Origin of the sequence: Clostridium aciditolerans, from assembly GCF_016316925.1 — a bacterium.
In the GTDB taxonomy this organism is placed as follows: Bacteria; Bacillota; Clostridia; order Clostridiales; family Clostridiaceae; genus Clostridium_AM; species Clostridium_AM aciditolerans.
In genome coordinates this window covers 230,685-288,355 of sequence record NZ_JAEEGB010000026.1, presented here as the reverse complement: position 1 = coordinate 288,355, position 57,671 = coordinate 230,685, and the positions used below count along the sequence as shown (strand labels likewise).

Annotated in this window: 51 protein-coding genes, 2 pseudogenes and 2 riboswitches (2 of these 55 cut by a window edge); of the genes and pseudogenes, 42 read left to right on the top strand and 11 right to left on the bottom strand. The window is 31.7% G+C overall.

Features of this window, described 5'->3' with window-relative positions:
- Positions 1-890: the 5' portion of a helix-turn-helix transcriptional regulator gene (locus I6U51_RS18065; RefSeq protein WP_211143953.1), read on the bottom strand. Its footprint begins 58 nt before the window's first position; only the first 890 of its 948 coding nucleotides appear in the window; the start codon lies at positions 888-890; the stop codon falls past the left edge of the window.
- A gap of 128 nt (positions 891-1,018) precedes the next feature.
- Here I6U51_RS18065 and I6U51_RS18060 point away from each other — a divergent pair, with 128 nt between their 5' ends.
- The 5 genes from I6U51_RS18060 (at position 1,019) to I6U51_RS18040 (ending at position 6,605) form a co-directional block, all read left to right on the top strand.
- On the top strand, positions 1,019-1,543 hold the full coding sequence (locus I6U51_RS18060; RefSeq protein ID WP_211143952.1) for a dihydrofolate reductase family protein: 525 nt from the start codon (positions 1,019-1,021) through the stop codon (positions 1,541-1,543).
- Between the two features lie 274 nt (positions 1,544-1,817).
- Positions 1,818-2,990: an NAD(P)-dependent malic enzyme gene (locus I6U51_RS18055; RefSeq protein WP_211143951.1), complete on the top strand. Its 1,173-nt coding sequence runs from the start codon at positions 1,818-1,820 to the stop codon at positions 2,988-2,990.
- 30 nt (positions 2,991-3,020) lie between these two features.
- Positions 3,021-3,992 carry a 2-keto-3-deoxygluconate permease gene (locus I6U51_RS18050; protein ID WP_211143950.1) on the top strand — a complete coding sequence of 324 codons (972 nt, stop codon included), beginning with the start codon at positions 3,021-3,023 and terminating at the stop codon, positions 3,990-3,992.
- A gap of 298 nt (positions 3,993-4,290) precedes the next feature.
- A complete protein-coding gene (locus I6U51_RS18045; protein WP_211143949.1) occupies positions 4,291-5,889 on the top strand; it encodes an ATP-binding protein in 1,599 nt (532 codons plus the stop codon).
- 41 nt (positions 5,890-5,930) lie between these two features.
- A complete protein-coding gene (locus tag I6U51_RS18040) occupies positions 5,931-6,605 on the top strand; it encodes a response regulator (RefSeq protein ID WP_211143948.1) in 675 nt (224 codons plus the stop codon).
- Positions 6,606-6,689: 84 nt separating this feature from the next.
- Here I6U51_RS18040 and I6U51_RS18035 read toward each other — a convergent pair whose 3' ends face one another.
- From I6U51_RS18035 to I6U51_RS25445, 3 genes and pseudogenes are all read right to left on the bottom strand, one after another.
- The gene (locus I6U51_RS18035; RefSeq protein ID WP_211143947.1) at positions 6,690-7,313 is read right to left on the bottom strand and encodes a lactate utilization protein; all 624 of its coding nucleotides are present in this window, start codon (positions 7,311-7,313) and stop codon (positions 6,690-6,692) included.
- A gap of 220 nt (positions 7,314-7,533) precedes the next feature.
- Positions 7,534-8,052 (bottom strand): CDP-diacylglycerol--serine O-phosphatidyltransferase, encoded by a 519-nt coding sequence (pssA, locus tag I6U51_RS18030; protein ID WP_246517464.1) that lies wholly within the window; start codon positions 8,050-8,052, stop codon positions 7,534-7,536.
- A gap of 33 nt (positions 8,053-8,085) precedes the next feature.
- A pseudogene (locus tag I6U51_RS25445) lies at positions 8,086-8,247 on the bottom strand (VTT domain-containing protein); the annotation flags it as partial.
- A gap of 614 nt (positions 8,248-8,861) precedes the next feature.
- Here I6U51_RS25445 and I6U51_RS18025 point away from each other — a divergent pair.
- From I6U51_RS18025 to I6U51_RS18005, 5 genes are all read left to right on the top strand, one after another.
- Positions 8,862-11,237, top strand: a complete 2,376-nt coding sequence (locus tag I6U51_RS18025; protein ID WP_211143945.1) for an NPCBM/NEW2 domain-containing protein — start codon at positions 8,862-8,864, stop codon at positions 11,235-11,237.
- Between the two features lie 227 nt (positions 11,238-11,464).
- Positions 11,465-12,640 carry a hypothetical protein gene (locus tag I6U51_RS18020; RefSeq protein ID WP_211143984.1) on the top strand — a complete coding sequence of 392 codons (1,176 nt, stop codon included), beginning with the start codon at positions 11,465-11,467 and terminating at the stop codon, positions 12,638-12,640.
- Positions 12,641-12,974: 334 nt separating this feature from the next.
- Positions 12,975-13,940, top strand: coding sequence for a tRNA dihydrouridine synthase (locus I6U51_RS18015; RefSeq protein ID WP_211143944.1), 966 nt, complete (start codon positions 12,975-12,977; stop codon positions 13,938-13,940).
- Positions 13,941-13,995: 55 nt separating this feature from the next.
- Positions 13,996-14,091, top strand: a riboswitch (purine riboswitch).
- 88 nt (positions 14,092-14,179) lie between these two features.
- Positions 14,180-15,490: an amidohydrolase gene (locus I6U51_RS18010; RefSeq protein WP_211143943.1), complete on the top strand. Its 1,311-nt coding sequence runs from the start codon at positions 14,180-14,182 to the stop codon at positions 15,488-15,490.
- A 303-nt stretch (positions 15,491-15,793) separates the two neighbouring features.
- On the top strand, positions 15,794-17,413 hold the full coding sequence (locus I6U51_RS18005) for an alkaline phosphatase (RefSeq protein WP_211143942.1): 1,620 nt from the start codon (positions 15,794-15,796) through the stop codon (positions 17,411-17,413).
- Positions 17,414-17,653: 240 nt separating this feature from the next.
- Here the strand turns inward: I6U51_RS18005 and I6U51_RS18000 are convergent, their stop codons facing one another.
- On the bottom strand, positions 17,654-17,956 hold the full coding sequence (locus I6U51_RS18000) for a hypothetical protein (protein ID WP_211143941.1): 303 nt from the start codon (positions 17,954-17,956) through the stop codon (positions 17,654-17,656).
- A gap of 34 nt (positions 17,957-17,990) precedes the next feature.
- A complete protein-coding gene (locus tag I6U51_RS17995) occupies positions 17,991-18,482 on the bottom strand; it encodes a GNAT family N-acetyltransferase (RefSeq protein ID WP_211143940.1) in 492 nt (163 codons plus the stop codon).
- A 245-nt stretch (positions 18,483-18,727) separates the two neighbouring features.
- Between I6U51_RS17995 and I6U51_RS17990 the strand changes: the two genes are divergently transcribed.
- The 3 genes from I6U51_RS17990 (at position 18,728) to I6U51_RS17980 (ending at position 22,427) form a co-directional block, all read left to right on the top strand.
- A complete protein-coding gene (locus tag I6U51_RS17990; protein ID WP_211143939.1) occupies positions 18,728-19,090 on the top strand; it encodes a BlaI/MecI/CopY family transcriptional regulator in 363 nt (120 codons plus the stop codon).
- Between the two features lie 95 nt (positions 19,091-19,185).
- Entirely contained in the window at positions 19,186-20,442 is a 1,257-nt protein-coding gene (locus I6U51_RS17985) for a 4Fe-4S dicluster domain-containing protein (protein ID WP_211143938.1), read from the top strand.
- Positions 20,443-20,468: 26 nt separating this feature from the next.
- The gene (locus I6U51_RS17980; protein WP_211143937.1) at positions 20,469-22,427 is read left to right on the top strand and encodes a bifunctional metallophosphatase/5'-nucleotidase; all 1,959 of its coding nucleotides are present in this window, start codon (positions 20,469-20,471) and stop codon (positions 22,425-22,427) included.
- Positions 22,428-22,533: 106 nt separating this feature from the next.
- On the opposite strand, the gene I6U51_RS17975 is transcribed toward I6U51_RS17980, so the two are convergent.
- The gene (locus I6U51_RS17975; RefSeq protein WP_211143936.1) at positions 22,534-23,469 is read right to left on the bottom strand and encodes a Rossmann-fold NAD(P)-binding domain-containing protein; all 936 of its coding nucleotides are present in this window, start codon (positions 23,467-23,469) and stop codon (positions 22,534-22,536) included.
- 413 nt (positions 23,470-23,882) lie between these two features.
- On the opposite strand from I6U51_RS17975, the gene I6U51_RS17970 reads away from it, so the two are divergent.
- From I6U51_RS17970 to I6U51_RS17950, 5 genes are all read left to right on the top strand, one after another.
- The gene (locus I6U51_RS17970; protein WP_211143935.1) at positions 23,883-24,266 is read left to right on the top strand and encodes a BlaI/MecI/CopY family transcriptional regulator; all 384 of its coding nucleotides are present in this window, start codon (positions 23,883-23,885) and stop codon (positions 24,264-24,266) included.
- 5 nt (positions 24,267-24,271) lie between these two features.
- Positions 24,272-26,017 (top strand): M56 family metallopeptidase, encoded by a 1,746-nt coding sequence (locus I6U51_RS17965; protein WP_211143934.1) that lies wholly within the window; start codon positions 24,272-24,274, stop codon positions 26,015-26,017.
- A gap of 152 nt (positions 26,018-26,169) precedes the next feature.
- On the top strand, positions 26,170-26,898 hold the full coding sequence (locus I6U51_RS17960) for a hypothetical protein (RefSeq protein ID WP_211143933.1): 729 nt from the start codon (positions 26,170-26,172) through the stop codon (positions 26,896-26,898).
- A gap of 440 nt (positions 26,899-27,338) precedes the next feature.
- Complete coding sequence (locus I6U51_RS17955) at positions 27,339-29,870, top strand: EAL domain-containing protein (protein ID WP_246517430.1); 2,532 nt, start codon at positions 27,339-27,341, stop codon at positions 29,868-29,870.
- 28 nt (positions 29,871-29,898) lie between these two features.
- Complete coding sequence (locus I6U51_RS17950) at positions 29,899-30,723, top strand: pseudouridine synthase (protein WP_211143932.1); 825 nt, start codon at positions 29,899-29,901, stop codon at positions 30,721-30,723.
- Between the two features lie 777 nt (positions 30,724-31,500).
- On the opposite strand, the gene I6U51_RS17945 is transcribed toward I6U51_RS17950, so the two are convergent.
- The gene (locus I6U51_RS17945) at positions 31,501-32,382 is read right to left on the bottom strand and encodes an AraC family transcriptional regulator (protein ID WP_211143931.1); all 882 of its coding nucleotides are present in this window, start codon (positions 32,380-32,382) and stop codon (positions 31,501-31,503) included.
- 196 nt (positions 32,383-32,578) lie between these two features.
- On the opposite strand from I6U51_RS17945, the gene fabF reads away from it, so the two are divergent.
- From fabF to I6U51_RS17925, 4 genes are all read left to right on the top strand, one after another.
- On the top strand, positions 32,579-33,814 hold the full coding sequence (gene fabF / locus I6U51_RS17940) for a beta-ketoacyl-ACP synthase II (protein WP_211143930.1): 1,236 nt from the start codon (positions 32,579-32,581) through the stop codon (positions 33,812-33,814).
- A gap of 99 nt (positions 33,815-33,913) precedes the next feature.
- Positions 33,914-34,020, top strand: a riboswitch (TPP riboswitch).
- A gap of 306 nt (positions 34,021-34,326) precedes the next feature.
- Positions 34,327-34,896: an energy coupling factor transporter S component ThiW gene (gene thiW, locus I6U51_RS17935; RefSeq protein WP_211143929.1), complete on the top strand. Its 570-nt coding sequence runs from the start codon at positions 34,327-34,329 to the stop codon at positions 34,894-34,896.
- Positions 34,874-35,671, top strand: a complete 798-nt coding sequence (gene thiM / locus I6U51_RS17930; RefSeq protein ID WP_211143982.1) for a hydroxyethylthiazole kinase — start codon at positions 34,874-34,876, stop codon at positions 35,669-35,671. The genes thiW and thiM overlap by 23 nt, the downstream gene beginning before the upstream one ends.
- A gap of 91 nt (positions 35,672-35,762) precedes the next feature.
- The gene (locus tag I6U51_RS17925) at positions 35,763-36,167 is read left to right on the top strand and encodes a hypothetical protein (RefSeq protein WP_211143928.1); all 405 of its coding nucleotides are present in this window, start codon (positions 35,763-35,765) and stop codon (positions 36,165-36,167) included.
- An 880-nt stretch (positions 36,168-37,047) separates the two neighbouring features.
- Here I6U51_RS17925 and I6U51_RS24855 read toward each other — a convergent pair.
- Positions 37,048-37,488 (bottom strand): annotated as a pseudogene (locus tag I6U51_RS24855) (staygreen family protein); the annotation flags it as partial.
- A 417-nt stretch (positions 37,489-37,905) separates the two neighbouring features.
- On the opposite strand from I6U51_RS24855, the gene I6U51_RS17915 reads away from it, so the two are divergent.
- The 10 genes from I6U51_RS17915 to I6U51_RS17870 all read left to right on the top strand — a co-directional run bounded on the left by I6U51_RS17915 (position 37,906) and on the right by I6U51_RS17870 (position 48,105).
- The gene (locus I6U51_RS17915) at positions 37,906-39,624 is read left to right on the top strand and encodes a peptide-binding protein (RefSeq protein WP_211143926.1); all 1,719 of its coding nucleotides are present in this window, start codon (positions 37,906-37,908) and stop codon (positions 39,622-39,624) included.
- A gap of 200 nt (positions 39,625-39,824) precedes the next feature.
- On the top strand, positions 39,825-40,784 hold the full coding sequence (locus I6U51_RS17910; protein ID WP_211143925.1) for an ABC transporter permease: 960 nt from the start codon (positions 39,825-39,827) through the stop codon (positions 40,782-40,784).
- An 11-nt stretch (positions 40,785-40,795) separates the two neighbouring features.
- Positions 40,796-41,713, top strand: a complete 918-nt coding sequence (gene opp4C, locus I6U51_RS17905; protein WP_211143924.1) for an oligopeptide ABC transporter permease — start codon at positions 40,796-40,798, stop codon at positions 41,711-41,713.
- A 12-nt stretch (positions 41,714-41,725) separates the two neighbouring features.
- The gene (locus I6U51_RS17900) at positions 41,726-42,703 is read left to right on the top strand and encodes an oligopeptide/dipeptide ABC transporter ATP-binding protein (protein WP_211143923.1); all 978 of its coding nucleotides are present in this window, start codon (positions 41,726-41,728) and stop codon (positions 42,701-42,703) included.
- Positions 42,704-43,669, top strand: coding sequence for an ABC transporter ATP-binding protein (locus tag I6U51_RS17895; protein ID WP_211143922.1), 966 nt, complete (start codon positions 42,704-42,706; stop codon positions 43,667-43,669).
- Positions 43,670-43,685: 16 nt separating this feature from the next.
- On the top strand, positions 43,686-43,862 hold the full coding sequence (locus tag I6U51_RS17890; protein ID WP_211143921.1) for a hypothetical protein: 177 nt from the start codon (positions 43,686-43,688) through the stop codon (positions 43,860-43,862).
- A gap of 311 nt (positions 43,863-44,173) precedes the next feature.
- On the top strand, positions 44,174-44,662 hold the full coding sequence (locus I6U51_RS17885; RefSeq protein WP_211143920.1) for a helix-turn-helix domain-containing protein: 489 nt from the start codon (positions 44,174-44,176) through the stop codon (positions 44,660-44,662).
- A 56-nt stretch (positions 44,663-44,718) separates the two neighbouring features.
- Positions 44,719-45,084 carry a DUF4180 domain-containing protein gene (locus tag I6U51_RS17880; RefSeq protein ID WP_211143919.1) on the top strand — a complete coding sequence of 122 codons (366 nt, stop codon included), beginning with the start codon at positions 44,719-44,721 and terminating at the stop codon, positions 45,082-45,084.
- A 200-nt stretch (positions 45,085-45,284) separates the two neighbouring features.
- Positions 45,285-46,625 (top strand): YheC/YheD family endospore coat-associated protein, encoded by a 1,341-nt coding sequence (locus tag I6U51_RS17875; RefSeq protein WP_246517461.1) that lies wholly within the window; start codon positions 45,285-45,287, stop codon positions 46,623-46,625.
- 4 nt (positions 46,626-46,629) lie between these two features.
- The gene (locus I6U51_RS17870; protein WP_211143917.1) at positions 46,630-48,105 is read left to right on the top strand and encodes a YheC/YheD family endospore coat-associated protein; all 1,476 of its coding nucleotides are present in this window, start codon (positions 46,630-46,632) and stop codon (positions 48,103-48,105) included.
- Between the two features lie 91 nt (positions 48,106-48,196).
- On the opposite strand, the gene eam is transcribed toward I6U51_RS17870, so the two are convergent.
- Positions 48,197-49,477 carry a glutamate 2,3-aminomutase gene (gene eam / locus I6U51_RS17865; RefSeq protein WP_211143916.1) on the bottom strand — a complete coding sequence of 427 codons (1,281 nt, stop codon included), beginning with the start codon at positions 49,475-49,477 and terminating at the stop codon, positions 48,197-48,199.
- Positions 49,478-49,731: 254 nt separating this feature from the next.
- On the opposite strand from eam, the gene I6U51_RS17860 reads away from it, so the two are divergent.
- The 9 genes from I6U51_RS17860 to I6U51_RS17820 all read left to right on the top strand — a co-directional run bounded on the left by I6U51_RS17860 (position 49,732) and on the right by I6U51_RS17820 (position 57,027).
- Positions 49,732-51,105: a YheC/YheD family endospore coat-associated protein gene (locus I6U51_RS17860; protein ID WP_211143915.1), complete on the top strand. Its 1,374-nt coding sequence runs from the start codon at positions 49,732-49,734 to the stop codon at positions 51,103-51,105.
- A gap of 117 nt (positions 51,106-51,222) precedes the next feature.
- On the top strand, positions 51,223-51,612 hold the full coding sequence (locus I6U51_RS17855; protein WP_211143914.1) for a hypothetical protein: 390 nt from the start codon (positions 51,223-51,225) through the stop codon (positions 51,610-51,612).
- Between the two features lie 270 nt (positions 51,613-51,882).
- Positions 51,883-52,503 (top strand): HD domain-containing protein, encoded by a 621-nt coding sequence (locus tag I6U51_RS17850; RefSeq protein WP_211143913.1) that lies wholly within the window; start codon positions 51,883-51,885, stop codon positions 52,501-52,503.
- A 120-nt stretch (positions 52,504-52,623) separates the two neighbouring features.
- Entirely contained in the window at positions 52,624-53,109 is a 486-nt protein-coding gene (locus tag I6U51_RS17845; RefSeq protein ID WP_211143912.1) for a hypothetical protein, read from the top strand.
- A gap of 69 nt (positions 53,110-53,178) precedes the next feature.
- Positions 53,179-53,760 (top strand): hypothetical protein, encoded by a 582-nt coding sequence (locus I6U51_RS17840; RefSeq protein WP_211143911.1) that lies wholly within the window; start codon positions 53,179-53,181, stop codon positions 53,758-53,760.
- A gap of 270 nt (positions 53,761-54,030) precedes the next feature.
- Complete coding sequence (locus I6U51_RS17835; RefSeq protein WP_211143910.1) at positions 54,031-54,687, top strand: (Fe-S)-binding protein; 657 nt, start codon at positions 54,031-54,033, stop codon at positions 54,685-54,687.
- A gap of 277 nt (positions 54,688-54,964) precedes the next feature.
- Entirely contained in the window at positions 54,965-55,540 is a 576-nt protein-coding gene (locus tag I6U51_RS17830) for a GNAT family N-acetyltransferase (protein WP_211143909.1), read from the top strand.
- A gap of 77 nt (positions 55,541-55,617) precedes the next feature.
- Positions 55,618-56,469, top strand: a complete 852-nt coding sequence (locus I6U51_RS17825) for a Nif3-like dinuclear metal center hexameric protein (protein WP_211143908.1) — start codon at positions 55,618-55,620, stop codon at positions 56,467-56,469.
- A gap of 135 nt (positions 56,470-56,604) precedes the next feature.
- The gene (locus I6U51_RS17820; RefSeq protein WP_211143907.1) at positions 56,605-57,027 is read left to right on the top strand and encodes a VOC family protein; all 423 of its coding nucleotides are present in this window, start codon (positions 56,605-56,607) and stop codon (positions 57,025-57,027) included.
- 37 nt (positions 57,028-57,064) lie between these two features.
- Here I6U51_RS17820 and I6U51_RS17815 read toward each other — a convergent pair whose 3' ends face one another.
- Complete coding sequence (locus I6U51_RS17815; protein WP_211143906.1) at positions 57,065-57,412, bottom strand: winged helix-turn-helix transcriptional regulator; 348 nt, start codon at positions 57,410-57,412, stop codon at positions 57,065-57,067.
- Positions 57,413-57,556: 144 nt separating this feature from the next.
- Here I6U51_RS17815 and I6U51_RS17810 point away from each other — a divergent pair, with 144 nt between their 5' ends.
- Positions 57,557-57,671, top strand: the 5' portion of a protein-coding gene (locus I6U51_RS17810) for a GNAT family N-acetyltransferase (protein WP_211143905.1). The gene runs 428 nt beyond the window's last position; the window shows 115 of its 543 coding nt (coding positions 1-115); its start codon is at positions 57,557-57,559; the stop codon falls past the right edge of the window.

The following is a 57,671-nucleotide window of genomic DNA, read 5'->3' as shown; positions in this document are numbered from 1 at the left end:
GGTTCAATAATTTCAATATCTTTACCATATCCAAAAGCAAATTCTATACCTTGTAACACAGAATCAAATTTTATATTGAGATAAATTTCATTTTCTCTAAATATAGTTTCACTTATAGTTATAAATGGCCTTTCTTTTATATGATTTAAGATACTAGGACTAACTTTAAAGGCAAAAGTATATTTAGGAATTAAATTTTTAAAATTATTAGTAGAATTTTTCCAATAGATTTTTAAATTAAAATCGTATGGCCTAACAAATGTGTCATTCATTAGTAAAGCAGATTCGATAGAAGTTACTTTATATGTTTTAATAATTTCATTATCTGCTGCGACTAAATACCAAACACCACGTTTGCAAACTAATCCAAGTGGATTTATCACTATTTCCTTTGTTTCATCTACTTTCCTATATAATAACTTTAACGATTTGGAATTCCATACAGCATTTTGTAATATAGAAAGAATATCTATATCTAGGCTAATGTTAGGCTCATTCCAGGTATACATATCTATATAAATATAATTTTGAATATTTTCTAATTCTTCTATTTGGTTATGTGAAGAATTTCCTAAAATTTTAAGCATTGTAGAATATTTAAGATCTTCAATGCCTAAATCCTCAAAAATTTTATCACCAGTTGGAATTAATAAAGAGAAAAGTTCCTTTTTATTTATTCCTGTAAGGGAAGTTTTATAGTCTCCTAGAAGCTTTATCCCGCCATTTATACCTTTATCAGCAATTATAGGTACTCCAATACCGCTGAGAATATCGATATCCCTATAAATAGTTCTTACAGAAACCTCAAGTTTTTTTGATAATTCGGAAGCAGTCAATTTTTTATGCATTTGTAATAACATTAATATAGAAATTAATCTATCTGCTCTCATAACTTTCCTCCTATTATATGACACTAGATGTCAACTATTATAGTCTATAATTAATTATGTATCAAACAATAATAATTATAAATTATGCAAAACCTAAAAATATTTTAGATAATAAGGAGGAATTTAATATGAAAAGAAAAATAATTTTAAATTTAGCAATAAGTCTTGATGGATATATAGCGTCAGAAGATGGCGGATTCGATTGGATAGTTGGAGATGGAGATGATACATTAAACACTAAAAATAAATTTGATTTTGGTAAATTTCTAGAAGACATAGATATAGTAGTTATGGGTAAAAATTGCTATGATCAAAAGATGCATGATGATTTTAAAAATAAAAAGGTATATATAGCAACATCACAACAAATTCAAGATAAAGACAATCTGCACTTTATTAGTGGTGATATATGTAAGGTAATTGAGGAAGAAAAAGAAAAGGATGGCAAGAATATATACTTATTTGGTGGTGGAGTTGTTGTAGATAGCTTTATAAAGGCTGATATTATTGATGAATATATAATAGGAGTAATTCCTATAATATTAGGAAAAGGTAGACCTTTATTTTTAGAAAATAATCCAACAATAAAACTACATCTAAAAGAGTATGCTGTAGATAATGGTATTACAATTTTAAAATATATAAAAAGGTAAACTTAATATGAATACCTTACACCAATAAACCCCTCGACAGCGATGTCGAGGGGTCTTTTCGTGCTCAGAATTGCTATAAGGAACAAACCTACCATGAGAATGAGCTAAATTTACGGAGAAACAGGCGTTAAAAATGTAACAAAGTATTTTTAATGACCATAATTTATTTTTAAAGTTCAAAATATTTTAATAATCAAAGGTTGATGATATCATTTACACATAGCAACAAACGATTACAAAATTTGATATAAAAAACGAAGGGGCGGTATTAAAATTGAATTATTTTGAGGAAAGTTTAAAATTACATGAACAGAATATAGGAAAAATAGAGATAAAATCAAAAGTAAAGGTAGAAACAAGAGATGATTTAAGTTTAGCTTATACTCCTGGAGTTGCAGAACCATGCAGAAAGATTCATGAGAATGAAGAAAACGTGTACAAGTATACTTCAAAAGGAAATATAGTTGCAGTAGTTACAGATGGAACAGCAGTATTGGGACTTGGGGATATAGGACCTAAGGCTGGATTGCCAGTTATGGAAGGTAAAGCAATCTTATTTAAAGAGTTTGCAAATGTAGATGCCTTTCCAATATGCCTAGATACAAAAAATGTGGACGAGATAGTGAAAACTGTAAAGCTTATAGCGCCAGGATTTGGTGGAATTAATCTAGAAGATATTGGAGCTCCAAGATGCTTTGAAGTTGAAGAAAGATTAAAGAAAGAGCTTGATATACCTGTATTCCACGATGACCAACATGGAACTGCAATAGTTGTTCTTGCAGGAGTAATAAATGCTTTAAAAGTAGTTAATAAAAAAATGGAAGAAATAAAGGTTGTTATAAATGGTGCAGGAGCTGCAGGAACTGCTATAGCAAAACTATTACTTTCTTCAGGAGTAAAAAATCTAATTGCATGTGATAAGGTTGGTATTCTTTACAGAGGAATAGAAAATGTAGATGATGCTAAAAAGGAACTTGCAAAGGTAACTAATCCAGATAACATTAAAGGAACTTTAGCTGACGCATTAGTAGGTGCAGATGTATTTATAGGGGTTTCAGCACCAGGAATAGTAAGTCAAGATATGGTAAAAGCAATGAATAAGGATTCTATACTATTCGCTATGGCAAACCCAACTCCAGAAATAATGCCGAATGAAGCAAAAGCAGCAGGGGCAAGAGTAATAGGTACAGGACGTTCAGATTTTCCAAACCAAGTTAATAACGTGCTAGCTTTCCCAGGAATATTCAGAGGGGCATTAGATGTTAGAGCAAAAGAAATTAATGAAGAAATGAAGATAGCAGCAGCTTATGCTATAGCAAATAGCATTAGTGATGAAGATCTAAATGAAGATAACGTAATTCCAAGTGCATTAGACAAAAAAGTAGCTGCAAATGTAGCAGAAGAAATTAAAAAAGCAGCTAGAGCAACTGGTGTAGCGAGATTATAAAAACTATTTGAAAATAATGGAGGGATAAAAATGCAAATTCCAATTAAGAAAACGCTCGATAAAATTCCAGGCGGTATGATGGTTGTTCCACTTTTCTTAGGTGTATTAGTTAATACATTTTGTCCACAGTTTCTAAAAATTGGTGGATTTACAACGGCATTATTTGATGCAAAAGCATCATCAACAATTTTGGCTTGTTTTATGTTTTTGATTGGTTCACAAATCAATTTTAAATTAGCGCCAAAAGCAATAAAAAAAGGTGCAATATTAATATCAGGAAAATTTATAGTAGGTGCTGGTATCGGTATATTTGTAGGAAAAGTTTTTGGTCCTGCTGGGGTGCTGGGTTTATCACCACTTGCTATCCTTGCAGCATTAACAAATTGTAATGGCGGATTATATGCATCACTTGCTTCACAATATGGTGATGAAACTGATGTAGGTGCTTATGCTTTATTGTCTTTAAAAGATGGTCCATTCTTTACATTAGTTGCTTTAGGTGCATCAGGACTTGCTCAAGTTCCTTTTAAGGCACTTGTAGCAGTAATGATTCCAATAGTAATAGGTATGATTTTAGGAAATGTTGACCCTGATATGAGAAAGTTCCTTGGAAGTAGTAAAATGTTATTAATCCCATTCTTCTCCTTCCCATTAGGTGCAGGAATGAACCTTGAAACTATTGTAAAAGCTGGAGGTCCTGGTATATTATTAGGAGTAATAGCTGCCTTCACTGGAATAGGAGCTTATATACTTCTGAAATTATTTAAAGAAGAGCCTATAATTGGCCTAGCAACAGGATCAACTGCAGGAAATGCTGTAGCGACGCCAGCGGCTGTTGCAGCAGCAGACCCAACATTAGCTGTTGTAGCAACAGTAGCTACTGCACAAGTTGCAGCAGCATGTGTAGTATCTGCTATCCTTTGTCCGTTTATTGTTACTTATACATTTAAATTACTTAGTAAGAATAAAGCAAAAAAATTAAATAATGAAGTTGTTGCATGATAAGAAATTTAAAATTTTAATATGGGGTAGTCTATCATATAAATAAAGTAAAGCAAACTTATGAATAATAAATTTAGCCTATGGGTAAGGTTAAATAAGATATAGTTAGATAGATATTAAATTAAACACGGAAAAAATAGAAGACAATAATGAGAGAAGTGCTATATAATAGGATTGAAGTACCTATTCCTATATTAATCCTTCTATCTATATTAATGGTCTTCTATGATTCCGTGTTTTTTTAAGCTTTTAAGCAGAGAGCCAAAATCTTTCATTTAATAAAGTTGAGGTGGTAGATATGAAAAAAGCAATGAAGCTGCAAACAAAGCTTACCTTATTGATTATTACAGTAGTGTTTGTTTCTATATCTATAATCATTTTCTTTGTCGCCTCATGGATGACTGAAAATATTGAAAGCAAGGCTAGAACTAATATTATGAATGTGGCTGAGATGGTAGCACATTCTAGAGAGATAGTAGATGCGCTGGAGGCTAAGGATCCAAAAGGGCAGATTGGACCTTATGTTAATATGCAGCTTAAGAATTTAGAACAAGTTGAGTATATAATTGTAGCGGACATGGAGGAAGTTAGATATTCTCATCCTAATCCTGAAATGATAGGTAAAAGGTTTGTAGGAGGAGATGAGTATAGAGTACTTCAAAAGGGAGAAACATATATATCCGAGGCTACAGGGACTCTCGGAAAATCCTTGAGAGCTTTTACTCCAATATATGATACAGAAAATAAGAGAGAAATAGGTTTTGTTTCTGTAGGTACACTTACCCACAGCATTGAAACAGCTAAGCATACAGCTATTTTATATATAATTTTAATTGGTTTTGGTGGGCTCACAGCAGGTATAATAGGAGCATTTTTATTAGCCAATAACATAAAGAACACTTTGCTAGGACTTGAACCTGAGGAAATAACAAAGCTTTATAATGAAAAGATGGGAATTCTTCATGCTATCCATGAAGGGTTGATAGCTGTTGATCATAGAGGTAGAATTACTCTTGTAAATGATTCAGCCTTAAATATATTACATCTTAAAAATAGGGTTAATAAGAAGGATATTATAGGGAAGAATGTAGAAGATGTTATTCCAAATACCCGTATGGTTAATGTGTTAGAAACAGGGGAATCTGAATTTGAAAAAGAGCAGAGGATAAATAATACCATAATAATGACTAATAGAATTCCTATAATGAATAGAGGGAAAGTTGTAGGAGCTATTGCTAGCTTTAGAGATAAAACAGAGGTGACCAAAATGGCAGAAGAGCTCACAGGTGTTAAAAAAATGGCCTGGTCCTTAAGAGCTCAAAATCATGAATTTATGAATAAGCTTCATACTATTTCAGGGCTTATACAGCTTGAAGAGTACGATGAAGCTCTACAGTTTATATCAGATATAGCTAAAAGTAGAAATAATATAAGCAATATTTTAACGGAAAATATAAAGGACTCTTCCGTATCAGCTCTGCTGCTATCAAAATATAACAAAGCTGAGGAATGTAGAGTTAAGTTAAAAATAGATGAAAATTCAAAACTTACAAAGTTACCAGAGTATATGACCCCTGAAGAAATTGTATCAGTTTTAGGCAATTTAATAGAGAATTCTTTAGACGAAGTTAAAAATGATGGCACTGGATTAATATATGTAAAAATAGTTGAAGGTGAGAATTTTTTAAATATAATAGTTAAGGATAATGGTGGTGGAATTCCAGTAGAATACAGGGAAAAAATATATGAACAAGGTTTCTCAACGAAGGATGGGCAACGTGGACATGGTATGTATATTGTTAAGAAAATAATTGATGATTTTAACGGCACAATAAACTTAGATGATGTAGATGAAGGTGCTCATTGGAATATAATTATACCAATGACAAGGAAGTAAAAGCTCTAAATGGGCTTTTACGGGTGAAAGGAGGAAAAAGCTTGATTAAAGTAATGATTGTTGAAGATGATCCTATGGTTAGAGAAATAAATTCTAAATTTTTAAAAAGGGTAGAAGGATTTACTTTATATAAAGCAGTTTCTAATCTTGATGATGCAAAAAAATTTATATCTATTAAAAAGCCAGATTTAATATTGCTGGATGTGTATCTTCCTAAAGAAAACGGGATTGATTTCTTAAAATGGATAAGAGGACAAGAGATAGATATAGATATTATTTTAATTACAGCAGATAAAACTATTGAAAGAGTACAGGAAGCTTTTAGATATGGAGTTGTAGATTATCTTATAAAGCCTTTTAATTTTGAAAGATTTAAAGAATCACTTACTCAATTTAAGGATAGGTATTATCAATTTAGAAAGAATGATGTAATTGAACAAAAGGAGTTAGATAAACTAATATCTAGTTCTAATGCTTCCCAAAACGAAGATGATTTTGCTAAGGGGCTTAATAAATATACCTATAGATCTATATGGGATGAAATAGAAAAAGGTAATTATGAGGAGTTTACAGCAGAGGATTTAGCAGAAAAATTAGGGATAGCAAGGGTGACAGTTAGAAGATATCTCGAGTATATGGAGAAAGAAAATAAAATAGTTAAGTTAGTGGAATACGGTAAAGTAGGTAGACCACAGCATAAATATCACAAAATTTAATATAGGATTTCAAATTAGAAAATTGACTTACACCCCGGACTGAAGCTTGGAAACATAGTCCGGGGTGTAAGTCAATTTTCGGCCTTAAAAACCTAAAGATTCTCCAACAAGTATTACTTTAATTCGGTCTTTAGTCATGGACATGCTAGTAATTACAAGTTGACTGCATGCACCTTCAGCTGCTTTGGAAAGTTCGTCAAAAGAAGAATAGTCCTGGTTAAATATTAACATGGTAATTGGTGCAGCATAGCTTTTAGCACGAAGTATAGCCGCATCTAAATTCGGCGCTACTTTATTGAGTCCTGCTATCACTATTACATTCTTCGGGCCGAAGATAAGTGAACCTACCCTGTTGCCATATCCATCTATATTCACCAGCTCACCGGTAGCAGATATAGCATTAGAGCTCATTAAATAGTAGTCTGCGCTTAATGCCTGATGTGCAACTTTATCCTTTGCTTTAGCGCCTTGTGGGGCATTCGGATCTAAGAAATTGTACTCCCCATTTTTTAATGCAACCTGCAAACCAATTTCACGAAGGGTTGCAGAACCTCCGCAAGAAACCACACTGTCTTTAGGTATCATCTCAAGAACTTTTTTAAGTGCATCCTCTTTTGTTTCACAATAAAATCCTTCCATATTACGTTTTTTCAATTCCACCATTAGCTTCTGCGCTAATAAGGCATTATAGCATTTTTTAGGCTCCATAGTATCCCTCCCATAAACTTGAATATAATAAAACATAATCTAGTTTTTAAAGAATAACAAAATATTATGATTATTATATTTTAGCAATAGGATACAAAAATAAAAAGTCTATAATCTCTATTATGCATATGTTATAATTAAAGTAGGGAGAGAATTCTATTACCTTTTGATTTTGTTAAATCTATAGTATATTTAGTATATTTAACACCACCCAAAGCATCTATATCTTTTTTAATTTAAATTTTGAGACCATAAGATAAGCAAGAAGCGCAAATAAAACAATTGATAGAAGTATAGAAATACTATTGCTAGGTGTAGTTAATGAAAATAATGCAATAATAGAACCTGCAACTGTTATCGGCACTCCAGTAAAAATGCCATCAAACTGGCTTACATTATATTTTGCCAATCTATAAGAACCACTCATAATATATGACAATAGAAAACAACCACCAACTATTCCTATATAACCTAAATTAAGAAAGTTATACTTAATAAATACTAATAAAGCTGGTGCTACTCCAAAGGAAACTAAATCAGCTAAGGAATCTAGTTCCTTTCCTAAATCACTAGATATATCTAAAAATCTGGCAATTCTACCATCGTATCTATCTATTAAAGCTGCAGTAATTATGAATATAGCAGCTAAAAAGTAATTCTGCTCAAAGGCTTCAAGTATTGAAAGAATTCCTAAAATAAATGATACTAGGGCTATGAGCGATATTATTATTGTTGACATATAATTACCATAATGAAGATTGGAGCCAATACTTACAGACGCTAAAAGCCAAGGAAATCTACTAACGAGTAAAATTCCAAAAAACCTTAATGGATTTATAGGTGTTAATCCTGCAACATATATTAAAAAATCTTTAGGTAGTCCAGGAACTAGGAAAATGATGAATAAAATAGTAGAAAATTTTTTGCTGTCCATGGCATAAGGAGGAAATTGTTATTACAAAAACGGAAAATACCTTTTCTGTTCAGATTAGCTTTGCTATAAAACAAGGAATCTTTGTAAGTAGGGGTGCAACAAGACTTACCTCCACCAAATAGAGAATTAGAATTTGATACAATAGAAAGCCCTTGATTTCAGGGGCTTTTCGCGTTTTTTGAAGAAAAGTGAGTTTGAATTTTTGAGTTTTAAAGATTAAATTTATAGATTTTTATGTTAGACATGCACACCCCTAGAGCTTTTTGATAGAGAGATGTGCATTTTTAATATGGTTATATTTTGTATCCAGCAACTTGTTTTTCATAAGGTGGTACACTTTGCTTTTATTTATGCAGTATTATTTATTGAATGAATATTCTGTTGAGAATGATTGAAAAATATGGTAATATAAGTAATTAGAAAGCGCTTTCTGAAAGCTTAAGAAGGGAGATGCTAACTCAGCAGAAAATTGTTATATATGATGATATATGCCTAGTTAGCATGTATGAGACAGATTATTTTTCCCGTGAAAGATATAGAGATGAGTCAGTGGGATGATTTATCACGTATTTAGAGTTAGAACCTTAAGGAATAAATAATTTGGAGGTAATCTTATGCGTAGGTTCAAAGTTTTTCTTTTGGTAATTGTATTTACATTTGCCCAATTTATCTCGACAGGTGTAATGAGCAAGACCGTTATAGCTGCAAGTCCATTAAATGATGGACTAGCTCCTACTCCACCTATGGGATGGAACAGCTGGAATAAGTTTGGAGGCGATATAGACCAGTGGAAGATTATGCATATGGCGGACGCTATGGTGGAGAATGGCATGAAAGATGCAGGCTACGAGTATATAAACATAGACGATAACTGGATGGCTAAAACAAGGGATCAAAATGGCGATTTTGTTCCCGACCCCACAAGATTTCCTGACGGAATCAAGGCTGTTGCAGATTATGTACACAGCAAAGGTTTAAAGCTTGGGATTTACTCATCTAACGGTGCAAGAACCTGTATGGGGCTTCCTGGAAGCCAGGGCTATGAGGATAAGGATGCCAAAAAATTTGCAGAATGGGGAGTAGATTATTTAAAGTATGACTTCTGCTTTAATGCAAGATCAAGCACATATGCACCTGATATCGATAAGATTGTTTTATCAGATGGAATCAACAGGACAACATATGAAGCTGAATCCTCCAACAATACGCTTACCGGAAATGCAATTTTAGTTGGCTCGAAGGTTGGATATATAGGCAATAACTCTGGAGAGTTAATATTTAATAAAATTACCGTACCTGCAGCAGGTGATTATACTTTAACTGTTTATTATTATAACGGTGATCCTAGCAGGAATCTGTTTGTAAGTGTGAACGGAGGTACCGGCGAAAAATACAGCATACCTTCCTCAAGCGGCTGGGGTACTGTAGCTGATTATGCTATTAAAGTTACTTTAAAGCAAGGTGAAAATATTATAAAGTTTTACAACCCAGAAGATGGTGCCACCATTTCAGCACAACAGTACGGAGTGATGAGAGATGCATTAAAGGCCACAGGGCGTCCTATAGTTTTCAGTATTTGTGAATGGGGAGCTAATAAGCCTTGGTTATGGGGACCTTCAGTAGGACACCTTTGGCGTACAACCGGCGATATAGTCGACAGCTGGGACAGTATGACAAGTATAATGGATCAAAATTCTGTACTTGCACAATATGCAGGACCGGGACATTGGAATGATCCCGATATGCTTGAAGTTGGGAATGGCGGTATGACTGATACAGAGTACCGTGCACATTTTAGTTTATGGAGCATGATGGCTGCTCCCCTCATTGCAGGCAACGATATAACCAACATGTCGGATTCTACAAAGGAAATCCTTCTGAACAAAGAAATCATTGCAATTGATCAGGATCGGTTAGGAATACAGGGAAGTAAAATACGCGATGACGGTGACTACGAAGTATGGGTTAAGCCACTGGCTAACGGAGATAAGGCCCTATTGTTTTTTAATCGAAGCCAGGCATCAAAAACAATGAGTTTAGATATAAAAGATCTTGGCTTAAAGAAGGCTCCTGCATATATCGTGCGTGACCTATGGGCTCATAGTGAAAGTGCTGCAAAAAATCAAATTAGTGCAGTTGTGCCGTCACATGGAGTAGCCATGTTTAGAGTTCGCCCCGGCACTCCAGATATGGCTCAGCCGGCAACAGATTTTACAATAACTTATGACAACGATGTTGTAGCAGGTCAAAAAAGCAAGGTTACTGTTAAGTTTACTAATAATGGCAGAACAGCTATAGAGAAAGTAGCAATAAATTTACAGTGCCCTGAGGGATGGGATGTTAATGCTGCTTCAGCAACCACATTTAATAATCTTCCTCCAGGAAGGTCAATTACTACTGCGTGGGATATTACAGTACCTGGTGATGCAAATCTTAGCTTATATGACATAGTAGCAAAGGGCACCTTTCTTTATGGTGATCAGCAGCTCCAGGGACAAAAGCAATTAAAAAGCCAGATTAAAGTACTACCAGTTCCCCCATCAATGGACAGCTATCTTAGCGATATTCATTGGCTTGAATCAACGAACGGATGGGGACCTGTGGAAAAAGATATGAGTAATGGAGGATCGGCTTCAGGAGATGGAAAGATTATAACCATAAATGGTACAACTTATGAAAAAGGACTTGGGACTCATGCAGAATCAGCAATATCCTACTATATTGGAGGAAAGTTTTCCAAATTTATTGCCGATGTAGGAATTGATGATGAAGTTGGAAACAATGGTTCTGTAGCATTTCAAGTTTGGGCGGATGATAAGAAGATCTATGACAGCGAAGTGCTATATGGCAGTTCACCTGTAAAGCACGTGGATGTTGATATAAACGGAGCAAAAATTCTCAAGCTTGTTGTAACTAATGGCGGAGACAATATAGATTATGACCATGCCGACTGGGCCGGCGCTAAGATAATTTATAATACCAGCAAGTAATAAATTAATCCGTTGTGCTAGTACATTTACTAGTACAACGGATTAATTACTGCAAAAAAGGTTGGAAAGACCCTATTAGCGTGAGTAAACTTGCTCTACTAGGAGTATTGACCACGAAGCCCCCACTTCAACGAAGTAAATGGGGAGTAGTTCACGTTTGACACAAATACCTGTCTACTTTATAATTTAATTGCAAAATGACAAAAAGTAAGGAAGCGAAAATTAATATGATAAGCATTATTAAAACTGCAATTATAACTATAGTAATATCATTTATATCTGGGTTACTGTTAGAGTATTACAAAAATTTAGCACCTAAAATCCTATGTAATATAGGAAATGGTATACCTATAGGAATGAATAACAAAAAAATTTGTACATACATTATTACTGTTAGAAACATATCAAATAAAACAATTCATGAGCTAACTCTACATGCACAAAGCTCACAAAATAACTTGAAGATTGCAGATGCCAAAATAACAAAAGGTTTAAAATTTGATTCTTCAGTAAAAGATAACATTTTAGATGTCTATATACCTTTTTTAAGTAAGGATGATGAATTTTCAGTTACATTATATGCAGAAAATCAATATGGAGTGCATAATAAGCCTGTTGTTATAATTAGATCACCTGAAAACTTTAAGCAGGTAGATTCTGTAGAACAAAAGGGAGTACTATCATCATTGTTTAATACACCTAAAAATATAAATGAGGTAATCTCCAAGATAATGAAAAAACCCGAAACAATAGTTCCTAATAAAAAAGGTGATTTTACAACGGTTATGAATAAGGCATCAGGCTCTGAAAAAACAATAAATAAAGAAAATATAGAAATACTACATAGAAATAAGAAACCTAGTAAGAATAAAAAGGCAATGATAATCAGTGTATCGATTATTTTAGTTATGATTACTGGGGTTTTAGGAAAATTTTACTTCAAAGGGATATCTGCTAATGCACAAAATTCCAGTGTAAAAACTAACCTTCACAAACAGTCTACTGATACAACAGGATCAGAAGGTGGAACAACTAAAAATACAGGTGTAAAATCATCAACAGATGGAACAACTAAAAATACAGACACAAAGACATCGACGGATGGAACAACTAAAAATACAGATGCAAATACGTCAACAGGTGGAACAACTAAAAATACAGATACAAATACATCGACAAATGGAACAACTAAAAATACGGATACAAATACATCAACAGATGGAACAACTAAAAATGCAGATAAAAATACATCAACAGGTGGAACGACTAAAAATACAGATGCAAATACATCAACAGATGGAACAAGTAAAAATACAGATACAAGTACATCAACAGGTGGAACAACTAAAAGTGCAGATACAAATACATCAACAGGTGGAACAACGGTCAATACAGGTAACTAATGCATCAATGTTTCTTTAAAATATTGTAAGCATCAAAGATTTGACCTATGGAATCAAGAAATAGGATCTGTTTGAAAATTTATATCATAGTGGGGTTCGCCCATTATGCTTCGCCTCAACCATTGAAATCCACGATAGAAATGTCGTGGATTTTTGTTGTTTTATTGTCATAAGTGAACTGTAAAATTCTTCTTTAAGCTTTATCATTTTCCAGTATATTTATCATTACGAGGGGGAAGGGCTTAATATTTATCAAACATTAATTAATATTAAGTAGATAAGAAAAAAGAAGGCTGATATAATGTTTTTAGAATATTTATAAAGGAGTTATTAAATGAAATACTATTTAGCACCAATGGAAGGAATTACGGGATTCATATATAGAAATTCTTATGAAAAATTTTTTAGTAATATTGATAAATACTTTACACCTTTTATTGTTCCAAATAACAGTACAAGCCTCAAAACTAAAGAATTAAGAGATGTTTTGCCTGAGAATAATAAAGGAATGAATATAGTGCCTCAAATACTTACTAACGATTCAGAAGGTTTTATTACTACTTCTGCAAAATTACAACAATTAGGTTATAACGAGGTTAATTTAAATCTAGGATGTCCTTCTGGAACGGTTGTTTCAAAAAATAGAGGATCAGGATTTCTAGCTAAAAGAGAAGAACTAGATATGTTTTTAGATGAAATATTTAAAATAGATGATATGAAAATTTCTATAAAAACTAGAATAGGGAAAGATAGTCCAGAAGAATTTTATGAGTTAATAAAAATTTACAATAAATATCCTATAGAAGAATTAATTATTCATCCTAGAACACAAAAAGATTTTTATGGAAACAAACCTAATTTAGAGGTGTTTAAAGATGCATTATCTTTAAGTACTAATCCAGTATGTTATAATGGCGATATTTTTACGGTTGAAGATAATGATAAATTAATTAAAGCTTTTCCAGAACTAAAAACAGTAATGCTGGGAAGAGGTATACTAGCCAATCCCGGGTTATTGGATTCCATAAAAAACAATACTAATTTAGATAAAAAAGTTTTAAAAGATTTTCATGATGAAATTTTAAATACATACATAGAAGTATATAATGAAGAGAAAAATGCAATATTTAGAATGAAAGAACTGTGGGGATATATGATTTGCATTTTCTCAGATAATAAAAAATATGCTAAAAAAATAAAGAAGTCACAAAAGTTAAGTGATTATAATGCAGCTGTCTTAAGTTTATTTACGGAACAGGAAATCATAGAAGGGGCTGGATTATTTTACAATCAATATTAAATTCAATAGATGTATTTGAAAAAGATATGTATGTAATGTATAATTAATTTAAATTTCAATATAGTTAAATTTGACTTATATAAGTTCATAATTGGTTGAACGTTTCTACCAACTACCATAATAGTTGATTATAAGTTAATTCTTTTGATGGAGTTAACTTATAATCAACCATTATGGTAGTTTTTTGTGTGCATTAAAAGTGCTATTATTTAAGAAAAATGGTAAAATAGGAGGATTTTATGTTAATTAAGAATATTACACTAATAGATGAAAATTATGATGTTATAAAAGATACTAATATAGTTATAGAAGAAAATATAATAAGCTATATAGGTAAAGAAATGCCAGAAAAATATACTGGTTATATTTATGATGGAAAGAATAAGGTTGCAGCTCCAGGATTTATTAATACACATTGTCATGTATCAATGACATTAATCAGAGGATATGGGGAAGGCCTACCACTTGATAGGTGGTTAAGTGAAAAAATATGGCCATTTGAATCATTTCTTACAGATGAAGATTGCTATTATGGAGCATTATTAGGAATTTCAGAAATGCTTAAAAGTGGAGTAGTATCTTTTAATGATATGTATTTCAATTTAGAAGGAATATCAAAAGCTATTTATGAAACAGGAATTAAAGCTAATCTGTCATATGGTTATGCTGATATTGAAGGCAGAAAAGATTATTTTAATGGAAATGCTTATAAAGAAACAACAATGTTAAATGAGTATATAAAAAATATTAATACTGACAGAATCAAAGCTGATGTTTCAATTCATGCTGTATATACTTCTTGTGAAGATTCAGTTAGAAAAATTTCTGAATATTGTAATGGCACAGATATGAATATGCATATTCATTTATCTGAAACAGAACTGGAAATAAAAGAATGTAAAAAAAGATTTGGGTTGACTCCAGTAGAATATTTTTTAAATTGCGGAACTTTCAAAAGTAATACAATAGCAGCACATTGTGTTCATCTTGAAGATGATGATTTTGATATACTTAAAGAAAATAATGTTACAGTAGCTCATTGTCCAAGCAGTAATTTAAAACTTGGAAGTGGGATAGCTCCTTTAAAATCTATGTTGGAACATGAAATAAATGTAACTATTGGAACAGATGGTGCAGCAAGTAATAATAATTTAAATATGATAGAAGAGGTTAATCTTGCGGCTTTATTACATAAAGGAATTAATCAAGATCCATTACTTTTAAGTACAAAAGAAATTATGAAAATTTCCTCTTTAAATGGTGCTAGAGCTCAAGGTAGAAAAGACTGTGGATCAATAAAGGTGGGAAATAGAGCAGACATTGTAATTTACGATTTTGACAAACCTCATATGCAGCCTGTACATGATGTTTTAGCAAATTTAATTTATTCTGCACAATCAGATGATATATGTCTTACTATAATAGATGGAAATATAGTATATAAAGATGGGATCTTTACAAATATAGATATGGAAAAAGTTTATTACAATGTAAATAGGATAAAAAATGAAAAATTAAAAATGGTAAATCAACTATCAAGTGAATCTTAGAAGAACTTATCCAGGCCTGTAGCAGCGCTTATCCCCCAGTTAAGCAGAGAGCCTAAATCTGTGATTTAGTGCGAATCGCTTACTCCTTCGACAATAGGAGAAGGAGTTTCATGCAAAGATGGGGGTGTTAGCAATGGTAGCGATCGGATAAAAAGAAAGAGTTTTACGATTTGTAATTTATAGCCCCAATATCTTGTGTCTTTCAATTTATTAATTCTAATAAGCTAGGATTTCATTAGCGTAATTATTAATAATATGTCGGCATATAAATTAGTGTACAAGATATTTAAGGGGGGACTGCTTATGTTCAAGCTTCATCAAGTTAAGATGAAGAAATCAGTCATTGCACTTCTATGTGCCATGCTAATGATTTTGGGGCAAATGTCTTTTAGCTCCAATAATAGTGTACAAGCGAAAAATAATGGTACGGCTAAAAATGTTATTATGCTTATACCGGATGGTACTAGTATAGAGGCTATAACTATAGCTAGGTGGTACAATGGTGGCAAACCACTTGCAATGGATGAGATAGCAGTAGGTCTTACAAGAACATATTGGGATAATGGACCTATAACTGACTCTGCACCAGGTGGAACTGCTTATTCAATAGGTTATAAAACTGATGATAAGCACGTTGGAGTATTACCTGATGATAAGCCAGCAGCAACCTTGCTTGAGGCTGCTAAATTAGCAGGAAAAGCTACAGGCGCAGTTGTTACTTGCGAAATGATGCATGCAACTCCTGCAGATTTTACTGCTCATGATCCAGACAGAAACAATTATAATTCACTTATGAAACAACAGATTTACAATGGTATGGATGTAATGCTGGGTGGAGGAGATGTGTTTTTTACACCAGCTGCTGATGGAAAAAGAAAAGATGGAAAGGATTTAAGGGAGACAATAAAAAGTCTTGGTTATAACTATGTAACTACTAAAGAAGGAATGATGAAATCGAATTCTCCAAAACTATGGGGAGCATTTGCACCAAAGGATTTAAAATATGATGTTGACCGTAAAACTACTAATTCAGATCAACCTAGTCTTGCAGAAATGACTAAGAAAGCTATAGAAGTATTATCAAAGGATAATGATGGTTTTGTTCTTTTGGTAGAAGGAAGTAAAGTAGATTGGGCAGCTCATGCTAATGATCCTACGGGACTTGCTGGAGATATTGTAGCTTTTGATGAAGCTGTAAAGGTGGCATTGGATTTTGCTAAGAAAGATGGTAATACTGTTGTAGTGTCTTCTGCTGACCATGGCACTGGCGGACCTACTGTAGGCGGTATAAATAGTAATTACTCAAGTGTAACTTTTAAGGAAAGTATCGATAATCTTAAATCGGCAAAAGCATCTTTAGACTTAGCAAAGGAATTATTAAATGGAGCAGATGATGCAAAAATTAAAATAGTTTTGAAGGATTATTATGGTATAGAGAACCTTACAAATGATGAAATAGAACTTATCAAGAAAGGTTCTGTTAATAAGGTAGTGAGCAATAGAGCCAATATATGCTGGGCTTACGGAGGACACGTAGGTGGAGATGTAGCTTTATTTAATTATGCTCCAGTTGGTGTTGAAAAACTTCAAGGTGTAGTTGAAAACACTGACGTAGGAAAATATATGGCTAGAGTTTTGGGACTTAATCTTGACCAGACAACTAAGAGACTATTTGTAAATGCAAAGGAGGCCTTCCAGGAGGCTGGAGCAAAGGTAACGATAGATGCTACAGACACAGATAATCCAGTGATTAAGGTAACAAAGGGAAACAAAACACTTGAACTCTTTGGTTACACTAATATAGCAAAGTTAAATGGAAAAGAAATCAAGCTTGAAGGCGTAACGGTATGCAATAAGACCAAGGATGGTTATAGTATTGATAGTTCTTATGTATCAAAGCAGGCTGTAGAGCTCATAAAGTAGTTAGTTTTTAAAAAATATGTAAAAAAAGTTAAGAGAAAAGTTTAAAGGCGAGATATAGCGGATTTTACCAACCGTCCCTCGTCTTCACCAACGAAATCCTCGATCGCCTGTAAGTATGAAATAAGGTTTTAATTTTTAACAAAAAGACTTGTGGCTAAAGTTATCTGAAGTTGTCACAAGTCTTTTTTATTTGACTAGATTAGAACTAAATACGTAACATTTTTCTTAAATTAATATAGTTTATTTAAACTTTAGTTTTACTAATTGATTCTGTAAGTATATATAAATTGTGTCCTCTGTAATTGAAATCTTATCAATATTCTTTAAACTAATATAAATTCCATGAAAGTCATAGTAATTTCTTTCACCATTTTTACTTATTAGCCTAAGCGTTCTTCCATGAGGCTCATCTAATAGCTCATAATCAAACTGGTCAATACAGTAAACTGTGTCAAGCTCATATGCATTTACTATAGCTATCAGATTGGAATTCTTTATATTATCTAGTATTTTAAAAACATTATCTAATGTAATTTGCTTCATAACTTCTATCCCCTCTTTATAGTAGTGATGGTTTCTATATTTTCATGCTTAATATTTCTCCTGGTAAGCCATCTATTTCACATATTTTATCTGAGACAAATCCATTATTAATCAAAATTTTTCTAGAAGGAATATTATTAGGGTCTATAATCGCAGTAATTCTGTTTAATTGTTTTTCTTCTTTTGCTTTTTTAACCAGAAGTCTAGCAACTTCATTACCAATCCCTTTACCCCAATACTCAGGCAATAACATATATCCAAGCTCTGCTTTTTTAGAATTCATTTCTTCAACTTTTAATTTACCTAAACCAATAAAATTATTAGTTTTTAATTCGAGTACTTTGAAACTGCCAAAGGACTTATGTAATTCATTGTTATTCAAAAGATAATTATAATTTCCTCTCGCTTCATCTAAAGGAATTGCTCGTTCAGTAATCATTGCCATTACCTCTTCACTGCCAACTAATTTATAATATTTATCAAAATCCTCAGCAGCAAATTTTTCTAAATATACTTTTTCCCTCATTATTCTCTTTACCCCCATTTAGTAGTGATTATAGTATATCATAATTTTAAGAATTATGTAAAAATGACTGGGGGTGAGATTTACACATCTAATTTCAGCTTTATATAGATTCGGTAAATAAATTTGACCACTATAGGGAAACTAACTTTCGGTCTTATAATCCTATATAGAACTTGACACAATTGGTCTATAGTAATAGACTATTAATAAGTGAATTTGTAATTATAGACCATTGGAGGTATATAATGGATAGATTTAATCTTTGCGAAAGTGAATGCCGTTTTGCAAACATTGTTTGGGAAAATGAGCCATTAGGCTCGGGAGAACTTGTAAAGCTTTGCAACGAAGAGCTTGGATGGAAGAAATCTACAACCTATACAGTCTTAAAAAAACTATGCCAGAGAGAAATATTAAGGAATCAAGACTCCATTGTTACTGCTATTGTAAAAAGGGAACAAGTGCAGAAATTTGAGAGTGAGCAGTTTTTAGAAAAAAACTTTGGTGGATCACTGCCTCAATTTATTGCAAGCTTTATGAGTGGCAAAAAGCTGTCAAAGACTGATGCTGAGGAATTGAAGAAGCTCATTGATAGCTATAAGGAGGAGTAATGATGGAGCATTAGAGCAAACAGGCATATCAATAAGAAAAAAAGGCAAAATAATTCAACTGACATAGTAATAATTTAGAGAAGGGCTGTGAGAATGTGTCACATATTTCGAATAGAGAAGCCTATAAGAGGTTAGAGGAAAGAATTAATAGATTTCCACAGGGAGCACCGCCATCAAAAACATTATATAAGATATTAAGCATGCTCTTTACTGAAAAAGAGGCAGAGCTTGTAGCAATGCTCCCTATTAAGCCCTTTACAGTTAAAACTGCAAGTCATATTTGGAAAATGGATGAAGTTCAAACTGAAAGCATTCTCCAAAAGCTTGCTTCGAGAGCTATACTTTTAGATGTTGATTATGATGGTAAAAAAGAGTACTGCCTTCCGCCTCCAATGATTGGTTTTTTTGAGTTTTCTCTTATGAGAACTAGAGATGATATTGATCAAAAGACTTTATCAGAACTTTATTTTCAATATTTAAATGTAGAAGAGGACTTCATTAAAGATTTATTTTTGGGTACTGAAACAAGGTTTGGAAAAGTTTTTGTACAGGAGGGTGTTCTTTCAAATCAAAATCAACTAGAGATAATGGATTATGATAGAGCTAGTAATGTAATTAAAAATGCCAAATTTATAACTGCGAGTATGTGCTTTTGCAGACATAAGATGGAGCACCTAGGGAAAGCCTGTAGTGCTCCAATGGATGTTTGTTTAACCTTTGGAGACAGTGCATATACCCTAAGTAAACATGGCTATGGTAGAGCAATAGAGGCAGCCGAAGGTTTGGAAATATTAAATATGGCATATGATTATAATTTAGTACAATGCGGCGAGAATGTTAGGGATGGATCAGTATTTCTTTGCAACTGTTGTGGTTGCTGCTGTGAAGGTATGCGGGCAATTAAACAATTTGGGTACTTAAATCCTATTCAGACTACTGCATTTCTTCCACAAGTTGTAGAGGATAGCTGTATAGGCTGCGGCAAATGCTCAAGGGCATGTCCTATAGATGCTATAAAGGTTGATCCTCTATCTAAAAAAGCCAAAGTTGATGAAAATATATGCCTTGGCTGTGGTATATGTGTTAGAAACTGTCATAAAAAAAGCATATATCTTAAGCATAGAGAAAAGGAGATAATAACTCCAGCTAATACAACTCACAGGATAGTGCTGCAAGCTATTGAAAAAGGTCAGCTTCAGGAGCTCATTTTCGATAATAAGGCATTGTCTAGTCATAGAGCTATGGCAGCAGTTTTGTCAGCTATTTTAAAGCTTACGCCTATTAAGCGAGCTATGGCAAGCAAACAAATGAAATCAATATACTTAGATAAATTATTAAGTAAAAAATATTAATAATTAAGCATCGATGGAGGTATACTTTGAAAAATCATTTAGAGAAATTTTTGAGAATAATTTGTGTGGGACTTGTAATTACAATTATACAACCCTCTAATGTAATTAAAGTTTTTGCAGAAGAAAATGAAAAAAACTTGACTATACTTTTTACCCATGATATGCACGATCACTTTCTTCCTTCTAAGGTTAAACAAGATGATAAAATTTTGCAATTAGGTGGATATGCGCAGTTGAAGAGCGCTATAGATGCCGAAAAGGAAAGAGATCCAAATTCTATATTAATAGATGCAGGAGATTTTTCTATGGGAACACTTTTTCAATCCATATATGCTAGTGATGCTCCCCAGCTTAGAATATTAGGGGAGCTAGGTTATGATGTTACAACTCTTGGAAACCATGAATTCGATTTTAGATCGGAAGGAGTTACTAAAAGCTTAAAGGCTGCAGTTAAAAGTGGTGATAAGTTACCACAAATTGTACAAGCTAACATGACATTCCCAAAAGACAAGAATGGAAATTTAACTGAATCACTTTCAAATTTGAAAGAAGCTGCTAAAGAGTATGGTGTAAAAGATTATACTGTAATAGAACGTGATGGTATCAAAATTGGTGTTTTCGGTTTAATGGGAAAAGATGCAGCCTCCGATGCACCTATGTCTGAGGTTAAGTTTACTGATGCTGCTAAAAATGCCAAAAGAGTAGTTAATATCTTAAAACAAAAAGAAAAGGTAGACCTTATTATTTGTCTATCACATTCTGGTACAAACAAAGATAAGTCAAAATCTGAGGATGAAATATTAGCAAAAAAGGTTCCAGAAATTGATGTTATAATAAGTGGACATACCCATTCAAAATTAACAGAGCCTATTGTGATTGGAAACACTATAATTGCTTCATGTGGAAAATATGCTGAAAACTTAGGTGTTATGAAAATTTCACAAAATGCAAAAAAACGTTGGAAACTTAATAGCTATAATCTTAAGCAAATAGATTCTAATCTAGTAGAAGATGCTAATATTTCCAATAAAATAAGAAGTTTTAAAAGTTTAGTACAGCAGAAATATTTAAATAATTTTGGATTAAAATTTGATGAAGTGTTAGCAAAAACGGATTTTAATTTTACAGCTTCATCAGAAATAGGCAGTAAACAAGGAGAAGAGCCTTTGGGAAATCTTATTAGTGATGCTTATAGGTATGCTGTACGGAAAGCAGAAGGTTTAAATTATGATCCTGTTGATGTTGCTATTGTGCCATCAGGTACAATACGAGAGTCATTTGTAAAAGGTGACATTACTGTAGCGGATGTTTTTGCTGTAAGTTCTTTAGGAATAGGTAAAGATGGCATTGCAGGCTATCCTTTAACTTCCGCTTATTTAACGGGTAAAGAGTTAAAGACGCTTTGTGAGATAGATGCATCTATTTCACCAATAATGAGCGGTACACAACTCTATATGTCAGGTATTAGCTATACTTTTAATCCTAATAGAATGATTTTTAATAGAGTTACAAATGCCGTACTACAAAAATCAGATGGTACATATGAGAAAATAGATGACAAAAAATTATATCGTGTTGTGGCAGGTTTATATTCTGCTCAGATGCTTTCAGTTGTAGGACAAAAGTCTTTTGGATTATTAAAAATTGTTTCTAAAACTAAAGATGGTAAGCCTATCACTGATTTTGAAGCTCAGATTATTAATGATAATATTAGTGGTCATAATAATGAAATAAAGGAATGGACAGCAATTGCAGAATATCTTAAGTCCTTTGTTAAGATAGAGGGTGTTTCAAGGATTCCTGATTATTACAATAATCTTCAAGGCAGAAAGATTGTTGATAATAATAAAAGTATTTATGCATTACTTAGTCATCCCAATAATATTGCCTTAGGAGTTTATGCTGTTGTTACAGTTATAGGATGCTTAATTATTTTTACGATTATAAGATTATTAAATGGAAGTATTTATAAACAGTTAAAATAGTGTTTATTCTATAAAATATTAAAATAGTCAATGTGTATGTTAAAAAACAGAAACTAGAGTATCTAAATTAGTATTATAGATACTCTAGTTTCTGTTTATAGGGATTCTATTTCATTACTAAGTCTTTAAATATTTTAACATCTTTTTTATAAACATTTTCGCTAAAAGCTTTACTTATTTTTGAACTAACTTGCCTAAATAAAATTGAAGGTGAATTATTTACTACGTAATAGTAAACGTTACCCTTTTTATATATTGGGTCATTTAGTGAAGTATTTACACTTCCTTCAATTGCTTTACCTGCATTTGCTGCTGCATCAATTATTAAACAGTTTTTCTTTAATCTTTTTTGATCATCTAGAGTTAATATGTGCAAACCATCCTTATCTAACTCGATGCCGTTTATTATAATATCAAACTTATGACAAGAGTTTATGAACTCATCCATAGTCTTTCTATAAAATAGCGTAATATTATTGCTAAATTTAGAAATAGCACAAAATGCTCCTTGAGACACATTACCTGATCCTAGTATGGCAATGTTGGTATTGCTATTAGGAATATCACCAAAGTTAAGTAAAGCGTGTAGAGTAGAAGAATAACCAGCGATAAAACTGTTATCTTTTACGAAGTTTGGTCTAATCCAGTCGATTCTTTTAGCTGTGTTTTTGTAATAAACAGTAGGATGTACGTTGTCTAGATCCACTATAATTAAATCTTTAATATTAGCTTGCTCTTCCATGAATTTTTTTCCGGATCCGAATGGATGGGTCCAGCCAATTATCATCTGGTTTTTCCTTAAGTATTTATAATCTTCTTCGCCAATGAGTTTTAGAGAAAATATCGCATCACAATTTAAAAAGATTTCTTCTCGAGATGCAATTTTGCAGCCTACTGCTTCATAACTTTCATCACTTATACCTAAGCTCATTCCAAAATTATGCTCTATTATAAGTTCGTTATTAAAATTATCTACATGTTCAGGCAATAAAGCTACCCGGCGTTCGTTAGGAAAACTTGGAATTATAAAACCTAATTTCATATTTGTATACCTCCCATCTTAATTTAGTGAAATTTTGTTATAAAATTTATTTGATATTCATAAATAAATTTTTGATAGTAGGTTCTACACTCTAACCTTAAAAAAACCAACAACTTGATTATAATATAAAGTTGTTGGTTTGTAAAGAATATTCTATTCCTATAGTATTTACGCCTATATTCAATTTATTCATTATCCAGGTAGTAGGTAATAAGATCATATTTTTCTAGTATTTTAATCTCCAGTAAATTTAAATATAATAATTTATGCGTCAAGTTTATTTTCTATGCTCCAATAGTAAATGTTTATTGTCTAATAAAAATGTAAAAATAATACAAATTTATATTGACTATTTCCGATTACAGTTGTAAACTTAAATTATAAATTACAATTGTAATCGGAGGAGGGTAATAATGTGTAAAATTCCTAAGATATCAAATGCTGAATGGGAAGTAATGAAAATAATATGGAACAATCCCCAAATTACAGCAGTGAGCATTATACAGGTACTAAAGAATAAATGTGAATGGAAACCAGCTACAGTTAAAAGTCTAATAAACAGATTATTAAATAAAAAAGTAATTGGGTTTAATAAATCAGGTAATGAATATTTTTATTTTCCTTTGATATCAGAAGATGAATGTATAAAATTAGAAAGCCAATCATTTCTAGATAGGGTATTCAATGGCTCTATGAAATCTATGTTATTGACCTTTGTTGAATCGAAAGAAATATCTGAAAGGGATATAGAAGAACTAAAAAGCATACTGAACCAATCAAATAAAAAGAAAGGTTGATGTATATGGATTTTATAAATATTTTCGAGACCGTTGTACTTTCATCTTTAATTGGCAGCCTAATTGTACTGATGATATTAATTATCAAAGGGATATTCAAAAATAAGTTGAATTGTACCTTTCATTATTATATATGGATCATATTATTGATAAAACTAATAGTTCCCTTTGGTCCAAAAACCTCATTAAATCTTTCTAATATGTATCAAAAATTTAATTTACAGAACACTGTAAAAGAAACACAAATCAAATCGCCACAACAACTTGAAAATACTGATTTGGATACTTCAGTATCAATAAGCACTTTTCAGCCCTCAAACCAAAATGTAATTAGCAAAGCTATCAACATACCTTCAAAAAACAAAGTTAATATTGAGAAAGCCTTATGTTTTGCATGGATATTTGGAGTTTTATTGTTGATAGGAGTAATAGCTGCAGGACATAAAAGACTTGGAGAAATTATTAGAGCTTCTATAAAAGATATAGACAGTACCCATAAAGAAATTCTATATAACTGTATGAATTCTATGAACATAACAACTGAGTTAGAAATATTATATTCTCCTAAAATAAGCACTCCCTCTTTATGTGGATTCATTAAACCGAAGATATTAATCCCAGTCAGTATAGCAGACAATGTTTCTGATGAAGAATTTAAGTATATATTAATGCACGAGCTGTCTCACTTGAAAAACAAGGACATAATTCTAAATTGGGTTATAACTTCATTGTCTGTGATCTACTGGTTCAATCCAATCTTGTTGTATGGCTTTCATAAGATGAAACAGGACTGTGAATTTTCCTGTGATGCTCAAGTAATTTCACGTTTAAGGGAAGGTGAAAATCTTCAATATGGAAATGCAATAATAAGAGTACTAGAGCTAGGTGGAAGCAGCAGGAGACTTGTAGGCACTACTTCAATGGTTATGAATAGTTCGGAAATAAAGAGGAGGATTATTATGATTTCAAAGTATAAGAAAATAAATATTAAGAGTTTATTATTAGGAGTTATAATTATCGTTATTATAGGCGGATTAGGTATTGCCGTAAATATTTCAAACATAAGTTCACATAAAAATAGTTCTAAGGTTGAAGCATCACAAGTAGAAGTGCCAGCAGTCACTACTAAAAGTAAAGTTAATAACACATCTGATGGGAACTTGTTAGCTAGTATAAAAGCACTACCAAATGATAACACAAAGCCTTTAGAACCCTTTTCAGCAGACATAGTAATTTACAATAGCCATCCTGAGGAAACTTACCCATCTGGTATAAAGGTAACTGATATAGGCGCATTAATCAATGATAAACTGGTTAAGGAAGGCCTAAAGAGTAGGTTCATCCAGTGTCCAATACCTAAAGAATATGTAAAATCATATGAAAGCTCCCGCGATCTAATAACAAAGAATGTAAAAAATTATTCTAATACAATTCTTTTAGATATACATCGAGATTCATTTGGTGATAATTATATTGATAAGATACAATTTGTCCTTGCTAAAAGCAGTCCACATTATGAAACTAACCAAAAATTTGCTGATCTTCTTTCAGGAAATATTAAAAGCTTAAACCATGTTAAAACAGATATGGTGTTTTATAACAAAGGGATGTTATATTTCAATCAAGATTTATCTAGCAAATCAGTATATATTGGAATTGGAAACGATAAATCCACCGATGCTGATGTTGAAAAATATGTAGATGCTCTCGTTTTAGCATTAAAGAATATTCAAAAGGGTTCCTCCAACTAACAGTACAGAAGACTTGTCTAGTTACAATATATTAACAATGTATCTATAAAGTTGTCACTAAGCTGTCACAAATCATGGATATGATATATATAAGTTAATTATTAAATTCCATCAAACATCAAAATTCAATTTAACTTTTGGAGGTCGTTAAAATGGTAAAAAGAAATATCAAAGTAATGGCAGCTTTAGCTCTTGTAGTATCATTAGGTTCAGGATTTGTTACAGTTCATGCAGCTGCACCATCTAATAATACAGCAGCTAATAATTCAACTAAGATAGAACATAAGATGAAGAATAAAAAAGAGGGTGCTAACCCAATCTACTCAGTATTAGAAAGTAAATTAGGATTTACAAAAGCACAAATACAAGATGCTGCAAAGTCTGGAAAGACAGCCTTTGATTTAGCTAGTCAAAAAGGTGTCACTGCAGATCAGCTTAGATCTATGATTGTTGATGCTCAATCACAAAATATAGATCAGATGGTTAGCAAGGGCAAGCTTACACAAGATAAAGCTAATACTATGAAAGCTAACTTAAAAACTAAGATGCAAAACTGGAATGGAAGTTTAAAGCAGAAAGAACATAAAGAAGGACATTCTAACCCAATATATTCAATATTAGAAAGTAAATTAGGATTTACAAAAGCACAAATACAAGATGCTGCAAAGTCTGGAAAGACAGCCTTTGATCTAGCTAGTCAAAAAGGTGTCACTGCAGACCAGCTTAGATCTATGATTGTTGATGCTCAATCACAAAATATAGATCAGATGGTTAGCAAGGGCAAACTTACACAAGATAAAGCTAATACTATGAAGGCTAACTTAAAAACTAAGATGCAAAACTGGAATGGAAGCTTAGGACATAAAAAGGATGTAAAATAAATTAGTATAAGTAATAAACTCAAAAGAGGACTTATTAATAGGCCCTCTTTTGAGTTTATTTTGATTGTAGGCTTATAAGTCCGAAAGTTAACTTATATACATTCACTCTACTAATCCTCAAGTCTAACCTTTTATTATCTCAAGGTCCTCTTATATGGAGTCGAAAAAACTCTTGAATTGATTTTCAATAAAGAATAAAATAAAATTATGGGAAAATGTGTAGAAAAAGTGAATATAGAAATTACATTTATGCAATCTAAAGAATTTTCACATTCCTTTCTAATAGTAGATACGTCCCCGGATTCTTACAAAAGCACTTGCTTTTGCGGAATGTCTAAGTGTTCCAGAAATCTTTTGTTTCACTTTAGCTATAGTCAGATGAAAGTACAGAAAAAGTAGAAGTCAAGGAGGGAGAAGCTATAAATAATTCAAAATATCAAATGAAAAATACTGTAGTAAATAAATATAAATTAATTTATATGCCATTGGTCATTGGATTGCTCGCCATCCTTACAATAAGTACAATCAGTTATTATAAAAGTAAAAATTTGATGTTAGAACAGATGAAACAAAATGGAGTAAGCCTTGCTAAGCAAGCTATTCTACAGGTGGAGGAAAATGCTATTTCATTAGAAATTATTAATAAAATGATAGAAGAAAAAATTAGAGTAGTTGGAAAAGTTGCAATGATGGATCAAAAAAATTTAAGTAATGATTTATTGAAAAAAATCGCAAAGGATCTAGGAGTAGATGAAATATACTGGTATTCCCCAGAAGGTATGATTATTTATTCAAATATTGATGCCTATTTAGGTTGGAAAGCATTAAAAGGCCATCCTGTAGAAAACTTTAGAATAAGTGGGAAAAATGAATTGATGGAAGGAATAAGAAAGGATACAGAATCAGATAATTATAATAAGTATGGATACTTAAGAAATGCTGATGGGAGTTTTATCCAAATAGGTATAAGAGCCAATGAAGTGGAAAGCCTCACACGTAAATTTAATAGCCAAGCTTTAGTTGAAAAATTGGCTCAAGAAGAAAATGTTGTTCATGTGTTTTGTGTTGACAAAAATTTAAAAACTATTGCAGATTCAAATATAAAAGATGTAGGCATTATATATGATAAGAATAAAGAAAAAGAAATGCAAGAGGCATTAGAGGGGAAGATCCCTACGAAAGACTCCTATTACGAAAAAGTAGATACAAAGGCATTAACAATATATGTTCCTGTGGCTCAGAATGGAGAAATCAGTAACGTTCTTGTACTAAGCCTTTCTACGGAAAAAGTTTATTACTCCATTTCTATGCTTTTTATAAAATGTTCTATTATAGCTATTATTATGATTTTGATGCTTTTATGGGTTAAAAATAAAAATATTATAAAGCCAGCAAAGCGATTAGATCAATATATTAATCAAATTGATATAGAAAAAAATATAAAATATAGACTACCTTTAGTAGAAGATGATACTTTTTTCGGAATAGCTTCCTCCATAAACGGCATATTGGATAAGACATCTAGTTATTTTTATCAACTAAAAGAACATCAAGAAGAATTGGAGGCCTCAAACGAAGAAATATCAGCAACCTATCAGCAATTAGCAGCATCAGATGAAGAGCTGAGAGCTCAATACGATGAGATACAAAGCTATACAGAAAAATTAGAAGGTTTAAAGGAAAAATTGGAGCACATTGCTTACCATGATTCTTTAACAGACCTACCGAATCGAAGAAAATTCATAAAAAAACTAGAAGAAGAGATAAGTAAAGATAAATCTGGTGCGGTGATGCTGTTAGATCTTGATAACTTCAAAGGAATTAATGATACTCTAGGTCATAGCTATGGCGATAAAGTATTAAAAAAAGTGGCAGAGGAGCTTGAAAATATCAAAAATGAAAAAATGTTTGTATCAAGATTTGGTGGAGATGAATTTTTTGTTTTAATCGAAGGCGAAAATGATGTTGCTGAAATTGAAAATTATGCTAAACAGATAACAAATATATTTAAAAATAAGCTAATAATTGAAGGGGAGGAAATCTATATAAGCTGTAGTATGGGGATTACTCTATATCCTTTTGATAGCCGTGAAGTTACTCAATTGCTTATGAATGCGGATATGGCTATGTATAAAGTAAAGAATGCAGGAAAAAATAACTATATGTTTTTTAATGAAACAATGACAGAAAAATTACGGGAAAAGCTTAAAGTAGAAAGAATTTTAAGAGAGGCTATAAAAAAAGATGAATTGAAACTATTATATCAGCCACAAGTATGTACATTTACAGGAAAAGTTGTTGGCTTCGAAGCTCTTTTAAGACTAAAAAATAGTTCTATATCCCCAGGGCAGTTTATACCAGTAGCAGAAGAAATGGGGATAATTATAGAAATTGGAAGATGGGTAACGAAGGAGGCAATCAATCAAATAAGCATATGGAAAAAGAAGGGGTTAGATATAAAGCCTATTGCCATTAATTTTTCTGCAAAACAATTAAATGACTTAAATTATATAGAGTTTCTAGAAAATACATTAAAAGAAGCGAAGGTAGAAGCTAAGTATATAGATATAGAAATTACGGAAAGTATATTTTTAGAAAAAAAAGAAGAAACCATAGTATTTGTTAATCAATTAAAGGCATTAGGGGTAAAAATTGCACTAGATGATTTTGGTACAGGCTACTCCTCCCTCAGTTATTTAACCTTTTTACCAGTAGATAAAATAAAGTTAGATAAGTCTTTAAACGACAAGTTTTTAGAATTAGAAAACATAAAAGTAATGGGCAGTTTAGTTTCTCTTGCCAACAGCTTAAATCTAGAAGTAGTAGCAGAAGGCATAGAAGATGTAGCACAATATAAACGTTTGAAAGTAGCGGGCTGCAACTACATTCAGGGATATCTTTTTAGTAAACCATTAGAGGTTGAGGAAGCAGAAAAAATATATCATGATAATTTTTTAGGCAAGATTCATTGATTTTTGAAAGAAAGAGAAGTAATAAAATATGAGATTAGATAAATTTTTAGCAGAATCATCCATTGGGAGGAGGAAAATTGTTAGGACTTATATTAAAGAAGGTATGGTTAAGGTAAATGGAGAGGTGATAACAGAGCCTGCAATAGAAATTAAAGAGAGTTCTGATATCATTGAGTATCTTGATAAAGTAGTTGCTTATACTGGAAAAGTATATTATATGTTTAATAAACCTGCTGGCTGTATTACTGCGAGAAAGGATACAGTTAATAAAACAGTATTTGATTTTTTTGATAATGTTAACATGAATGGAGTATTCCATGTTGGAAGATTAGACAAGGATACAGAAGGATTATTGTTACTTACCAACGATGGTGAATTTGAACATCAATTGATGTACCCACAAAAACATGTTGAAAAAACTTATTTTTTCTGGGCTTTGGGTTCTTTAGAGGAGGAAGATAGGAAGCAATTAGAGCAAGGAATTTACATTGGAAAAGGTGAAATACTAACGAAACCTGCAAAAATAGAAGTGCAAAAATGTGGGATGTATAAAGACTTTAAACATGAAATTCCTATAGATACTCTATATAATATAGATTCAAAGCATTATAACCAGCCCGTTGTTTCTGGGTATCTTACTATTTCAGAAGGACGTAAGCACCAAGTGAAGCGTATGTTAAAGGCAGTAGGTTGTTATGTGGTGTATTTAAAGAGGGTTTCCATTGGTGAATTGATGTTAGACGAATCATTGGAAAAAGGTCAGTATCGATTCTTGACAGAAATGGAAATTCAAAAGCTATTGGGAGAATGTGACCAAGTAAAAATAAATATTCGAAATATATTGACAATTTAGATACGTGGAATTATAATAATATCAAGATAACTAAATTAGTTATTAAAAAATATTAACCGAAAACATACTTTTAGTTTTTAAAGTAGCTATTTTTAAACTGAAAGTAAATATAAAAGAAGAGAGGTGAGTCCACCAAAACAGTAGGTAACCCAAATGTGTGATTAAGTTAATTTTTAAGTCAAGATCTCAAATTAAATTTATTTTTGAAAAAATTTTGACTCAGTAATTTTAGTTCTTAGTTTAGATTAAAATTATATGTCCTTTGTTTATTTAAATGTTCAATAGTTATTCTAAGTTTAATAAGTTTAGTTTAAAGGATTCAAGTTAGAAAGAGTATGAAAATAGTCAGTAAGTTTTAAATTTAAACCAATAAGAATTAAGTATGAATAATTATAGAAATTTTTCTTACTATAGTGAGGATTGAGTTACAAAGTTAATTAATCAAGTTAAATTGAAAGATTTAGATGTCACATTTAGGAAAAGTGTTTAAGGTGATTATTATTTGAAAAATAGTTTTGTAAAAGGATAGAAACCAGAGTACCTAAATTAGTATTATAGGTAATCTGGTTTCTGTTTTGCTTTGATCAACATATTGTTTAGCATTTCCATTGCTTTATGTGCTCACGCAAATAGTCAATATATAGAAAATAATTATGTTAATTGCACAATAAATTCTATGGCCTCTAATTTTAGATATAACTCAAATTATTTGAGCAATTTACTTAAAAATACAAATACCCTTTTGTAAAGTTGAAGCTTTCTCGATTTTTATAAGCTTTAGATATCCTCTATTGGCTGATATACATATAATTCACAGTAGTTATCCTTTGACATAGATGAATCTATATATTCAAACCTAAAGGTATCAGCAAATTTATAACCTGATTTAAAAATCCATTTAGAGTATAATTGTACTAATAGTCGTCCAACATGTCTACCATTAATATCATCGGGACTAAAGAAACCAACAAAACGGAACACAACGTATTTATGAGTGGGTATAGAAATGCCTACCATTCCTTCTGGTATTCTAGTCAAATCAGGTACCTGTACACTTGGAATATAATATATAAATCCATTACTACTCCAGTCCGTGTATCCAAAATACACTTGTGGATTTATGATATCATGTATTTTATCTTTATGATTATAAAAGAAATCCCTTCCGTATGCATTTGCAGTTTTATCACCGGACTTGCTTAATATCTTATGCTTAATTCCAATTAAATTGAATTTTTGTTTAAATACAAAATGTGGCTTATAAGTAATTGAATTTCCGAGTGATAAAATATCATTAGGATTGATTTTCTCTTTAATTATTAAACTTAACGAAGTTTGATCTGACCTTACTTTTAGCGGGGTGGACCCAAAGTTCTTTTTAAAAGCTCTTATATAGGATTGTTCATAGTCAAAGCCGTAATTTAAAGCAATATCTATAACCCTCATATTAGTATTAATGAGTTCATTAATGCTTGAGGTTAATTTTCGTGATTGAGCATATTCAATAATAGACTCTCCTGTTAAAGATTTAAAGGATCTATGTAGATAATATTTTGATATTCCAGTATGTAAGGATATATCATCCAAAGAAATCTTATTGTATAGATTATTCTCAATGTAATCTATAGATGTAATGATAGCTTCTTTTAAGTCTTTCATATTTTAAACACCTTTTCTTATTAATAGTTATTTAATTAAAAGCAATATCTGTTCATTTTAATTAATATATTCTATTACAATTATATTCAAAGGCGATATTTAATCATTTCAATTTATTATATCTATTAAAAGAAATAAAGTAAATACTATGTAAATTAGAAAAGCTTATGTTTTCTAAAGTTTGGAGGTTTTTTATATGGACAGAAGAGTAGTTATTACAGGGATGGGGGCAGTCTCATCACTTGGAATAGGAGCTTATAATCTTTGGCAGTCAATTAAAGCTGGAAAATGTGGGATTAGCGCAATTGAAAGAATTGATGTTTCTGATTTGCCAGCTAAGGTTGGAGCTGAAATAAAGGACTTCGATCCAGGTGATTTTATTGAGAAAAAGGAAATAAGAAGAATGGATAGATTTGCGCAGTTTGCTTTAGCATCTGCACAGATGGCAATTGAAGATTCAAAGCTTGATTTAGATAAAGCAAATAAGGATCGTGTAGGTATAATAATAGGAACGGGCATAGGGGGAATCGAGACTACGCTGGCTCAACACAGTGAGTTTATTGAAAAAGGTCATCGCAGAGTGAGTCCTTTTTTGGTGCCAATGATGATACCGAATATTGCTTCAGGACTTATAGCTATAAAGTACGGACTTAGAGGCTTTAACGAGTGTTCTGTTACAGCTTGTGCATCTTCTACTAATTCTATTGGGGATTCCTTTAAGGCAATACAAAGAAATGATGCAGACGTAATGGTTGCTGGAGGAGCAGAGGCACCTATTACAGGGCTAACCGTAGCAGGTTTTTGTGCTAGTAAGGCTATGACAACAAATCCCGATCCTACCACAGCTTGCAGACCCTTTGACTTAGAAAGGAACGGATTTATACTAGGAGAAGGTTCCGGTGTGCTTATACTTGAAGAGCTTGAACACGCCTTAAAAAGAGGAGCAAATATTATTGCTGAAATAGTTGGTTATGGTTGTACTAATGATGCATATCATATAACTGCACCAGCGGAAAATGGAGAAGGTGCTGCAAGATGTATGAAGCTTGCAATTGAAGATGCTGGTATAAAGCCTTGTGATATTGGATATATAAATGCACACGGAACTTCTACAAAACCAAATGATAAAAATGAAACTATTGCTGTGAAGACTGTCTTTGGTAAGCATGCCTATGAACTTGCTATTAGTTCAACAAAATCTATGACAGGCCACCTTCTAGGAGCGTCCGGAGCTATTGAAGCTATTATAACAGCACTTGCAATTAAAGAGAGCTTTTTACCACCAACAATAAATTATAAAACTCCAGACCCAGAATGTGACTTATATTATGTACCTAATGAAGGTAAAAATAAAGACTTCACGTATGCTTTAACGAATTCTTTTGGGTTTGGAGGTCATAATGCATCATTGGTTTTAAAAGCTTTTAATTAAGGTCAACTAAGAACTCTCGAGTCATTGACTTCTTTGTGTAAACATAAAATAAACTTCTTAGAACGATATGTTGAATTTAAGAAAAGTATATGATATAATTTTCCTAAAAAGGGGAGCTTGCACAGCAGGCTGAGAGGAAGTTTACACTTCGACCCATAACTTGATTCGGGTAATGCCGACGTAAGGAGATATTTTAGTTATACTATTTTCGTATATTTTTATGAGTATAAATGGGATATGCCTTATTAGGTATGTTCCATTTTTTATGCTTCAAAGATTATATCTTTGGTAAGCGGAGGGGGAGCGCCCTGCGCTTTATGGCAAAAATACAACTAAATAGCGAGGGAACTTGTGTTTCAAGGTGAGAGGAAGCTTTTGAGCTTCGACCGACCGGTATGAATTACGTCATATAGGAAATTGCTATTTAGTTACGCTAAAATTATGCCTCGTTAGTGGCATTTATTTCCTATATGACATTTTGGGAAATAAATATTATTAAGGAGGTTTTTATTATGGAAAGAAACTCAAAATTATTAAAAAAACTTATGCTTGCAATGATGGTAGCAATGGGAGTTGTAATTTCACCAATTCTTCGTGTTGAAGGAATGTGTCCTATGGCCCATTTTATTAACATCGTATGTTCTGTTATTCTTGGACCTTGGTATTCACTGCTCTGTGCTACACTAATTGGTGTGATAAGAATGGCTCTTATGGGAATTCCACCATTAGCTTTAACTGGTGCAGTTTTTGGAGCTGCTTTATCTGGAATTCTGTATAGAGCATCTAAAGGTAATTTGATTTTTGCGGTTATAGGTGAAGTTATAGGAACTGGCATTATAGGAGCTATAGTTTCGTATCCTGTTATGACTCTTATTTGGGGCAGAACAGGCCTTACATGGATGTTCTATGTTCCTTCATTTATTATGGCCACACTTATTGGGGGAACAATTGCATTTGTTTTCCTAGGGGCATTAAGCAGAACAGGCATGCTTGCAAAAATTCAGAGACGTTTGGGGGCGCAAGTTTATGATAAACCAAGAAGTAACAATAGACAACCTATTGCAAATAAGACAGAGTGTTAAATCAAAGAAACCCCTTATACACTGCATCACAAATCCAATTTCAATAAATGATTGTGCAAATATGGTACTCGCTGTTGGTGCAAAACCCATCATGGCCGAACATCCTTTAGAGGTTGCTGAAATTACCTCTGTCTCTGAATCCCTTGGGGTTAACCTTGGGAATATAACGGATATCAGAATGGAGTCTATGCTAATTTCAGGTAAAACAGCCCTTGAGAAGAAAATTCCACAAGTAATTGACCTTGTAGGTGTGGGCTGCAGTAAGCTTCGCTTGGATTATGCAAAGAAATTTATTTCAGAGTGTCGCCCAAGTGTTATTAAGGGTAATATGTCTGAAATAAAAGCAATCTGCGGTATAAAAAGCAGTGCAAAAGGAATCGATGTTGGAACATGTGATGTTGTAACAGAGGAAAATTTTGATGAAAATATAGAAATGCTAAAGGTGCTGTCGCTGCAAACAGGTTCTGTTATTGCAGTAACAGGGGTGGTAGATATAATAACAAATGGTACCCATACATATTTAATAACAAATGGCTGCGAAATGCTTTCAATGGTAACAGGAACAGGATGTATGCTTACTGCCCTTATAGCAAGCTATATTTCATCAAAGAGTATACTGGAAGGTACTGTTCTTGCAATAGCTCTTATGGGAATATGTGGTGAACTTTCTCAGTATGTTAAGGGTACTGGAAGTTTCAGAACTGAGCTTATAGATAATATGTTTAGCATTTCTGATGATATGATAATAAAAAAAATAAGATATGAATTAAAATAAAAAGAGATAATATTTTTATAAAGGGTATGTAACATTTTATTTTATTTCGAATATTATGACAGAGGAACTAAAAAATTAAGGAGGTTACTTAATGAGTAACTATAGAAATGATGATAAAAGTTATTCATATCCCAACATAATACCTTGCTGTCCATATAGCGCTAACCAGCAGTTTAAATGTCCATTTAGTACTTCTTACAGACAGGGGTTAGAAGGATTTCAAAGACAGCAGCAAGGTCCACCAACAACACCGCCACCTAGTTTTACTCCTCAGCTATCGGCTGTACCAGAGACAAGTTTGATGGCAGTGGATCCCGGAGCAATAGCACCTTGCGTATATAGATTTTCATATATATGGCTAAAAAATGGTCAATCCTTCTGGGCATATCTTGTATATGTAGGAAGAACATCAGCTTCTGGTTGGAGATATATAGGAGGAAGATGGGTATACTTTGGGGTGGACTTAAAAGAAATTAAAAACTTTATTTGCTATTAGTATTATCAAAAATTTCTATAACTTAGATGATAAAATGCAGTAATATCTATACTTTTAGGCCCTCAATGTAGTTAACTACTCTAGAGGGCCTTTATTTGATCATATTTAGCAGTTATAGTTAATATAGAGAAGTCAAATTTGTACCAGGTATAGATGCAAACATTCTTGAAGAAACAAATTTTTCACCATCCCAAGAGAGCAAGTTTTCAATATAACCAAGAGTGTCGCTGTTAGTGGTACCAATAATACGCTGGGAAGCAAGTAAATCATAAGCATTAATTTTTTCATCATTTACAATTGGAACTAATGCACCTAAAGCGAGGACTTCTCCCTGTACAGGTTTCTTTAATTTGCCCTTTTCATCGTAATATTGAGACACATAATCATAGCCTTTATGGCTTACGTCTAGTGTAAAAAGCTTATTTAGCATAACATTACCTACATCAACTTTATAGAGGTCAGCATAATCTACTTTATACTTATATTCTTCATTGTACTTGTCAAAGTTGAAAATTTCTTGAAGATTATTATTCTTAAATGAATAAAGATAGAAGAAGCCATATCCACCGCTGCCACCTGAATCAATGCTTATTTTTATATCGTCTATTTTATCCTTTGTAAAATCGCCTAGGAATAATCTAGGATTATATCCTGAATTAAATGCAGGAGTAATGGTTTTTGTTTCATTAGTACGTCCATCCTCAATTACAATAATAATGTTGTCAGTAAAAACTCCTGTTGCGCCTTCCGGTTTGCTGCCATATAGAAATACCTTATCTGGTATAGCATCTCCAGTAACATCGCCAATTTTTATATCAAGTAAATATCTGTTTTGGCGAAAAGGGTTTACCTTAGGAGATCTATGGGAGCTGCTAATATAATAATGTGAAAAAGTTCCCCAATTTTCTATTCTATTAAATTGCGGATTTGTTGACATAAAGTGGACTATTATTGGAGCATCGTTTAATTCTGGATGTGCACTAAAAAATTTTCTATCGCCATATCTGATAGCTTCTAAGGCAAGGGGCAGTTCACGTCTAAAAATGTAATTTCGTATAGCTGTTGTTCCTGAGCCAAATTGTCCATCTACATATAAATACACGTAAAAAAAATATTGATCTCCAACCTTAATCCATTCACCAAGCACTTCATCTCTCATGGCATTGATTTTATCATATGCATATGTTAATCCAATAGTTAAGAAAAGTTCTGCAGTTATATCTGAATGGGTAAGTGTGTAGCGTCTGGGTATAATAGGTTCTGTAGTAGTAATCCCTTCTCTAAATTCTACTGAAAGTTTTTCTGGGTTTAATTTGCTCATTTAATTCCTTCCTTTATATATTTCTCATAAGTATTGTATGATGATTATAGTCATTATGTTAGCAATTTGCTTAATAGAGGATATTAATCTGTGAAAGGTTAAACATCAATACATGCATATCTGAATTATCAAATAAGTATGAAAAATTATATAATTTAGAATAAAATTTAACACAATGAAAATACAAATTAACATATGACTAATTAACTGGAAAATATTGGTTGATTTTATTACTAAGACGTAAATCGAAGTATTTTACAATGAATTGCAAAAGTGTTAAAATAACAAAAATACCATAAAATTACAAATGATGAATTAGTTGAATATACCCACAAAATATTAAAAAAAGATAGATATTAAAAACAGTTGTCAATCTATTTTTGATATCTGCAATAAATTATTTAGAGGGGGATAACAATGAAAAGAAAAAAAATTCTTGCTGTAATGTCTTTACTAATGACGTTATCAATTTGGATAACTGGTTGTGGAGGCACTAGCACAGCAACAAAGCCTGTTCAAAAACAAGACTTAAAGAAGACTACAACTGAAATTGTACAAGCAAAAGATCCATCAAAGGTACCAGAAGCTGCTAAGAATAGGAAAGATACATTAATTGTAGGAGCTAATGATGCACCAAAGGGAAACATTAATGCCTTAACAGCTCAATCTGTCTATGATCAATATGCTTATGAACTTGTATTTGACTGGTTAGTATCAAACGATGAAGAAGGAAATCCGGTGCCAGCTGTAGCTGAAAAATGGGATATATCACCGGATGGAACGAAATATACCTTTCATCTAAGGAAAGATGTAAAGTTTAGTGATGGAACACCTTTAACAGCAGAGGACGTGGCATTTACTATTACTGCGCTATGTGATCCTAAATATGATGGACAAATATCTAATTATGCAGATCATATAAAAGGATATAAAGAGTACAATAAAGGTGATGCTAAAACAGTGGAGGGAATTAAAGTAATTGATCCTTATACTGTAGAAGTTACATTAATTAGCCCAAAAGCTAGTGCTATTTTCGATTTAGGTCAATTGAGCATACTTTCAAAAAAATATTATGGCTTTGAAAAAGGAAATTTCCAAAAACTTAAAGATTTAGATCAAAAACCAATGGGTTCTGGTCCTTATGTTATGAAACAGTTTAAACCAGGACAAGAAATAGATTTTGAAAGCAATCCTTCCTACTGGAAAGGAGCTCCAAAAATAAAAAATTTGATAATGAAGAAAACAGATGCTTCTACCATGATTCAGGAAATAACTACAGGAGGCGTTGATATAAATTTAATTCCAGCAAAACCTGAGAATATTGCTATGCTAGACAAAGCAGAATTTATAACTAAACAGTTTCACCCAGACAATGGCTATGGATACATGGCATTTAATTTAAAAGACCTAAGATTCCAGGACAAGAGAGTTCGTCAAGCTTTGACCTATGGTTTGAATAGACAAGGCTTTGTTGACTCCTATTATAAAGGTTATGCGGAAGTATGTAATCAACCATTTTCACCAGCACAATGGGCATATAGTGATGATGTAAATCAATATAAATATGATCCAGATAAAGCAGGAAAAATGCTGGATGAAGCAGGATGGAAACTAAATAGCTCCGATGGCTATAGGTATAAAAACGGAAAGAAATTTACAATAAACTGGTTAACTTACACAGGTAGTAAATATGAGGACGCACTAATATCAATAACAAAGGACAGCTGGAAAAAGATTGGTGTAGAAGTAATTCCTCAATCTATGGATTTTAATACTTTACTTGATAAGTCAGATAAGAGAGAGTATGAAATTTATAATATGGCATGGAATCTTTCATTGGACCCTGATCCTACACAAGTATTCCACAGTTCACAGGACGTACCTGGTGGATCAAATAATATGGCCTTCCACAATGCTGATAGTGATAAACTTTTAGAAGATGGATTAAAAGAAACTGATAAGGCAAAGAGAAAAGAAATATATAATAAATGGGCTAAACTTATAAATGAAGAGTGTCCAAATATATTCTTAGATCAAAACAAAGACCTTTGGGCAGTAAGCGCAAGAGTCCAAGGCATGAAAATATCACCATTCAGAAACTGGACATATGATATGTACAAGATAGAATTAAAATAATTTTTGAATAATTTAGTTATGCTCAGAAAATTTCTGAGCATAACTAAAAATTTCGAAACTTAGGATAACCTGATTTTTAGTCTGAGGTTATCTATTGTTATATACAACCGTTAAGGCATAATCAAATAAATAATAGACCAGTATTCTCGCCTATTTCTTTTCATATGCCTAAGTGAAAATATAAAATGAGGGGGAAAAAGATGAGACAATATATAATTAGAAGATTGCTTCAAATGATACCAGTGCTTATAGGGATATCCTTGCTCGTATTTTTCGTACTTGCAATGGCTCCTGGAGATGCAGTAACTTCAATTAATCCACATGCTACTGCTGAGCAAAGAGCAGAGCTTAGACATAAAATGCATTTAGATCAGCCTAAAATTGTGCAATACGGTTATTGGGTAAAAGGAGTAATTCACGGGGACTTAGGTGAATCTTATTTTTATAAACAGCCTGTATCAAAAGTTATGAATAATTTTATATGGAATTCTTTTTATTTAGCATTAGCTTCTTCAATAGCCAGTATATTAATCGCTATTCCAATAGGAGTCATATCTGCAACAAAACAATATTCCTTCTTTGATTCATTTTTTACTATATTTGCTCTTATAGGTACATCTATACCAACCTTTTTCTTTGGATTATTATTAATTAAATGGTTTGCAGTAGATTCAATCATCTTTCCAGTATCAGGCATGTATTCACCTGGAAGCACAGCTACTGGGATACCAAAATTTTTAGATTGTATGTATCACATGTTTTTACCTTTTGTGGTGCTAACTTTTAGCAGCGTAGCAGGTATAATGAGATATATGCGTTCTAGTATGTTAGAAGTTATAAGACAAGATTATATTAGAACTGCTAGAGCAAAGGGACTAAGGGAAAAGGTTGTAATATATAGACATGCCCTGAAGAATGCTCTGATTCCTGTAATAACTCTTTTAGGATTTTGGATACCTGGACTTTTTTCAGGAGCTATAGTTACAGAGCAGATATTTAGCTGGCCAGGAATAGGTCCTGTACAGGTTATAGCTACAAATGGTAGAGATTATCCCTTACTTATGGCAATTACTATGTTGCTTGCAATTTTAACCCTACTTGGAAACTTGATTGCGGATGTAGCATATGCAGTAGTTGATCCAAGAATTAGGTTAAAGTAGGAGGGTGTGTCATGGAAGTTAAAGTTAAAATTGATACAGGCAAACTTAAAGAAGAAAAAATATTAAGCCCGGGGAGAGTTATTTGGAATAGATTAAAGAAAAATAAGCTGGCAATCATAGGATTAGGTATATTGATATTTATGATATTATTTGCTGAAGTAGGACCTTATATATCACCTTATAAAATGGATTCTGTAGATTTAACTAATATATCTACAGCTCCTTCAATACATCATTGGCTTGGCACAGACGAAGTTGGAAGGGATACCTTTACAAGGCTTATGTATGCAGGGAGAATCTCTCTTGCTGTTGGGATTTTTGCAGTAATAGTTGAAATAGTCTTAGGAAGTATTCTAGGAGCAATAGCAGGTTTTTATGGAGGACTAGTGGATTCTATAATAATGAGAATAGTTGATATATTTTTATGTGTTCCTTATTTACCTATATTAATGGCTCTTGGAGCACTTATGTTAGATTTAAAGGTAAGACCTGAAAATAAAATGTTTGTAGTTATGTTTATTATAGGTGTTTTAAGTTGGCCGGGACTCTGCCGTTTAGTTAGAGGACAAATTCTATCCTTAAGGGAGCAAGAATTTATGCAGGCAGCAGAAGCACTAGGATTAAAAAATAGAAGAAGAATATTTAGACATTTACTGCCAAACACCTTTGCTTCTATTATAGTTACAGCTACTTTAGGCATAGGAGGAGCCATTCTTACAGAATCTACCTTAAGTTTTTTAGGGCTTGGAGTAACACCGCCTACACCATCTTGGGGAACTCTAATTCAATCAGTTCAAAACATGTATACACTTCAATTTGAGCCATGGAACTGGATTCCTCCTGGAGTGTGTATACTTTTAACTGTTATTGCAATAAACCTTTTGGGAGACGGCTTAAGGGATGCTATAGATCCAAAGCTAAAGAAGTAGGAGGTGTTCAAAGTGGCAAAAGACTTATTGGAAGTTAAAAATTTGAAAACTTATTTTGATACTGAGGATGGATTAATAAAATCTGTAGATGATATTAGTTTTAAAATAAAAGAAGGGGAAACTTTAGCTGTAGTCGGTGAATCTGGATGTGGTAAAAGTATTACATCAATGTCAATTATGAGGTTGATTCCTAATCCTCCAGGAAAAATTGTAGGTGGAGAAATTATTTTTGAAGGAAAAGATATTTTAAAATATACAGATGCGGAAATGATGAAAATGAGAGGCAATCAAATATCCGTAATATTCCAAGAACCAATGACCTCCTTAAACCCTGTTTTCACTGCAGGTGAGCAAATAGGCGAAGCTATAATGCTTCATAGAAATGTAGGCGAAAAAGAAGCTAGAAAAGAAGCTATTGAGGCTCTTAAGTTAGTAGGAATACCGAGAGCAGATGAAATAGTAGATGCCTATCCCCATGAGCTAAGTGGTGGAATGAGACAAAGAGTTATGATAGCTATGGCGGTTTCTTGCAATCCAAAATTACTCATAGCTGATGAGCCTACTACTGCATTGGATGTTACTATTCAAGCACAAATACTTGATCTTATGAGAGATCTTAAAGAAAAGTTAAATACATCTATAATGCTTATTACCCATGACCTTGGAGTAGTAGCTGAAATGGCAGATTATGTAGTGGTTATGTATGCAGGGAAAATTGTAGAAGAAGCACCTGTATTAGAGCTATTTAAAAGCCCAATGCATCCATATACTATTGGACTTCTTCAATCAAAGCCTATTATAAATAAAGAAACAAATAGATTATATTCTATACCTGGTCAAGTACCGAACCCTTTAGGTATGCCAACTGGATGTTATTTTAATCCAAGATGTAGTAAAGCTACTGATAAATGTAGACAAGTTTCACCTACACTTATAGAAGTAAAACCTGGACATAAGATTGCATGTTGGAATTGTAAGGAGGGTGAATAAATGGAAAAAACAATGGTAAAAGTTGAACATCTTAAAAAATACTTTCCTATAACAGGAGGTGTATTCCAAAGGGTAGTTGGTCATGTTAAAGCGGTAGATGATGTGTCCTTTGAAGTTAAGGTGGGGGAAACCTTAGGGCTTGTTGGAGAATCAGGCTGTGGAAAATCTACTACAGGAAGAACTTTATTAAGATTAATAGAAAAGACTAATGGAAATGTATTCTTTAATGACAGAGATATATATAAATTAAATAAAAATGAAATGAGAAAACTAAGAACTAAAATGCAAATAATATTTCAAGATCCCTATAGTTCATTAAATCCTAGAATGACTGTAGGGGAAATTGTAGGAGAAGCTCTATTAGACCATGAACTTTGTTCTAAAGCAGATGTAAAGGATAGGGTATTAGAAACTCTAGAGATATGTGGATTAGCATCCTATCATATGAAAAGATATCCTCATGAATTTTCTGGGGGGCAAAGACAGAGAATAGGAATTGCCAGGTCTCTTATTTTTAATCCTGAGTTTATTGTAGCAGATGAACCAGTATCAGCTCTTGACGTGTCAATACAAGCACAAATAATAAATCTTCTTACAGATTTGCAGCAAAAAAGAGGTTTTTCCTATTTATTTATATCTCACGATTTAAGTGTTGTCCAACATATAAGCCATAGAATAGGGGTTATGTATCTTGGTTCCTTGGTAGAACTTGCAGAAAAAGAAGAACTTTTTAAGAATCCACTTCATCCATATACAAAAGCTTTATTATCTGCAGTACCAGTACCAGACCCTACATTAAAAAGAAATAGAATCATCCTTAAAGGGGATATACCTAGCCCAGCTAAACCGCCTGCAGGATGTAAATTTCATACAAGATGCCCTTATGCTAAGGAGCGATGCACGAATGAAGTACCGCAGTATAAAGATGCAGGCAGCGGTCATTTTGTAGCCTGCCACCTAGTATAAAAGGAGAATTGTCTTTATGGAGAATAATGAAAATAATAATGAAAAGCAATTGTACAGAACATCTAAATTTGAATTTAAAGATATAGCTGCAATGATTATTGCTATATTCCAAGTTTTTGTTCCTATTTTTATAGTAGCACTTGTTATACTGACAGCTGTTGTTTTATTTATTACCAAGGTTTGGCTAAATTAAAAAGCAGTATCCTTAGGTGCAAGTATCTTCGGAAATCTCTGGGTAAAAGAAAATAAGATATAAAAGAGATAATCGTTTAAAGGGGCAATTAGAGTGATGTTGATTCACTTTGATTGCTTCTTTTGTTTTTAAAATTACCCTAAAATAAATATAGCTTTATTATCCTAAAATATAATGTGAAAAATACAAAATCAAGTTGAATAAGTACAATAAATAGCAACAAAGTATAATAAAATACAATAAATTATTGACAAGGGCAAAATGTGTTGCTATGATTAGCATATATCAAAATAAAAAATGGGAGATTAGTAATGGAAAACAAATTTTATACAATAGATCAAGTTGCAGAAATGTTAGGAATGCATCACAAAACAATTAGAAAGTTTATAACAGAGGGAAGACTTATAGCAAATAAGGTTGGAAAGCAATGGAGAATATCAGGACATGATTTAAGCCTTTTCCTTGAAAAAAACGATGAGAAATTTGATGCTAAAAAAATAAATAAAGAGCAAGGTGTTAGTTTTTCAACTATAAGTGAAAATGTTGAAATTGTAGAATCAAAAATAAATGTATCTACCGTTGTAGATATAAATGAAATAGACATGGACGAGTATATGCGAATATCTAACATGCTTTTAGCAGTTATGAATTGTAAAGATTCAGAAATGAAAAAATCAACTATTAATATGAAACATAACAAAGAAGAGAAAAGATTGAGAATAATGCTGTGGGGAAGTTTGAAATTTATTGAAAACATGTTAAGTACAATTTCAATTCTCGTAGAAACAAATAATTTATAAAGAAACGATAATTATTGAAGTAAAAATTCATATATGTTTAGAAAGGATAAAATAAAATGAAAACAAATATTGTAAAAGTAAATGGTATGGAAATTGCACATGTAGAAAGTGAAAAAGTCATTATTACTGATGTTCAAAGTGCAGTTGATTTTATAGCAACTGTCAGGTATGAAACTGGTTGTGATAGAGTTATTTTAAATAAAGATGCTATTACTGAAGACTTTTTTGAATTAAGTACTCGTATTGCGGGAGAAGTTTTGCAAAAATTCATTAACTATTATATGAAAATTGCTATTTTGGGAGACTTTTCGATTTATAAAAGTAAAAGTTTAAAAGATTTTATTTATGAGAGCAATAAAGGAAAGAATATATTCTTTCTTTCAACAATGGAGCAAGCAATAGAAAAATTGAGTATTGATTAGGATATTAAATCCCTGGATAAAACAATGACAATTTTGTTTTATCCAGGGATAATTATTTCTAAATGCTTTTAGCTATTATTTTTTGAATTGAAGCGGTTGTAACATAAGGAAATTTATAGAATATTATATAATAATGAAAAACTAAATATATATCACAAATCCAGATATAATTTAAAACTGGAGGGAACAATGTGAAAATAATGGTAAAAAAGTTAAAAGCAGAAGCAGAAGTGTGTTTAATAAGTAAAGAAATATTTGATGATTTAAAACTCTCAACAGAAGTTAAATATAACATTCACGTGGGCCAGCTTAACAAATGTTCATATATAAGACCAAAGGATATTAAGGGCAGTTACATGTATTTTACAATGCCTATATTTAATGAATTGTTACTTTATAATAATGCAAATTTAAATATCTGGAGAAAGGGTAATGATATATACCTTGGCCCAGTAGTCGGAGTGTTTGTTAATACTAGGTATTTAAAATCAATAGAAAAATTGCATACACCAATAAATTGTAAAAAAACCATGCAAGCAAATGAAGAGGAAAATTGTCTTCTTTACTATTTTTCTATAGAGGATGTAAATTGGGTTGAAAATAAAATTAAAGGTTTTACTTTTATTAAAAGGTTAAATGTGTGGAAGCATTGTTGGCTTCCTATGCCAGATGTAGTATACGATAGAGCTGCAAAGTTTGAGACTAATCAAAGACTTTTAGTAAGTCATATAAAAAATCAGTTTAGACATCATCCACGGATTCATCTAATAAACTCAGGAGATGCCTTAAGTAAATGGAAGGTTTATAAGTATCTATCAAAATATCCTAAAATCATTGGTTATCTACCAAAAACAATTATATATAAAAGCTTTCAAGATATCCTTAATATGTTAAAGGAATATGGATTTATTTTCTTAAAAGCCTCTTATGGTAGTAAGGGCCGTCAAGTATTATCTATAGAACAAATAGGGGAGAAATACAAGATTGATTTCCACTCAAATGGGCTAAAAGATGAGCTATTAGATATCGAACAATTACAGGAGTTTGTTAATGAATTTACAACTATGAAAAATTATATAGTGCAGCAAGGATGCAGACTAATAAAACATGAAGGACGTAACATGGATATGCGCGTGCTGATTAATAAGGATGGAAGTGGAAAGTGGAGAGCAATATATAATATATGTAGAATTACTAGCAAAGATGCAACAATTACAAACTATTATCATGGAGGAAGTTATGCTAATTATAAAGATATTTATCCTAGTTTAAAAAGGGAAAATCCAAATATAAATATTCCGAGCCATGATGAGATTGTCAATGTAACAATAAAAATTGCAACTTATATTGAAAAGGACTATGGACCATTTGGAGAAATAGGAATGGATATGGCTTTAGATGGCAATGGAAAATTATGGTTTATAGAGGGCAATGCGCAACCTGATAAAAACCCAAAACTAGGACTTGGAGACACAAAAATTATAAAACTACAGTGGTTAAATGTATTGCAGTATGCTAAATTTTTGGTGAGAGGAGAATAGGAGCATGAGCCAAAAGTCCATATCAGTTATTATAGAAATCATTCATGGGAGTTCAAAAGATGATAGGTTAATAACTCTACCGGAGAAAATATGTAATAGTTTGAAGGAACCATTTGCAAAGTTAAAGGTTGGCATGGCTGAAGAAACCATTAGGTATGAATCTAATGATAGAATCTCATATGATTGCTTTATGGATAATACAACTGAAGAATATATTGAGTGTGAATTCAATACTACAGAGAATACATCTGAAGAATATATTAAATGTGAATCCAATATTACAGATAATACGGTGGAGATTTCAAGTAATATAGCTAAAGCACTTGGGTTATCACAAGGCATGATAACTAATTTAGTTATAAAAGACAATAAAGTCTGCTTAGGTCCAGTAATGGGTGTATTTGTAAATAAATTTGCCATTAAAAAATTAATTAAACAAGTTCCGAGCTTTAGATATACTGAATTATGGAGAGCTAATAGAGATTCGAACCTCATTCCATATTTCTTTTCAATAGATGATGTAGATTTCATCAATCAAAGGATAAATGGCACTTATTATAACGAGGAAAAACAAGTATGGTCTCAAAAGGCATTCCCTTTGCCAGAAATTTTATACGATAGAGGGGGAGGTTTTTTAAAGAAACAAAGAGCTATGTCAAAATATATCAGAAGGCAACTGAATTTAAATAAAAATTTGAAAAAGTTAAATGCTACACACTATTTTGACAAATGGGAAGTTTATAAGCATCTTATACAACATGAGGATATGAAGCCTTATATACCTTTTACAGCTTTATATAGAGAGCCATATAATCTAATAGAAATTTTCGATAAATCATCAACTATTTATATAAAAGGTTGTTGTGGAAGTAATGGTAGAGAGGTAATTCGTGTAATAAAATCAGGAGACAAAAGCTATCATTTAAGTTACTTTCATGGAACATTAGTGGAATATAAATTAAAATCTCTAGAAGAGCTGGTGGATAAAATTGAAACTATATTTGGGAAAAAGAAAATAATTCTTCAAAGTGCAATAGACGTTATAGAACTAGATGGTCGTAATATTGACATGAGGGCAACGGTTCAGCGAGATGGCAGTGGAGAATTGGGGGTATATTCCCATCCAGTAAGATTAGGGCAGAAAAGATCTCCAATAACAAGTACTAAATCTGGTTCTAGAGTGTACATGTTTGATGATTTCTTTATTAAACATTATAACTACACTGAAAAGCAGGTTACAGATTTGAAGACAAAAGTTAATAAGATGCTGATGAAAAGCTATTTATATATTGAAGAGGCATACGGAAGCTATGGAGAATTAGGAATAGATTTTGCTATAGATAAAAAAGGGAATATATGGTTTATTGAATGCAATGCAAAGCCTGGAAAAGATTCTATGTATTTATCTTACGATAAAGATACAATTAAAAAGGCATTTCAAAATCCTCTAGAATATGCAAAATATATTTGTGGTTTTTAGGTTGTTAGTTTCTCTATAGAAGTAGGTTTAAGTAAAATCCCTGATACCACATAAAGTACCAGGGGTTTTGTAATTAACCTAAAATTTAATTTTAGTCAGCATTTCTCTCCAATAAATTTCGTAAGTCTTCGGTGGGATGATTTGGATAATCAAATACTTTACCTTCCCAAGTTCTTATTTTTATATAATTTTTACCTCTTGAAATAATATATTGCGGCAATATAGGTGTCTTTCCATTTCCATTTGGAGCATTTACAATATATGCAGGTATCGCCATACCTGAAGTATATCCTCTTAAGTATTCCATTATTTCAATACCATCGTCAACAGAAGTATTGAAATGTGTAGTACCTAATACATGTTTAGCATGGAATATATAATAAGGTCTAACCCTGCATTTTAGAAGTTCTTGATTTAAAAGCCGCATTACATATTTATCATTGTTTATTCCATTTAAAAGTACCGCTTGATTACCTAAAGGTACTCCTATGTTAACAAGTTTTTCACAAGCAGCTTTTGATTCCTTTGTTATTTCTAACGGATGGTTAAAGTGAGTATTAATATAAATAGGAGGGTACTTTTTTAATATATTTAGAAGATTTTCTGTAATTCTTTGAGGCATATTTACCAGTACTCTAGTTCCTATTCTAATATATTCTACAGTTGGAATTGAGTGTAGTTCACCTAGAAGCCAATCTAGAGTACTATCAGATAATGTTAATGCATCTCCCCCTGTGATTAATACATCTCTGATTTCTGGGTTTTCTTTAATATATTTAATAGATTGCTCTAATACTGCTTTTGATTGATGTCTATCCTTGATTCCAATGTTTCTTCTCCTTTGGCAGTGTCTACAGTATGAGAAGCATTCATTGGTTACGTTAATAATTAGCCTGTCAGGGTAACGTCTGGTAATAGCACCAGAAGGATTAGTATATTCTTCTGCCATAGGATCAGCAACTCCATCGCCCCTTAACTCTAGTAGTATAGGAACAGATTGTAGTTTTACAGGATTAAATTCATCATCGTCATCTATTAAGGAAGCATAGTATGGAGAAATAGCCCATCTGAATTTTTGCCCCACTTTTGAGATGTTATCTATTTCTTCATCCGTTAGCTTAATAATTTTTGCCAATAGATTTACATCAGAAATTCTATTTTTAAGTTGCCATTTATAATCATTCCAGTTTTCTTCGTTACCATTAAGGAGAGAAAGTATTTTTAACTTCTTTTTCATTATTTTTTCTTCCTGTGATAGGGAAGTTCCTCTTGGAATAGTATCTTTTACATTAATATAATCTTCTATTTTACTTTTTAGCTCCTTTGCCCTGTCAAGGGCGATCTTCCTTTTATTATTTAAGTTATCTATCATATTCCGTATCCCCTCTTACCATAGAATTATTCCTGCAATGCAGAGAAATATTTAGCCATATCTTATATTATGATTTCTTATGAAATATGATACTTTAAAAGTAGGTTATATGTATTACTTCTACAAATTTTTAATATATTTATAAAAAATGCTATTTAAAAGTTTCACTAAGGAAATGTCTATGATTGGACTTTTATGAAAACTTAATTTAGCGTTATGAGTATTATGTTTCTGAATCACAGGAGGATTAAAGCATGTGGATTAAGATTGATGTGATAGATTTAGAGGCCAACATCATTTATTTGCCAACAACCATAGCAAAAACTATTACTGAAGTAGCTTTTGTTTGCTTCGGTAAAAAGAAAGTTTTAACACAGGTGCAAGTAATGGAAGATGCAGCAGTAACTGATGTTCACAGCTTTAATAATCCTATGACTATAAAAATATCTAAAGAACTGGCAAATGAACTTTTAATTGTAGAGTCATTAATTTATCAGTTAGTAGCGGATAAAGGTAATATTGTAATAGGTCCAGTGATTGCGCTACTGCTTGGAAATCGAAGCCATTTGTATAATCCATATTATATGAAAAAATATTCAGATAGACTTGGAGTATACAGTAAATTCGGAGGATTAATTTATGGATTTTCATGCAAAGGCGTGGATTGGGATAACAATGTAGTTTATGGGCTTTATTATGACAATGAAAAATCGCAGTGGAGGTATGGCAAGTTTCCATTCCCTTCAGTTATTTATAGAAGAAACTTTCATGTAAGTGAAAGATTAATAAAAAAACTCATTGATGTTACAGATGGGAGATTGTTTAATTCAACAAGATTTACAAAATATGAATTATATAAGTTTGTTGAAAAAAACAAATTCTTAAGTAATTATCTTATACCAACGGAACTGTCAGTAAATGAAAGTGTGATAAAGAATTTTTTAAAAGAATATAAAAAAGTAATCCTTAAACCAATAGATTTATCTCGTGGGAGAGGTATTTGCGTAATAGAAGAAAAACAAAAGGGATATAAAGTTTTAGATTATAGAAATACAGAATATTTAGAAAAGTATTTAGATGACGATGATGCTCTAGAAATTTTTCTGAAGCCAAATAGGTCTTTTTTTGAGAAATATTTAGTTCAGAAACATCTTGAGTTGGCTATGATAGATGGTTCATGCTTTGATGTTAGAGTTGTTATGCAAAAAGATAGTAATAAAGTGTGGATATGTACAGGAATTGAATGTAGGGTTGCTAAAAAGGACTCTCTTATAACTAATATCTCAAGAGGGGGATATGCATTACCACTATCAGTTGCCCTAACTAAAGCATTTCCTGACGAGTCTAATCAAAAGCTATTAATGCAGCAACTAGATAACCTTTGTAAAAAGTTCTGCAACCACATGGATCAAATGGGGGAACATTTTGCTGAATTCGGATTAGACGTAGCAGTTGATATAAATAAAAACTTATGGCTAATTGAGGCAAATGTACTTCCAAGTTTTAAGGGGTTTAAGGGAATGGATTATAATAACTATTTAAATATTAGATATACACCATTGATATATGCAGTATCCCTTACAGAGTTTTATGAAAGTGTAAGCTTAGAAAGTGATAAGGAGGAATGAGACTTTTATAACAATACTAGGCACTAATGGTAAAAGAAAGCTATTAAATAACTGAATTATATAGTATTATAATCTTATTCTAATTTTTATAGTAATTTATTGGGGGGGAGTAATAGTATGAAAAAAATAAAAGCTAAAATAATGATACTTTTAGTTTTTGCAATAGTTACTTGCCTTGGTATTGTTACATTAAAACCATTTACTGAAACTCACGTTTTGCCAATTCAAATGGTTAAAAATAATCCCAATATTATTGGCACTTATGAAGGAGAAAAGATTTTAAAATCTGTACAAGGTAATGAGTGTTACTTAATAGTTCCTAATTCTATTACCTATGTCAACGGTAAAGAAGTAAAACAATCTGTAAAAATAAAGTACAGCGAAGAACAAACAAAATTATTTAATAATCTAATGGAAGGTCAAGGTTATCTTCAATACAATAACAGCATATTTAATAAAACTAATGGAAAACTTATTGGAATTTATAATCACAATCCAATCCATTGATTCGGTTTATTCTTTAAAGGCGGAATAATAAGATTTGCGCCTTTTTTCTTTTTGTCATCTGTGGTGAATAGTATATTTTAGCTACCTTGGTAATTACAACATTGTACTGAAATTCCTTTATTTGTTTTGGGAAAAATTATATAATTAGAGTATTATATAAAGTCATATTTGTAAGATTGTACTAGTAGAAATAATTTCTTATTATATATTGATGAGAGACAATAGTAAATTTATGTGCCACAACTGTAAAAAAGTAAGAAGGTGTTAGTTATGAACAAAAAGTATCCTAATAAAGATGTTGCAATAAATGTTTTGAAAGAAGCAAAAAGACTAAATAAAGGAAAATGGGTAAAACATTCAGAGTATGTGGCTTTGGCTTGTAAAAATATTTCTAAATGCTGTAATGATATGGATAGCAATAAGGCTTATATTCTAGGATTATTACATGATATAGGTCGTAGAGTTGGTGTAGTACAAGAAAGACATACAATTGAAGGATTTAAATATTGTAGTAATCGAGGCTGGGAGGATGTAGCTAAAATATGCATTACTCATTCATATAGTATAAAGGATATAAGGTCTGTAATTGGTAAGTTAGATGTAACTAAAGAAGATTATAATTTTATAAAAAAGTATATTGATTTTGTAGTTTATGATGATTATGATTTATTAATTCAATTATGTGATGCTTTAGCAGTACCAACAGGATTTTGCTTGATGGAACAACGATTAATTGATGTAACACGCAGGTATGGTGTGAATGAATATACTATTATGAGGTGGGACAAACTCTTTGAAATAAAAAAATATTTTGAAAGAAAAATGAATTGCTCAATTTGTGAAGTTTTACCAAATGTGATTGAGAATACTTTTTCTTATGATAAAAGATAATATATGTTTAATTGTGAAAATTCTAATTAAGCGTTACAACAGTAGTCTATAATACTTAGACATTAGTAAGATATTGTGCATTTATGTTAATGAAAACATATGTTAGAAAGGGAAAAAGAAATGAAATATGATTCAATCTGTATAAAAGAAAATGTTAAAAATCTTCTACCAACAACATATGCCATTTTAAATGAAGCAAATTTAGTGATTCATCCGTATGTATATAAAATTGTGTTAAGTGGTTCACGTGGATTATCGAATTGTTTTCGTGAAGAATCTGATATTGATTTATCTTTACTGGTAGATTCACAGCTTTTGAGTTCTGAATCGAATCAAGGAAAAGTATTGAGAGAGATTTTAGATGTAACACTAAATAATTGGAAGAGTAGTGTTGAACTTGACACAGTAGCTGTATTTGATATTTGTAATTGTAATCTTAATTGTTTTAATTATGAATTTTATTCAGATAAAACGTGTAAAGTTGGTGGAATTGATTGTTTAGGACTTTATAAAATTCAAAAAGGGTTTTGTGGATTAGTTCCTAAAATTGGCGTAAGTATTAACTTAATTCATCCAATTATAACGGTGTGGGAACGAGAAAAGTAACTTTTTACCTTATTCGCAACTTTCTTATAAAGTATATTAATTATTTTATTAGACAATGGAGATATATTAATGGGAGTTTACTTAATATTTTTAGAACTTATATGTCTAGTTACGCTCATCTTTATTATAGTATGGAAAATAAAAAAATATAGTATCATTTTCAGCTTAATGGGGTTAATCTTTATATTAAGCATACTTTCCTTATATTATTATAATTATTGTAATAGATTTTACGAGGACAGTAAAAAGCATCATTTTGCAATATATGAAATGGTTAATTATGAAAATCTACTTCATGATAGCAATCTACAGCGTTTTATTCGTAAGGATAAACCTAAACCTGTTATTACAGATGAGGATATAAAGTATTACAATTGGAGCAATCATACTTTTCATTTTAATAATGATGCAAATAACTATATATCTAAGATTAAATATTATAAAAAAGATTTTAGAACTTTTGTTTTAGTTGTAGATGGTCACGAAGTATACAATGGTGGATTTTATTATGATAAGTTAGGACCTAATATATATTTAACTATTACTCAAAATGGAGGAAGCTTATTATATAAGGGTGTCAATGGATATGATTTAAGAAGTGATAAACACATATATAATGTTTTTAAGAAATTAGGGAAGTTAAACCAATAGTTAAAAGTTTATATATTTTGAAAAACTTGGTCTTTTTTCTACCTTTATTGAAGGTGAATCAATGTATGAGGATATGTAATCTTGTTATTTAATGAAACAAATGAAAAACGAATAACGTGATGTTAAATAATATTTTCAAGATAGAAGAAAGCCTCATCTGTAAAATTATAAATATAAAATCAGGAAGATTTTTTATTTATACCCTGTTACAATTAAAGAGTAAATAAAAGGTACTTTAACAAAGTTTGACCTTACGGGAGGGAATATGTTATGAAAAAAATATATTTTAATCCAGGCTGTGGTTTAAGTATATACAAGCCTGAAATAGAAAATAAAATTTTAAAGTTTTTGAATGAAAATTACGGAGAGGTTACATTGCATAAAATATGCTGTCACCATGATCCTCAAGTTGAAGCGGGCTCATTGATTATCAATGTATGTGCTGGTTGTGACAGGCGTTTTAGGAGCTTATATGAAGGTGTATCAACAATCTCTTTATGGGAAGTACTTGATGGATTGGATGCATTTCAGTATCCCGACTATAAAGGTTTGAAGTTGTCGGTGCACGATGCTTGTCCTGTGCGTGAAAAGCCGCAGGTACATAAAGCCGTACGTAATTTACTTAAAAAGATGAATATTGATATTGTGGAAACAAAGTTTTCCGGCACGAATTCAATATGCTGCGGAGATGATTTTTATCCTAAGATTCCCGTTGAAAAGGTTCATCAGAAAATGAAGGAACGAGCAGATTCGATGCCTTGCGATGAGGTTTGTGTATATTGTATTTCCTGTATCAAATCAATGTATATTGGCGGTAAAACACCTAGACATTTGATTGATCTTTTAATGGGCGAAACAACTGAACCACAAATATACGATACCGTGAAATGGCATGAACAATTACAAGAATATATTGATAAGCATTAAGATATAATCACTATGACCAATGAAGAAAAATTGAAAGTAAAGCTAATGAGGATAACTTTTACTAATTTAAGCTACATCTTTCTTATTTAACGTAACAACTGAAAAAACGAACAATTTGGAAAAGCATCGTATTATTCAAAAATGAACTGAATTTTACGGTGTTTTTACGTCGTACTTAAATTATAATTTCTATGTATTTAATTCCTTTATTTGTATTAGAAAATTTTATATAATTAGATTACTTGTTAACTAAGCTATACATTCGGAGGTAAAAATAATGAATTTTAATGAAATGAATATTTCAACAGAAAGATTAGTATTAAGGGGGATTAGAATTTCTGATGCAGAGTCGATGTTTAAATACCGTTCAAATCCACAGATATATAAATTTCAAGGCTGGAGACCACAAACCATCGAAGAAGTAAAAGAATTTATTTGTGAAAAAGTTGCTAAAATCCCCAATATACCAGATACCTGGTACCAACTTGGAATTTTGCTTAAGGAAACTGATGAGTTAATAGGGGATATAGGAATTCATTTTATAGACTCAGATAACTTGCAGGTAGAAATAGGGTTTACGTTATCTTTAGATCATCAATGTAAAGGATATGCTACTGAAGCTATTAATGGTGTAATAAATTACTTATTTAATAACTTGAAAAAACATAGAATAATTGCTTCAGTTGACCCTAGAAATACAAAATCTATAGCACTGCTTGAAAGAATTCAAATGAGAAAAGAGGCACATTTTAAAAAGAGCTTTTGGTTTGATAATGAATGGGCAGATGATATAGTCTATGCAATTTTAAGGGAAGAGTGGATTAATGAAAAATCAAAGAGTAATAATAAATAAGATGTAAAATTCTATTTTAATAAAAAATTAGTTTTTTATAATAAATATGGACAAACTGTATGATGGAGGGGAGTTATATGAAGTCTATTGAGTTGTATAATTGCTTAGAAAGAGATTTTATTCTAAAAGGGTTGAAAGATGATTGGGCAAGACACATGGGTGAATTAGATGATTATATTTCAGTAAATTTTAAAGAAAGAAGTATGGGCCTGGTATGTGACTTTGCAAATGAAATTAATAAAGTCTATGCAGCTGTGTTTCCAACTGAAAAAATTATGCAAAAGATTATTGATGATGGTGCAAGGGATGCCATGTTATTTTTACACCATCCTTCGATTTGGGATATTAGAAGGGCACCAAAAACATTTTATCAAATGGATAGAGGGTTATTAGAAAAATTTAGAGAGAATAGAATATCTATATATAATTTGCATACACCACTAGATAACTTCAGTGAATACTCAACAAGCAAAACTTTGGCTGATGCGTTAGATATAGAAATTGAAAAAACCTTTGTTGAATATTATGGAGGATTATGTGGTGTTATTGGAAAAACCAAATGCAAAAATATGAAGGAATTGAATGATAAGTTTTCAGAAATAGTAGGCCATGATACAAGACTATATCTATATGGAGATAACAATATAAAAAATGGAAGAGTAGCTGTTGTAGCCGGTGGCGGCAATAGTGCAGATATTGTTTCTGAAATGATTGAAAACAAAGTTAATGTTCTTATCACAGGAATTTCAGCAAATAATGAATATTCTGCGGAGGTTCATGAACTGGAACAAAAAAATTGTATTAATGTTTTAGGAGGCACCCATTACTCTACTGAGAAATTTGCATGTCAAAAAATGTGTGATTATTTTGAAAAGCTTGGTCTTGCTTCTACCTTTATTGAGGGGGAACCAGTATATGAGGACATGTAAGTTCGTTATATTGTGATGTATGAATATGCCATAATAATATTATTATATTATTGACAATAGTGTTAATTTTATTATCTTAAATTTTTCTTTTAGTATGATGTAGAATCAAATTAGTAGGAGTTGGGAGTTGAGAAAATGATTCAATCAATTGTCCACATAGCTATAGTTGTGAGAGATTATGATGAGGCAATAGAATTTTATACAAAGAAGCTTAATTTTACATTAATTGAAGATACTTATCAGCCTGAACAAGACAAACGATGGGTAGTAGTGTCTCCACCTGGATCAGTCGGAACTACAATATTACTTGCAAGAGCATCTAAACCTGAACAAGAATCATTTATAGGTAATCAGACAGGCGGAAGAGTTTTTCTATTTTTAAACACTGATGATTTTTGGAGAGACTATAATGAAATGATTTCAAAGGGAATAGAATTTGTGAGAGAGCCAAAAGAACAATCCTATGGAATGGTTGCGGTATTTAAGGATTTATATGGAAATCTATGGGACTTACTACAGTTGAAAGAGGATCATCCAATTTCAAAACGAATTAAGTAAATGACTCTATAAATGTCATGCAAGTGTTAATTCTAGATTATTTAGAATTAACACTATTTTTCATTTTCTTTCCCCAATCAGCTAGTGATTTAAGAGATGGAATGAGTTCTTCTCCATTTGCAGTCAATGAATACTCAACTCTCGGTGGTATCTCCATAAATTGCTTTCGATTTATGATACCATCTAACTCAAGCTCCTTTAGCGATTGAGTTAGCATCATGTTGGTAATCCCATCAATATTCCTTTTTAATTCATTATATCTCATAGTTCCATTTTTACTTAACGCCCAAATTATAGGTAATCTCCACTTTCCACCGATAATGTTTAAAGCAAATGTTAATGGACAGTTATCAAAGCTATTTTTATATAGAGTTTGATCAGTCATAAAATCACCCCAATACTCAGTTTTTACTTCCTTAAACAGAAAATAGTGCATACTTGTTACTATACTTGTAACTGATATAATTATATCTAATCTGATTCATCAATCAAACATGTTTTTAATTTGTTTTTAGAAAGGAAGATTAATATGAGTTTTCAGTATGAGGTTATTTCTGAAGATAATATTATCTGTATTAAGGATTTATGTAATGAATTAATGGCTTATCAAAAGTCTAAGGCATATATCCGTCCTGAGTTCTTTG

Bases quoted from the DNA above. Each gene is read 5' to 3' on its own strand.
- I6U51_RS18015 (WP_211143944.1), top strand. From the start codon at position 12,975: ATGAAATACTATTTAGCACCAATGGAAGGAATTACGGGATTCATATAT.
- thiW (WP_211143929.1), top strand. From the start codon at position 34,327: ATGGAAAGAAACTCAAAATTATTAAAAAAACTTATGCTTGCAATGATG.
- I6U51_RS18045 (WP_211143949.1), top strand. From the start codon at position 4,291: ATGAAAAAAGCAATGAAGCTGCAAACAAAGCTTACCTTATTGATTATT.
- I6U51_RS18060 (WP_211143952.1), top strand. From the start codon at position 1,019: ATGAAAAGAAAAATAATTTTAAATTTAGCAATAAGTCTTGATGGATAT.
- eam (WP_211143916.1), bottom strand. From the start codon at position 49,477: ATGATAGATAACTTAAATAATAAAAGGAAGATCGCCCTTGACAGGGCA.
- fabF (WP_211143930.1), top strand. From the start codon at position 32,579: ATGGACAGAAGAGTAGTTATTACAGGGATGGGGGCAGTCTCATCACTT.
- I6U51_RS17950 (WP_211143932.1), top strand. From the start codon at position 29,899: ATGAGATTAGATAAATTTTTAGCAGAATCATCCATTGGGAGGAGGAAA.
- I6U51_RS17860 (WP_211143915.1), top strand. From the start codon at position 49,732: ATGTGGATTAAGATTGATGTGATAGATTTAGAGGCCAACATCATTTAT.
- opp4C (WP_211143924.1), top strand. From the start codon at position 40,796: ATGGAAGTTAAAGTTAAAATTGATACAGGCAAACTTAAAGAAGAAAAA.
- I6U51_RS17945 (WP_211143931.1), bottom strand. From the start codon at position 32,382: ATGAAAGACTTAAAAGAAGCTATCATTACATCTATAGATTACATTGAG.
- I6U51_RS17845 (WP_211143912.1), top strand. From the start codon at position 52,624: ATGAAATATGATTCAATCTGTATAAAAGAAAATGTTAAAAATCTTCTA.
- I6U51_RS17925 (WP_211143928.1), top strand. From the start codon at position 35,763: ATGAGTAACTATAGAAATGATGATAAAAGTTATTCATATCCCAACATA.
- I6U51_RS17840 (WP_211143911.1), top strand. From the start codon at position 53,179: ATGGGAGTTTACTTAATATTTTTAGAACTTATATGTCTAGTTACGCTC.
- I6U51_RS18020 (WP_211143984.1), top strand. From the start codon at position 11,465: ATGATAAGCATTATTAAAACTGCAATTATAACTATAGTAATATCATTT.
- I6U51_RS17960 (WP_211143933.1), top strand. From the start codon at position 26,170: ATGGTAAAAAGAAATATCAAAGTAATGGCAGCTTTAGCTCTTGTAGTA.
- I6U51_RS17880 (WP_211143919.1), top strand. From the start codon at position 44,719: ATGAAAACAAATATTGTAAAAGTAAATGGTATGGAAATTGCACATGTA.
- pssA (WP_246517464.1), bottom strand. From the start codon at position 8,052: ATGTCAACAATAATAATATCGCTCATAGCCCTAGTATCATTTATTTTA.
- I6U51_RS17970 (WP_211143935.1), top strand. From the start codon at position 23,883: ATGTGTAAAATTCCTAAGATATCAAATGCTGAATGGGAAGTAATGAAA.
- I6U51_RS18025 (WP_211143945.1), top strand. From the start codon at position 8,862: ATGCGTAGGTTCAAAGTTTTTCTTTTGGTAATTGTATTTACATTTGCC.
- I6U51_RS17820 (WP_211143907.1), top strand. From the start codon at position 56,605: ATGATTCAATCAATTGTCCACATAGCTATAGTTGTGAGAGATTATGAT.
- I6U51_RS17915 (WP_211143926.1), top strand. From the start codon at position 37,906: ATGAAAAGAAAAAAAATTCTTGCTGTAATGTCTTTACTAATGACGTTA.
- I6U51_RS17825 (WP_211143908.1), top strand. From the start codon at position 55,618: ATGAAGTCTATTGAGTTGTATAATTGCTTAGAAAGAGATTTTATTCTA.
- I6U51_RS17910 (WP_211143925.1), top strand. From the start codon at position 39,825: ATGAGACAATATATAATTAGAAGATTGCTTCAAATGATACCAGTGCTT.
- I6U51_RS17855 (WP_211143914.1), top strand. From the start codon at position 51,223: ATGAAAAAAATAAAAGCTAAAATAATGATACTTTTAGTTTTTGCAATA.
- I6U51_RS17830 (WP_211143909.1), top strand. From the start codon at position 54,965: ATGAATTTTAATGAAATGAATATTTCAACAGAAAGATTAGTATTAAGG.
- I6U51_RS18035 (WP_211143947.1), bottom strand. From the start codon at position 7,313: ATGGAGCCTAAAAAATGCTATAATGCCTTATTAGCGCAGAAGCTAATG.
- I6U51_RS17870 (WP_211143917.1), top strand. From the start codon at position 46,630: ATGAGCCAAAAGTCCATATCAGTTATTATAGAAATCATTCATGGGAGT.
- I6U51_RS17965 (WP_211143934.1), top strand. From the start codon at position 24,272: ATGGATTTTATAAATATTTTCGAGACCGTTGTACTTTCATCTTTAATT.
- I6U51_RS18005 (WP_211143942.1), top strand. From the start codon at position 15,794: ATGTTCAAGCTTCATCAAGTTAAGATGAAGAAATCAGTCATTGCACTT.
- I6U51_RS17850 (WP_211143913.1), top strand. From the start codon at position 51,883: ATGAACAAAAAGTATCCTAATAAAGATGTTGCAATAAATGTTTTGAAA.
- I6U51_RS17815 (WP_211143906.1), bottom strand. From the start codon at position 57,412: ATGACTGATCAAACTCTATATAAAAATAGCTTTGATAACTGTCCATTA.
- I6U51_RS18000 (WP_211143941.1), bottom strand. From the start codon at position 17,956: ATGAAGCAAATTACATTAGATAATGTTTTTAAAATACTAGATAATATA.
- I6U51_RS17895 (WP_211143922.1), top strand. From the start codon at position 42,704: ATGGAAAAAACAATGGTAAAAGTTGAACATCTTAAAAAATACTTTCCT.
- I6U51_RS17875 (WP_246517461.1), top strand. From the start codon at position 45,285: ATGGTAAAAAAGTTAAAAGCAGAAGCAGAAGTGTGTTTAATAAGTAAA.
- I6U51_RS18050 (WP_211143950.1), top strand. From the start codon at position 3,021: ATGCAAATTCCAATTAAGAAAACGCTCGATAAAATTCCAGGCGGTATG.
- I6U51_RS17975 (WP_211143936.1), bottom strand. From the start codon at position 23,469: ATGAAATTAGGTTTTATAATTCCAAGTTTTCCTAACGAACGCCGGGTA.
- I6U51_RS17890 (WP_211143921.1), top strand. From the start codon at position 43,686: ATGGAGAATAATGAAAATAATAATGAAAAGCAATTGTACAGAACATCT.
- I6U51_RS17990 (WP_211143939.1), top strand. From the start codon at position 18,728: ATGGATAGATTTAATCTTTGCGAAAGTGAATGCCGTTTTGCAAACATT.
- I6U51_RS17955 (WP_246517430.1), top strand. From the start codon at position 27,339: ATGAAAAATACTGTAGTAAATAAATATAAATTAATTTATATGCCATTG.
- I6U51_RS18010 (WP_211143943.1), top strand. From the start codon at position 14,180: ATGTTAATTAAGAATATTACACTAATAGATGAAAATTATGATGTTATA.
- I6U51_RS17885 (WP_211143920.1), top strand. From the start codon at position 44,174: ATGGAAAACAAATTTTATACAATAGATCAAGTTGCAGAAATGTTAGGA.
- I6U51_RS17835 (WP_211143910.1), top strand. From the start codon at position 54,031: ATGAAAAAAATATATTTTAATCCAGGCTGTGGTTTAAGTATATACAAG.
- I6U51_RS17995 (WP_211143940.1), bottom strand. From the start codon at position 18,482: ATGAGGGAAAAAGTATATTTAGAAAAATTTGCTGCTGAGGATTTTGAT.